The following is a 55,943-nucleotide window of genomic DNA, read 5'->3' as shown; positions in this document are numbered from 1 at the left end:
TGAGGTCCTTGTCGCGGTGCCACAGCGGCACGGCCTCAAGGCCGGCGACGCGCACCGCGCGCTGGGTGTCGCGGTCGTCGAGCGTGCCGGGGAAGGTGACGACTCCGACGCGTACGGTCACGACTCCGCCTTCGCGGCGAGGGCGGCCTCGGCGGCCTGGTCGGCCTCGATGCGCACGGTGAAGTCCTCGATCACGGTGTTGGCGAGGAAGGTCTCCGCGATCTCGCGGATGCGGGCGAGGGCGGCGTCGTCGACCGGGCCCTCCACCTCGAGTTCAAAGCGCTTGCCCTGACGGACGTCGGCGATCCCCTCGAAACCGAGACGGGGCAGCGCGCGCTGCACCGCCTGTCCCTGGGGGTCGAGGATCTCCGGCTTGAGCATGACGTCGACTACGACGCGTGCCACTGGCACTCCCGGTGGTGTGGTGCTGGTGCGTAAGGCGGTTCGCCCAGCGTACCCCGGACCAAAATCTACGCGGGTAGCTCAGCCTCGCCTTCCGTCACGTTTAAGCATCGTCGGCGCCATCCACTGGGGAAAGTTCCAGGAAAAACGTATGGTCCCGATTGCGGCATGACACGCGGGCAGAATTAGCGGGGCTTCACAATGCAATGCCCGCCGCTGTACAAATGAAAAAGCATTGTTCACTAACAACAGGACAGCTGCCATCTTTGCACGTCAACGCATCGATGCAGCCCGAAAGGACCGATATCCCGTGGCGCAGCGCGTAGTAGTCACGCTCTCCGACGACATCGACGGGGGTCAGGCGGAGGAGACGGTCTCGTTCGGACTCGACGGCAAGGCGTACGAGATCGACCTCAACGCTGCCAATGCGAAGAAACTCCGCGGCCTTCTCGAGCCCTACGTGGAAGCGGGCCGCAAGCGGTCCCGCTCCGGCAAGGCCTACCGCCGCACCTCCGTCGCCCCCGACCCGGCCGCGGTCCGCGCCTGGGCGCGGTCCCACGGCATGGAGGTCCCGCCGCGCGGCCGGATCCCCAAGAAGGTCTACGAGGCGTTCAACGCGTCGAACTGAACACCCCTCACCGCCGAGTTGCACACCCACCCTGGTGATCCGCTAGAGTCTGGATCACGCCGAGGGGCGAGGCCGAAAGGCAAAACCCCGAGGAACGCGCGGGTGTAGCTCAGTAGTAGAGCGCCCTCTTTCCAAGAGGGAGGCGCAGTGTGCAATCCCTGTCACCCGCTCTCATCACCTTGCCGAACCACTCCGGTGGATCGGGTAGGGTGATGGACACGCCGATCGGCCGGGGTCGATCGGATGCCACGCGGGTGTAGCTCAGTAGTAGAGCGCCCCCTTTCCAAGGGGGAGGCGCAGTGTGCGATCCCTGTCACCCGCTCTCATCTTCGCCTCGACCACTTCGGTGGATGGGGTAGAGTGATGGTCGCGCCGATTGGTGAAAGCCGGTCGGATGCATGCGGACGTGGCTCAGTTGGTAGAGCATCACCTTGCCAAGGTGAGGGTCGCGAGTTCGAATCTCGTCGTCCGCTCCATGGCCCGAAGGCGTCGGTCGAATCGACCGGCGCCTTCAGGCTTTTCCTGCGGTGTGGCCCATCTCCCTTGCTGACATTTGTCATCCGGGCCCGTGACAGCCCGCACTACCCGCGCCCCGCGGCCACCGGAAGCCTGGAGACATGGATCACGGGGACCGTGCGCTGGGCGACAGCGCGATAGATGTCACAGAACTCCGGCGCAGGTACGGGCGCGCATCAGGCCCTTCCTCGGCCCAGGGCTTCGAGGCCGTACGCGGCGTCTCCTTCTCGGTGGCGCACGGCGAGCTGTTCGCGCTGCTCGGCACGAACGGCGCCGGGAAGACCTCCACCGTCGAGCTGCTGGAAGGCCTGGCCGCCCCGACCGGCGGCCGGGTGCGGGTGCTGGGCCGTGACCCGTACCGCGAGCGGGCCGAGGTCCGGCCGCGGATCGGGGTCATGCTGCAGGAGGGCGGCTTCCCGTCCGAGCTGACCGCGGGCGAGACCGTACGGCTGTGGGCCGGGTGCACCAGCGGGGCGCGACCCGTCGGCGAGGCCCTGGAGCTGGTGGGGCTGGCCCGGCGCCGGGACGTACGGGTCAAGATGCTCTCCGGCGGGGAGCGGCGCCGGCTGGACCTGGCGCTCGCGCTGCTCGGCCGCCCGGACGTGCTCTTCCTCGACGAGCCGACGACCGGCCTCGACGCAGAGGGGCGGCGCGAGACCTGGGAGCTGGTGCGCTCGCTGCGCGACCAGGGCACCACGGTGCTGCTGACCACGCACTACCTGGAGGAGGCCGAGGCGCTGGCCGACCGGCTCGCGATCATGCACCGGGGGCGGATCGCCACCTCCGGACGGGTCGCGGACATCGTGGCCGAGCGGCCCTCGCAGCTCTCCTTCGCGCTCCCGGCCCCCTTCTCGGCCACCGACCTGCCCTCGCTCGCCCAGCTCGGCGCCGCGGAGCGCGAGACGGACGGGTGGACGGTACGGCTGCGCACCCGGGACCTGCAGCGCACGGCCACCGAGGTGCTGGTGTGGGCACGGGACAAGGGGCTCGAACTCGGCGGGCTCGACGCCCGGTCGGCGTCGCTGGAGGAGGCGTTCCTGCATATCGCCCAGGGCCTGGAGAAGCCGGAAACCGCGAAGGGGGACGCCCGATGACCACGACCCACACCACCGCCGGCCGCGCGACGGCCGCCGAGCCCGGCACCAGGACCGCGCGGGAGCGCGTCGCCTCCCTCGCCCGGGCCGAACTGACGCTGCTGGTACGGAACAAGGCCGCGCTGACCTACGCCCTGCTGCTGCCCGGCTCGCTCACCCTCAGCATGACCACCCTCAGCAGCGACATCGACCTGGACAAGACCGGTCTGTCCCTGGCCACGCTGGTCCTCCCCGGCTCGATCGGGCTGGCGCTGGTCCTGGCCGTCTACATGAACCTCGTGGGCGTCTACGTCATCCGGCGCGAGGAACTGGTCCTCAAGCGGCTGCGTGCCGGTGAGCTGACCGACCCGGAGATCCTGGCCGGGGCGGCGCTGCCCGCCGTGCTGATGGGGCTGGTGCAGTGCGTGCTGATGGTCGCCGCGGTGGGCCCGGCGCTTGACGCGCCGATGCCGAAGGCGCCGCATCTGGCCGTGCTCGGGGTGGTGGCAGGTCTGGCCCTGATGGTCGCGCTGGCCGCCGCGACCGCGGTCTTCACCAGGACCGCGGAGTCCGCGCAGCTGACCCCCATGCCGGTGATGCTGGTGTCGATGCTGGCCTCGGGTCTGTTCGTACCGCTCGACGTCATGCCGGACCGGGTGGCGGCGGTGTGCGAGTGGGCGCCGCTGACCCCGGTGGTCGACCTCGTACGGGCCGGGTGGACCGGCGGGATGGGCGTCGGCGAGGCGCTGAGGGCCCTGGCCACGGCGGTGGCCTGGACGGCCCTGGCAGGGTGGACCGTACGCCGGCGGTTCCCCTGGGAGCCGCGGCGCTGACCGGTCTTGAGGGGCGTGGAGGGGGCGGGGTCGGTGATACGCCGATGGAAGCGGCGCAGTCGGCAGATGCGCGTGGAGCTGTCCACACGCTGGACGCTGTACGGGCTGCCCTGGATCATGGTGTTTTCCATGACGGGCCGGCTGCCCAGCAGGCTGCGGCTGGCCCAGCCGGTGCACGGGCTGGCCTGGACGCACCTCGGCCTGGCGCTCGCCGGGTGCGCGCTGTCGGTGCCGCTGCTGCGGCGGGGGCTCGACCACCGGCTGCGCGGGGGCGGGCTGCCGCGGGGGCTGATGGCGCTCTCCGCGGTGATGCTGGCCGCCGGTCTGGGCATCGCGGTGGCGCTCCTCATCCTGGCCGAGCAGCCCCGGGACCGGGCGTCGGTCGTCACGGCCGCGACGATGAACACGCTGCCGTTCTCCGTCGGCTGGGCCCTGCTGCTGTCCATTCGCGCGTTCTCCCTGGTACACGCGGGGCTCGGCGCCGCGCTGTTCGGGGTGCCGGCCGTCGCGGGGGTGGACCCCTTCACGTCGGTGGCGTCCGTCGCTGTGGTGTTCCTGATGGCCGCCCTGTCCCTGTTCTCGGTCCGCTCCTCGGTGTGGATGCTGGCGGTGATGTGGGAGCTGGACGCGAGCCGCGAGGTGCAGGCGCGGCTCGCGGTGGCGGAGGAGCGGCTGCGGTTCGGCCGCGATCTGCACGATGTGATGGGCCGGAACCTGGCCGTGATCGCGCTCAAGAGCGAGCTGGCGGTGCAACTGGCGCGGCGCGGACGGCCGGAGGCCGCCGAGCAGATGGTGGAGGTGCAGCGGATCGCGCAGGAGTCGCAGCGGGAGATCCGGGACGTGGTGCGCGGCTACCGGGAGGCGGATCTGCAAGTGGAGCTGGCCGGGGCCCGGTCGGTGCTGCGGGCGGCCAAGGTCGACTGCCGCATCGACTACCGGCTCCCGGACGAAGGCGGAGGTACCCAGCCCGCTTCGGCGGTGCGGTCGGCGCTGGCGTGGGTGGTGCGCGAGGGCACGACCAATGTGCTGCGCCACGCGGAGGCGGCCCGCTGCACGGTGCGGGTGGACATGGTGCGGGCGGCGGACGGCGCCCGTACGGCGGTGCTGCTCATGGAGAATGACGGGGTGCCGGAGAACGGGCACCGCGTGCCCGGTGCGTCGGGCAACGGGCTCAAGGGGCTGCGGGAGCGGCTGGCGCCGCTGGGCGGCACGCTGTGGTCGGGCCCCGGGGAGGGCGGGACGTACCGGCTGCGGGCGGAGCTCCCGCTGGACGGGCACGAGGGGTCCGAGGCGAACAACAGGCATGAGGGGGTCGTCGTATGAGCGGGACGCCCGCGATCCGGGTGCTGCTCGCGGATGACGAGCATCTGATCCGCGGCGCCCTCGCCGCCCTGCTCTCCCTCGAAGAGGACCTGCTGGTCGTCGCGGAGGCCGCGTCCGGGCCCGAGGCGCTGGCGATGGCCCGGGCGCACCGGCCCGACGTGGCGGTGCTGGATCTGCAGATGCCGGGGGCGGACGGGGTGTCGGTGGCCGCCTCGCTCCGGGCCGAGCTGCCCGGCTGCCGGTCCATGATCGTGACCAGCCACGGCCGCCCGGGCCATCTCAAGCGGGCGCTTGAGGCCGGGGCGCGGGGCTTTCTGCCCAAGACCGCGTCGGCGCAGCGGCTCGCCGAGATCATCCGCACGGTGCACGGCGGCAACCGCTATATCGACCCCGACCTCGCGGCCGACGCGATCAGCGCGGGCGACTCCCCGCTGACCGCCCGCGAGGCGGAGCTGCTGGAGCTGGCGGCGGACGGCGCGTCCATCGCGGAGATCGCCCAGCGGGCCGCGCTGTCGCAGGGGACGGTACGCAACTACCTGTCCTCGGCCGCGTCCAAGATCCCGGCCGAGAACCGCCATGCGGCGGCCCGTATGGCGCGCGAGCGCGGCTGGATCTAGCGGGCAGCCGCCTCGCACAGGATCCGGGCCAGCTCCTGGGGCTGGGAGAACATCGGCCAGTGGCCGGTGTCCATCTCGACCAGCCGCCACCGCTCGCTCTTCAGCAGCTCGACCACGTCGTCGCTCGGCTGGGGCCAGTCGAGCAGGCACTTGACGTACGTCGTCGGCAGCTCGCCGAGCGGGCGCGACAGCCGGGCCGGTTCGATCAGGGAGGCGCCCGGGTGCGGGGTCGCGCGGTCGACGAAGCGGGCGATCTGCTCGTCGGTGAGGCCCTGACCGGCGAAGTCGGCCGCGGGGGGCACCGCCCAGAAGCCGCCGTTTTCGGCGATCTCGGCCGTCTCCCGCCCCTCCGCCCAGCCGGAGACGAACGACTCCCCGTCGGCCGGCACATTGGAGTCGACGAACACCACATGGGCCAGCCGGTCGCCGATCCGCTCGGCGGCCTGGCCGACCGGGATGCCCGAGTAGCTGTGGCCGACCAGGACGACATCGCGCAGATCGAGGCGCTCGACCTCGCCGACGACGTCCGCCACATGCGTCTGCTGCCCGGCCGGCACGCCCCGCTTCCCGGCCACTCCGGACAGCGTCAGCGCATGGGCGCCGTGCCCGGCCGCCCGTAGCTCCTCCACCACCTCGTCCCACGCCCACGAGCCCAGCCACGCACCCGGCACCAGCACGAATTCAGCCATGCGGGGAAACGTAACGCAGGGCTCCGGCAGCCCGCAGCCGAAACATCAAATCGTACACACATTCGGTTGCCCGGTTATCCTGGACCCATGCCCCCGTTCCTCCAGGGCTCGCTCTTCGACCAGGCCGACGACATCCGTCTCGGCCCGCTGGGCGCTGTGCGCAGGACGGCGCTCGGCGACGGGGCCTGGATCGATCTGCTGCCCGGGTGGCTCAGCGGGGCAGACGCCCTGTTCGCGCACCTCGTCGGCGAGGTGCCCTGGCGGGCGGAGCGGCGGCATATGTACGACCAGGTCGTGGACGTGCCGCGGCTGCTCGCCTTCTACGGCGCCGACGACCCGCTGCCGCACCCCGTTCTGGACGAGGCGCGGGCCGCGCTCTCCGCGCACTACGCGTCCGAACTGGGCGAGCCGTTCACCACCGCCGGGCTCTGCTACTACCGGGACGGCCGGGACAGCGTGGCCTGGCACGGCGACCGGATCGGCCGGGGCGCGCGCGAGGACACCATGGTCGCGATCCTGTCCGTGGGCGCGCCGCGCGACCTCGCGCTGCGTCCGAGGCGTGGCGGGGCCACCGTGCGGCATCCGCTCGGGCACGGCGATCTGATCGTGATGGGCGGCTCCTGCCAGCGGACCTGGGAGCACGCGATCCCCAAGAGCACCCGGGCCACGGGGCCACGGATCAGCGTCCAGTTCCGGCCGCACAACGTGGCCTGATGGCGGGAACCGGGCCCGCGCGGGGGACGAGGTAGTTCCGTCGTCCCGGGTTTGGTTATAGTGGAGGCGCGCCGGACGGAATCCGTCCCGAATCCGGACGGAAGTGATCGGCGCATGCGGACGTAGCTCAGTTGGTAGAGCGCAACCTTGCCAAGGTTGAGGTCGCGAGTTCGAGCCTCGTCGTCCGCTCGTGTGAGGAAGGCCCTGGCCGCACCGGCCAGGGCCTTCGTCGTGGTCAGGACCAGCGGGTGCCGGTCAGCCGCTCGTACGCCTCCACGTACTTCGCCCGCGTCCGCTCCACGATCTCCTCCGGCAGCGGGGGCGGCGGCTGCTCGCCGTGGCGGTCCCAGCCGGAGGCCGGGGAGGTCAGCCAGTCGCGGACGAACTGCTTGTCGAAGGACGGCTGCGGACGCCCCGGCTGCCACTGGTCGGCGGGCCAGAAGCGGGAGGAGTCGGGGGTGAGCACCTCGTCGGCGAGGACCAGCTCGTGCCCGTCGGCGTCGCCCTCGGTGCCCGCGTAGCCGAACTCGAACTTGGTGTCGGCGAGGATGATCCCCCGGTCGCGCGCGATGTCGCGGCCCCGGTTGTAGACCGCGAGCGTGGCCTGGCGCAGCTGGGCGGCGGTCTCGGTGCCGACCCGGCGGGCCACCTCCTCGTACGGCACGTTCTCGTCGTGCTCGCCGACCTCGGCCTTGGTCGCCGGGGTGAAGATCGGGGAGGGCAGCTCGGAGCCGTCGGCCAGGCCCTCGGGCAGGGCGATCCCGCAGACGGTGCGGCTCTCCCGGTACTCGGCCAGGCCCGAGCCGGTCAGATAGCCGCGGGCCACGCACTCCACCGGGAACATGCTCAGCGACCGGCACACCAGCGTGCGGCCCGCCCAGTCGGCCGGGGCGCCCTCGGGCACCTCGGTGGACAGGACGTGGTTGGGCACGACGTCGATGAGCTGGTCGAACCACCACAGGGAGAGCTGGGTGAGGACCCTGCCCTTGTCGGGGATCTCGGTCGGCAGTACCCAGTCATAGGCGGACATCCGGTCGCTGGCGACCATGACGAGGTCGCCCTTCTCGTTCCGGTAGAGGTCGCGCACCTTGCCTGTGTGCAGATGCACAAGGCCGGGCACCTCCACCGGCTCGGGCTTCTCCACGAATCCGGACACGGTTCCTCCTGGTGGGTTTGTCCAAGACCCCACGATTCTGCCCCACGCCCCACCGCCCGGCCGAAGCGGGGCGCACCGGTCGTGGCCTGGGGCTTCAGTCCCGTTTGCAGATGCGGTCCAGGAGGTTGGCGGTGGCCCGCTGCACCCGTACGTCGGTGTGGCCGGGCCGGTCGAGCGCCGGGGTCCAGGCGAAGGTGCCGGAGGCGAACACCAGGGCTCCGCTGGTCGCGCGGTACAGCGAGGTGTCCTGGTGCCGGACGGCCCCCTCGGCGTCCCGGTACGGGGAGTGGGCGAGCAGGATCCGGCGCAGATGCGCGGGCAGGCAGGTGCGCGGGAAGTAGCGGTCGGCCTCGCCCGCGACCAGGCCGGGCAGCGCGTCGCCCTCGTCGGCGCCGGTCGCCTCCCACAGCCAGTGGCTCGCGTTCCGCACGATCAGCGGGGTCGGCTCGGGCACCGGGCTCGCGTACTGGATGCCCAGCAGCTGCTGCTCGGGCGCCGTCTCCCGCCACAGCGCGGAGCGGCCGGGGCCGCGGCGCTTGTGGCAGGTCAGCAGGCGGTCCGGGCCGGAGGGCGAGGGCACCAGGCCGACCTGCCAGTACATGGTGTTGGCGGAGAGGAAGACCAGCGAGGTGCCGCTGTCGCGGGCTTCTTCGACCCTGCGCCGCAGCGGGGCCGACCAGTACTCGTCGTGGCCGGGGAAGACCAGGCCGCGGTAGCGGGTCGGGTCAATGCGGCCCGCGTGCAGATCGCGGGTCTCGGCGTACGCGAGGTCGTAGCCCATCCGCTCGGCCCAGCGGACGAAGTCGTACGCGTGGCCCACGTGCAGCGGCAGCCCGGCGCCCGCGTACGGCCGGTCGAAGGAGACCGTGACCGCCGCCCGCGACTCGCCGAGCAGCCGGCCGCGCTCGTCCCACGCGTGGTACAGGCTGGCGCCGGTCCGGCCGTCCTCCGGGTAGAGGTTGTACGCCTGCCAGGTGATGTCCGGGAGGACGAGGAGCAGATCGGCGGGGTGGGTGTCGCGGACGGTGAAGGGGATGTGGTTGCGGAAGCCGTCGGCGGTGGTCAGCACGGCGACATACGCGCCGGGGTTCCAGTACGAGGGGATCTGGAGCCGCCAGGACAGCCACCAGTGGTGGCAGGAGACGGTGCGGTCGGCAGCGAGCGGAAGCGGCTGGACGATACCGGCCAGCCGCGGGCTGCTGGTCATCTTGGCGGCGCCGTCGCCGCCGTAGTGGCCGATGCGGTAGACGTCCACGCTGAACTGCTGGGGCGGGTCGACGGTGATCCGGAAGTCGATGGCCTCGCCGGGGGCGGCGGCGGAGGCCGAGGTGAAGCCCTTGATCTGGCGGTGCACGTCGTCGGCGGTCCGGGTGGAGGGGATATGGCCGGGGCCCGGGTCGGCGATCTCGGCGGCTCCCGTCGCCGCGTCGTGGTCCACGTACCACGGGACCAGGCGGCCCGTCTCGCTGAAGAACGTCTGCCTGCCCCGCAGCCAGGGCAGCGGACCCTGGCCGAAAGGGTCCGTCACCGCGTGTGCGAGCGCTCCCGACTCCCAGCGCCTGACCGGTTCCGTGGCGTCCACGAATGGCTCCCCTCCCTGCCTCCCCTGGCAGCATGTCGTCACCAGCCCCAGCACATCACATTACGCACTCAATCCATCACCGATCGTCGCGAATTTGCCGAACCCAGACCCAGGACGTTCACGCCCGAGTGTCATCCGGGCGGGCCCCTGATTCACGGGCTGGGCCGCGGGGCCGCGCGGGCGCCGGCGCCCGGCGTCACACCAGCCGGACCGGCTTCTCCGGCCGTACGCCCACCTCGCCGAGCCAGGCGCGCAGCGGCTCGGCGTCCCCGTCCTCGACCAGGCTCAGCACCGGGTGCGCCAGATCGGCCCGCCGCCGCCCGTCGAACATCAGCGCGGGCCCGTCCAGCCAGTCGAGCCCCGGCGCCGCGCCCGCGGTGTCTATGGCGGCGCAGCACACCATGGCCGTGACGTGGTCGGCCAGCAGCTCCCGGCCGGTGCGGGGCGACTGCAGCGGGAAGAGCGGCGCGAAGCCGTCGATCCACGGGTCGCCGCCCCCGGGCCCGGCCCCCGGGTCCGTACGGGCGCCGGCCGGGCCGTCAGCCCGGGTGGCGGACTGGTGCACGGCCTCCTCGCGGGCCACCTCCACGCTGAGCCGGGCCGCGACCTCCTCCCCGAGCTCCCCCGTCGGGGCGAGGCCCGGAGCGGCGGTGAGCCGGTCCATCACACGGGCGAGGGTGGGCGCGGCGGGCTCGGGCTCCGGGCCCCGGCCGCTCGTCGCCTCAGGGGACGCCCCCTCATGGGGCGACGCCGGGCCGGGTCCGGGGCCGCCGGGGCGGTTCTGCTCATCGAGCACGCGGTGCAGGCGGGCGGCCTCCACGCGCCATTTGCGGTCCACGACCTCCTCCGGATACTCGCCCCAGTCGACCGGCGCCCAGTCCGGGCCCGGCTCGCTGGGCCCGCCGTGGAACAGCCGGGCGGCCAGCAGGGACGTCGCCTCGTCGATCAGCCCCGGCTCCTCCAGCAGATCGCAGGCGGGCCGCTCGCTGAGCCGGGAGGCGAACCCCTCGGCCAGCCGGTCGCGACGGGAGAGCTCGGTGAGGGCCGCGACCACGCCCGCGTCCAGCCGGGACGGCCAGCGGCCCATCCGCCACGCGGGCAGCGCGACCCTGGTCAGCAGCCGGTCCCACCCCGCGTACGCCAGGCCGACCTGCTCCTGGGCCACGATCCGCAGACCGTAGTCGACGGTCTGGGCGCGCTCGGAGGCGGCCGCGGCGACGGCCCGCTCCATCTCGGCGGCGTGGTCCCGGCAGCCGCGCAGCAGCAGCCGGGCGATCCAGCCGAGGAACGCGAGGGCGGGGCGGCGGACGGTCCGGCCGAGGCCCGTGACTGGGGCCGTACGGCGCGTGTCCCCGGCTCGAGCGCCCCCGGAGCCCCGGGCGGCGACGGCGACAGCGGCGTCCAGACCGCGGACGAAGCGGCGGGCGGCCGCTATGTCCGGGTGCACGGAGGGGCCGGTGCCCGCGACGACCGGCGCGAGCAGGGCGCGCAGCTCGGCGACCCGCATCCACCACAGGAACGGCGAGCCGATGACCAGCACGGGGGCCTGCGGGCCCCGCCGCTCGGCTCTCCCCACGACCGAGGCACCGGCGGGCGCGCTGCCCATGCCGCCGCTGCTCTTGGCGCCGCTGCTCTTGGCGCCGTGCGCCCGATGCGTACGGTCCTCCAGCCAGCTGTCGCAGTCCGGGGTGAGCGCTATCGCGGACGGGGCGGGCACCTCCAGCCGATCGGCCAGATCGCGGACGAGGCGGTAGAGGTCCGGGGCCGTCTCCTCGGCGATGGGCACGGTGGGGCTGAGCGCCGGTCTGGCCCGCACCACCACGGCGGCCACGGCCGCCGCCAGCAGCAGGACCACCACGGCCCCGCCGACCACCGCCCAGCGGACGGCGGTCCACTCCTCGCCGTGCGAGCCGCCGAGCCGCCCCGTGGCCCCGCCGACCAGCAGCACGACGGCGACCGCCGCCGGGAGGAGCGCGACCGCGAGCGCGGTGCTCCGGATCCGCAGCACCGCGAGAGCGCGGGTGCGCGCTGAAAGCGCGCCTGCTTCCCGACCTGCCACGGTTCCATCACCCCCTGCTGTCCAGCCGATGAATGAACAGCGGACGACGGCGGTGTTCTGCCCTTACTCCCCCCACTGTCGCACCGGCCGCCCGCGCCGCAATGCCGGTGGGCCAGTTGCCGCACCGCGCCTGAGCGGCACACTAGTTGGGGCCCGCGCGTGCGTCAGCAGGATGCCGGGAGGGCTCACCCGATGGAATGGCCTTAGCCAGAACCGGGAACTTCTCGAGGAACTTTCCGGACGCTTACAGGCCCTCCTCGACCACTTCTCGACCGGGCCTCAAGGGGCCAGGCGGTCTCAAGGCCTCAGGCGGCCTCAGGCCGACGCCGCCCCGGCTCCGGCCTCCTCCGCCGCCTTGGCGGCGATGTCCGAGCGGTGGTGGGAGCCGTCCAGGCCGATCCGGGCCACCGCGCGGTACGCCCGTTCCCGCGCCTTGGCCAGATCGGAGCCGGTCGCGGTCACGGACAGCACCCGGCCCCCCGCGCTCACCACGTCACCCGACGCAACGTCCTGCTTGGTGCCCGCGTGCAGGACGTACGCCTTGGGCCCGTCCTTTTCGGCCACCTCCGCCAGGCCCGTGATCGGATCGCCCGTGCGGGGCGTCCCCGGATAGTTGTGCGAGGCGATCACCACCGTCACCGCGGTGCCCTCGCTCCAGCGCAGCGGCGGCAGCGAGTCGAGCCGACCGGTCGCGGCGGCCAGCAGCACACCGGCCAGCGGGGTCTTCAGCCGGGCCAGGACCACCTGGGTCTCCGGGTCGCCGAAGCGCGCGTTGAACTCGATCACCCGCACCCCGCGCGAGGTGATCGCCAGCCCCGCGTACAGCAGCCCCGAGAACGGCGTCCCCCGGCGGCGCAGCTCGTCCACGGTCGGCTGCAGCACGGTCGCCAGCACCTCGTCGACCAGCTTGGGGTCCGCCCACGGCAGCGGGGAGTACGCGCCCATGCCGCCCGTGTTCGGGCCCTCGTCGCCGTCGTAGGCGCGCTTGAAGTCCTGGGCGGGCTGCAGCGGGACGACCGTCTCACCGTCCGTGACGGCGAAGAGCGACACCTCCGGGCCGTCCAGGTACTCCTCGATCACCACCCGCCCGCACGCCAGCGCGTGCTCACGGGCGGTGGCGACGTCGCTGGTCACGACGACACCCTTGCCGGCCGCCAGCCCGTCGTCCTTGACGACGTACGGCGCGCCGAAGGCGTCCAGCGCCTCGTCGATCTCGGCCTCGTTCGTACAGACGTACGCACGGGCGGTGGGCACGCCCGCCGCCGCCATCACATCCTTCGCGAACGCCTTCGACCCCTCCAGCTGGGCCGCGTCCGCGGACGGCCCGAACACCGGGATGCCCCGCTCCCGCACCACATCCGCCACCCCCGCCACCAGCGGAGCCTCCGGGCCGACCACCACCAGCTCCGCCTCCAGCGAGGCGGCCAGCTCGGCGACGGCCGCGCCGTCGAGGGCGTCGACCGTGTGCAGCTCGGCGACCTCCGCGATGCCGGCGTTGCCGGGCGCGCAGTGCAGAGCCGTGACGTCGGGGTCGAGGGAGAGTGCGCGGCACAAGGCGTGTTCGCGGGCGCCGCTGCCGATGACGAGGACCTTCACGGAATGCAGCCTATTGCCTCGCCCCCCGAGCCCTACGCCCCGGGGCCCGCCCGGGCCCCCGCGGGTCACGGAAGTAGGTTGTTCCGATGGCCGACCCCCTGCCGCCCGGCGGCGCCGTCATCGACGCGGACGAACTGGATGCTCGGTGGGCGGACGCCTGGGGGCCGGAACAGGTCACGGAGCGGTTGGGCGGGATCAGCGCCCCCTGGTGCATCGCGGCCGGGTGGGCGCTGGATTTGTTCCGCGGAGGGAAGTCGCGGGCCCACGGCGATCTGGAGATCGCGGTGCCCGCGGCGGGGTTCGCGGAGGTTCGGGACCGCTTTCCCGAGTACATGTTTGACGCGGTCGGCTCAGGACGGATCTGGGCAAGGGCGGGAGCTGAGGCGCTCGCGGCCACGCACCAGACCTGGCTGCGGGATCCGGCGAGCGGACAGTTTCTCTTCGACGTCTTCCGCGAGCCGCACGAGGGCGGGACGTGGATCTGCCGGCGGGACGAGAGCCTGCGGCTGCCGTACGACGCGATCATCGAACGGACGGCTGACGGCATCCCGTACCTGGTGCCAGAGGTGGTGCTGCTGTTCAAAGCGAAGGCGGCACGGCCCAAGGACCACGCCGACTTCCGCGGGGTCCTGCCGCTGCTGAGCCAGGCGCGGCGCGACGTTCTCAGCGGGTGGCTGAAGCGCGCGCATCCCGGGCATCCATGGCTGGCGAAGCTGGCGAGGCAGTGACGCGGCCGACGAGAGCGACCGGACCCTTGCAGCGCTGAGGTGCCATCAACGGCCGAGCCGAACAAACAGTCAGCGATCTCAACTCGGCTCGGCTGGGCCGTCTGACGCCGTTTCGGGTTTCGTGTGGAGCACTTCGCGGGCCTGGTCCGCGGCGCGGATGATGCTCTCGGAGATGAAGTCCACGAAGCGGGCGATGTTTTCGAGGCGGGCGGCGGCCGGGGTGTCGGGGCCGAGGATGCCGACGCCCTGCCGGGCGACCTCGCCGAGGTGGGCGGTGGCGCGGGCGCCGGCCACCGTGGACTGGTACATGACGTCGTCGTCAACGGCGTAGTGCTCGCGGCGGCGTTCGTCGCGCTCTCGGCGGATGAGGCCCTGGCTTTCGAGGAACGCGATCGCTTTGGAGATGGTCGCCGGGCTGACCTGGAGGTGCTGGGCGAGCTCGGACGCGGTGAGGCTGCCGGCGTCGGTGGTGTACAGGCTGGTCAGCACCCGGGCCGTCGTCTTGGGCAGGCCCGAGGCCATGAAGACGGTGGTGAACGTCTCCTCGTACTCGCGCACCGCCTCGGCGTCGCGCCCGTGGGCCTGCGCGGGCGCCTCCGATCCCCGGGGCGCGGTTCTCCTGCGGCGGTGGGCGCGGTGTTCGGTGGCGCGGTGGGCGAGGTCGGCGCGGTAGGCGGTGGGGCCGCCGTTGCGCATCACCTCGCGCGTGACCGTCGAGGTCGGGCGGTCGAGGCGTCTGGCGATCTCCGCGTAGGCGAGGCCGTCGGCCAGTCCCAGCGCGATCTGCTGGCGTTCCTGCTGGGTGAGTCTGCCTCCCGGCATCGCGGCCTCCTTCGTGGTCCGTGGCGTCCCCCACTATAGCGTTCACTCTCTAATCATTGCAACGAACAAGCCGAGGCTTGTTGCGTTAGATTCAAAACCGTTGCAACGATTTGTAGGCTTTGACCTGCATAAATATCCACCTAATGCAACGACAACGTTGCTCAAAACTCGAACGCAACATAGCGTTTCTCTCGTCGGAAACAACGAACCGAAGGAAAACACGATGCAGAAGTTCGACACCCCCGCCCCGGTCACCGCCGTCCTCGACATCCCCGCCGGACGTATCCAGTTCATCGCCGCCGACCGGGCCGACACCACGGTCGAGGTCCTGCCCGCGGACGCCTCGAAGGACCGCGATGTGAAGGCCGCGGAGCAGATCGAGGTCGCCTACGGCGACGGCGTCCTGCGGATCGAAGCGCCGGAGGCGAAGAACCGGGTCCTCGGCAACTCCGGGTCCGTCGAGGTGACCGTCCAGCTGCCCGCCGGCTCCCGCATCGAGGCGAAGGCGGCCCTCGCCGAACTCCGGGGCGTCGGACGGCTCGGCGACGTCGCCTTCGAGGGCGCGCAGGCCTCGGTCAAGCTCGACGAGACCGATGGCGCCCGCCTCACCCTCCAGGCCGGCGACATCATGGTCGGCCGCCTCGGCGGCCCCGCGGAGATCAGCACCCAGAAGGGCGACCTGAGCATCGCCGAGGCCGTGCGCGGCACGGTCACCCTGCGCACCGAGCACGGCGAGATCTCGATCGGCGCCGCCCGCGGAGTCTCCGCCTCCCTGGATGCCGGTACCGCCTACGGCCGCATCCACAACACGCTCAAGAACGCCGACGGCGCCGACGCCGGCCTGACCATCCACGCGACCACCGCCTACGGCGACATCACCGCCCGCAGCCTGTAGATCCGCAGTCAGTAAAAGGGGAGCACCTCTCATGACCGACCTGGCCATCGCGGCGAACGGGCTGCGCAAGTCCTACGGCGACAAGACCGTCCTCGACGGCGTCGACCTGGCCGTCCCGGAAGGAACGATCTTCTCCCTCCTCGGCCCGAACGGCGCCGGCAAAACCACCGCCGTCAAGATCCTCTCCACCCTCATCACCGCCGACGGCGGCCAGGCCCAGGTCGCCGGCCATGACATCGCCACCGACCCGCACACCGTGCGTGCGGCGATCGGTGTCACCGGTCAGTTCTCCGCCGTCGACGGCCTGATCACCGGCGAGGAGAACATGCTCCTGATGGCGGACCTGCACCACCTGCCCAAGCACGAAGGCCGACGCGTCACCGCCGAGCTGCTGGAACGCTTCGACCTCACCGAGGCCGCGAAGAAGCCCGCCTCCACCTACTCCGGCGGCATGAAACGCCGCCTGGACATCGCCATGACCCTGGTCGGCAACCCGCGGATCATCTTCCTCGACGAGCCGACCACCGGCCTGGACCCGCGCTCCCGCCACAACATGTGGCAGATCATCCGCGAACTCGTCACCAGCGGCACCACCGTCTTCCTCACCACCCAATACCTGGAAGAGGCCGACGAACTCGCCGACCGCATCGCCGTCCTCAACAACGGCAAAATCGCCGCCGAAGGCACCGCCGACGAACTCAAGCGACTGATCCCCGGCGGACACATCCGGCTCCGCTTCACCGACCCGGCCGCCTACCACAACGCCGCCGCCACACTGCGCGAGACCACCCGCGACGACGAAGCCCTCGCCCTGCAGATCCCCAGCGACGGCAGCCAGCGCGAACTGCGCTCCATCCTCGACCGGCTCGACTCCGCCGGCATCGAGGCCGACGAACTCACCGTCCACACCCCCGACCTCGACGACGTCTTCTTCGCCCTCACCAGCACCACCGTGCCCGCCCAGCCCACTCAGCCGAGCCAGCCCAAGGAGACCGCCCGATGAGCTCCCTCTCCCTCGCCGTACGCGACTCCTCCACCATGCTGCGCCGCAACCTCCTGCACGCCCGGCGCTACCCGTCGCTCACCCTGAATCTGCTGCTCACCCCGATCATGCTCCTGCTGCTCTTCGTCTACATCTTCGGAGACGCGATGAGCGCGGGCATCGGCGGTGGGAGTGCCGACCGCTCCGACTACATCAGATATCTCGTCCCAGGCCTGCTGCTGATGACCATCGGCAGCACCACCATCGGCACCGCGGTCTCCGTCTCCAACGACATGACCGAAGGCATCATCGCCCGCTTCCGCACCATGGCCATCCACCGCGGCTCCGTGCTCATCGGGCACGTCATCGGCAGCGTCCTGCAGTGCGTGATCAGCGTGGTCCTCGTCGGCGCCGTCGCCGTGGCCATCGGCTTCCGCTCCGCCGACGCCACGGTCCTGGAGTGGATCGCGGCCTTCGGACTGCTCGTCCTGTTCGCCCTGGCGCTCACCTGGATCGCGGTCGGGATGGGCATGGTCAGCCCCAGCGCCGAAGCGGCCAGCAACAACGCGATGCCGCTGATCTTCCTGCCACTGATCTCCAGCACCTTCGTCCCCGTCGACGCCATGCCCGGCTGGTTCCAGCCCATCGCCGAGTACCAGCCGTTCACCCCGACCATCGAAACCCTGCGCGGCCTGCTCCTGGGCACCGAGATCGGCAACAACGGGTGGATCAGCATCGCCTGGTCCATCGGCCTGGCAGCACTCGGCTACCGCTGGTCCAAGGCGGTGTTCAACCGCGACCCGAAATAACCGCCATGACCACGCGGGCCACCCCCGCAACCCGAACCACCCCAGGGCGGCGTACACCGACACCACGTCGGAGTACGCCGCCCCGCCGTTGGGCGGCATGGTCCGGTTGCCGAGAGCAGGCATCGTCTCGCGCCTTCGGCGCAAAGCGGCCGGCAACGGGAAGGGAAGGGGGCGCCGGAGGCATCGTCGCCGTCCAGCCCACCGGGCCGCCACCGGCGGGGCTCAGCCAGCCGCCGGGCCGCAGAGGACACGGGGGCATCAGCCCTGCGGGACGTCCTTGATGAAGACGATCCCGTCGTTCCCGGTCAGGTGGGCCGGGTCGAGGGGGGCGTAGCCGAACCAGGGGGACACGCGGGGTGCGGGCAGCGTGTCGCCGAGGGCGGTGGCCAGGCGGGGGCTGTCGATGAGGCAGCGGTCCTCCGGGAGCGCGTACAGGAGTCCTTCGAGGGTGTCCGGCGGCGGGGCGTCCACTCCTCGGTGCCGGATCGTGCCGAGGGCCGTGGCCAGGAAGGCGTACCCCTCGGCCAGGTGCGCGCTCACGAGCGCGCCGGCGCCCCACCACTCCACCGGCCCCTCCCACATCTGGATCGTGCTCTTCTCCCGCTGGAGATGGGTGTTGTGGGCGTGGATGAGGGCGGGGCCCCGTTCGACGACGGCGAGGAGGTTGTCGGCCATCATGCGGCCCCGCAGGGCCCCCAGCCGTGCCATGCGGCTCGGTGAGGCGTCGGCCATCCAGAAGTGGTAGCGCAGCAGACCGGTGGCGGTGCGCCCGTACAGGCGCGCCCGGTCCCAGCCCTCCCGCGAGGTCGCCGCGATCAGGTGCGGCGTCTGCTCCTCGAACAGCGCCACCAGGTCGTCGGCGAGCAGTCGCAACTCCCTGGCCTCGGCCGACTGCCCCACGGACTGGGCGGGGTCCATCATCGCGTCGGGGTTGGTCCACTGGTCGTCGGCGCCGAGCAGGCGGTCGAGCGTGTCGGCGGTGCAGGGGAGCAGGTCCGTGTCCACCTGGGCCGCGAGGTAGCCGTGGAGTGCGGTGAGGGCCTGCCGGGGGCTCGCGGCGCCGGTCATCTCCAGCGGGCCGTCGAGCCCGGCGAAGCGGAGCTGTTCGGACGCGGGCCGGTCCTCGTTGTACGCCCGTATCCAGCGCACGAGTTCACGGTTGGGCGCGGACGCGTTGAACCACGTGTGGCTGAAGCCGCGCTCCATGACGTCGTCGAGGGTGCCCGTGCCCGAGGTGACGTAGTCGTCCACGACCAGGCCCATCATGCAGTCGCTCTCGATCGCGATCGTCCGGTAGCCCTCCCGCTCGACGAGCTGCCGGAAGAGGTCGTTGCGCACGTCGAGCAGCGCGTCCTCGCCGTGGGTGGGCTCGCCCAGGGCGAGCACCCGGGGCCGGGCCGGAAGCAGCCTCATCACGGCTTCGGCCTCGACGGCATGGGCGGTGTCCTTGATGTCGGTAGCCATGCCCTAAACGGTATCGTTGAACCTCCGGTTGAGAGTTTTCCGCGATATTGGCAGGATCATGGGAAGAAACCTTCAAAACGGAGAACGGCTGAGGCCGGTTGATCTGGCGCGTGGACACGGTCTGTCCACGCAGGCGATCAGGAATTACGAGGAGGCCGGCATCCTTCCGGCCGCCGGTCGTACGCCCCACGGCTACCGCACCTACACGCCGCTGCACGCGCGGGCCTTGGACGCGTTCCTCGCCCTGGTGCCCGGCCACGGCCACCAGACGGCGACGTCGATCATGCGGGCGGTGAACGAGGGCGCGGTCGACGAGGCGTTCCGTCTCATCGACGAGAGCCATGCCCAACTGCTGGAGGACCGCCGGACACTCCAGGCCGTGGAGAGCGCCCTCCGCGACCTGGCTCCCACCACGGCGACCGAACCGGCCCTGGCGGCGTCCGAGCCCGACCCGGCGGTACCCGGGCCCGGCGCGGCGGCGTCCGGACCCGGCGCGGCGGTACCCGGGCCCGGACCCGGACCCGGCGGCACCTTCATCGGGCCGCTGGCAGAAGAGCTCGGCCTCCGACCCGCGACGCTGCGCAAATGGGAGCGCGCCGGGCTGGTGCGCCCGCGCCGCGACCCTCTGACCGGGTACCGCGTCTACGACGAGGCCGCCGTACGGGACGCCCGGCTGGCCCATCAGCTCAGGCGGGGCGGCTACCTTCTGGAGCAGATCGCCCCGCTGATCGCCCAGGTGCGGGCGGCCGGCGGGCTGGAGCCGCTGGAGGCCGCGCTGCGCGACTGGCACGGCCGGCTGTCCGCCCGCGGGCGGGCGATGCTGGCAGGGGCGGCCGAGTTGGAGACGTATCTGCGCGAACACGGATGAGACGCGCAGGTCGCCGACCGACGAGCCGTGACGAGACGAGACGAGACGAGACGTCGACCGACGGCCGACGGCCGACGGCCATGGAACACGCGCTGTCAGTGCCGCCTGCGACACTCCCCCGCATGCCGGAATCGAATGTGAAGGCCCACCTTCACCACTACCTGCGCGCCGCCCGCGAAGCCCTGCTGTGGAAGCTCGACGGGCTCTCGGAGTACGACATCCGCCGCCCGCTGACGCCGACGGGCACCAACCTCCTGGGGCTGGTCAAGCATGCCGCCGGCGTGGAGGCGGCCTACTTCGGCCTCACCTTCGGGCAGCCGTACGACGAGCCGCTGCCTTGGATGGCGGACGACGCCGAACCGAACGCGGACATGTGGGCGACCGCGGACGAGTCGCGCGAGGACATCGTCGGGCTGTACCACCGCGTATGGAAGCACGCGGACGCCACGATCGAGGCGCTGTCCCCCGACGCGACCGGTCAGGTGCCCTGGTGGCCGGAGCAGCGGCGCAAGGTGACGCTGGACCAGATCCTCGTGCATGTGATCGCCGACCTCCAGCGGCACGCCGGGCACGCCGACATCGTCCGGGAGCTCATCGACGGGGCCGTCGGGCTGCGGGCCGGCAACGACAACATGCCGTCGGACGAGCAGTCGTGGTGGGAGGAGTACCGGGGGCGACTGGAGCGTGTCGCCCAGGAAATCGGCCACAACCGGCAAGGAGAAGCCGTGATGCGGGTAACCCTGCGCGACGTGAGAGACAGTGACCTCTCCGCCTTCTGGGCCCAGAGCAATGAGCCCGAGGGGATTCACATGGCGGCCTTCACCGCCGAGGACCCCTCGGACCGCGCCGCTTTCGACGCCCACTGGGCGCGGAACCGCCAGAACCCGGCGGTCATGCTGCGCACCGTCGTCGGCGAGAGCGGCGAGATCGTCGGGCACGCCGCGGTGTTCGGCCCGCCCGAGGAGCGCGAGGTCACGTACTGGATCGGACGGCAGTACTGGGGGCGTGGAGCGGCTACCGCCGCACTGCGAGAGCTGCTGGCTGTCGTGCCGGAGCGGCCGCTGTACGCCCGGGCGGCGGCGGACAACGTCGGCTCCATCCGGGTCCTGGAGAAGTGCGGGTTCGTGGTGACCGGCAGAGAGCGCGGCTACGCGAACGCACGGGGTGAGGAGATCGAGGAAGTGGTGCTCACCTTGAGCGACTGACCCGGTACCTTCGCGGCCCATGGAACACACCTGGGACCCCTGGGACACCGTCCACCGCCTCGTCGCATGGCTGGACGCGGAGAGCGCCGCGATGTCGCCGGAGGTCGCGCGGCTGCTGCGCGTGCTGAAGATCAGCGAGGAGGCGGGGGAGGTGGCCGAGGCGATTCATGGCGTGATGGGCGGCAATCCGCGCAAGGGGGAGAGCCACACCTGGGCGGACGTGGAGCGGGAGTTGTGCGATGTCGTCCTGACCGCCATGGTCGCGCTGGCGAGCCTGACCCCGGACGCGCGCAAGCGGTTCGAGGAGCATGTGTCGTACGTCGCCGGCCGGTCGCTGGGGTGAGACCGTCGCCGGTCGCCCCCGGCACCCTTTCGGGTGAGGCAGCGGACGCTCTTTTATCGGATGACGCACCTCGTACGGGCGGATATCTTGCGATCTTGGCCGCACAGCCAGCCGTTCGGGCGTAGGTAAGGTGGTTGCGCATCGGCCGAGCGCCAAGAGAGATGCAGCGAGTACATGAAGCCGCAGAGGGAGTGCCACGGGTGAGTCAGCCGGAGATGCAGCCCGAGGGGCTTCCTCAGCAGGAGGGCGCGAAGAAGCAGGGAGACCTGCTCGGCCGGCCCTTCCCGCACGGCGACTGGGGGGAGCCCGCCGAGCGCCTCGACGAGCTGTACCGGTGGGTTGAGGACGGGGCTCTGCAGGTCGCGGAGTGGTATCTCGCCGACCGGGTGTGGAAGCGGCGGGCCGCGCGGGCGCTGCGTATCGGGGCGGCGGTGCTGGGGGTCGTGGGGGCGACGCTGCCGCTGCTGGACCTGAACGGGGTGCTGGGCGACGGGGCCGCGTGGGGCTGTCTGGTGCTGCTGCTCGCCGCCGCGTGTGTGGCGTGCGACCGGTTCTTCGGGCTGACGTCGGGGTGGATGCGGGACGTGGCGACGGCGCAGGCCGTACAGCGGCGGCTGGAGGCGCTGCAGTTCGACTGGGCGTCGGAGAGCGTGCGCGAAGTGCTCGGCCCGACCGAGGGCACCGCGGCCGAGGCCGTGGAGCGCTGCCTCGCCGTACTGCGCCGCTTCTGTGAGGACGTGTCGGAACTCGTACGGACCGAAACCGCGGGCTGGATGGTGGACTTCGGCTCCGGCTCGGCGCCGCTGTTCACCCAGGCCCTGGTGGCCCAGGGCTCCCGCCCGGAGGGCGGAGGCCCCGCGAACCGCTTCCCGCTGCCGCCGACCACCCGCCCCAACATGCCGCGCCAGCGCCCGCCGGAGCCGCCCCGCTGACGCAGGGCGTTCACAGCTTGGTGTTCAACGGGCCGTGGTACAGACGGCGGTTGGTGAGCACGAGCAGACCGCCGGTCCGCCGGCGCCGCGCGCAGTCTCCTTGCCCGAAGGGAGCCCGTACCTCCGTGCCGGTCCTGCCCGGCGGGCGGGACCGGCACGGAGAGGGGCGTCTAGCTGAAGACGATCATCGAGCCCTGGGCCAGGCTGCGCGTCGCCGCCGCGTGCAGGCCCAGCCAGACATGGCGCTCACGGGCGAACGGACTGTCCTCGTACGGAATCGGCGCCGCCGGTTCCTCCAGGGTGGTGGGGCGGGCCGGGGGCGCGGGGGTGGCCGGGGGGTTGGCGGGGTCGATACCGAGGGCCGGGGCGACCGCCTCCAGCTCTCTCAGCAGGCCGTGGCTCGACCCCAGGGGGCCGCCGCCCTCGAGGAGTTCGTCGTTGGACAGCGGGTGTTCGAAGTCGACGGGGACATAGGCGCCGGCGTGGTCGTAGTGCCACACCAGATGCGACTGCCGGGCCGTGGGCTCGAACATCTCCAGCAACTGTTCGTAGTCCCCGCCGAGTTCGTCCACCGGCGTGACAGCCAGCCCGCAGACCTGCAGCAGATGGGCGCGGCGCAGAAAGTGCAGGGCGTCGTAGTCGAAGGCCGCGACCGGGGCGACGTCCCCGGACAGGCCCGGCATATAGCCGAAGACGGGCACGGGCGGCAGTCCGGCTTCACCGAGCGCCTTGTCGTACGCCGCGATCTCCTCCGCGAAGGGGTTGTCGGGGCTGTGACACAGCACATCGACGAGGGGGACCAGCCAGAGGTCACATGCCACGCGATCTCACTCTCGTATCCGTACGGTCGGTGGTCGGCCCAGCGTAATGCTCCCCGTACGCCGCGCGAAGAGCCCTGTACGTCAGGGGGGCGCGGTGGTGGATGTCGTCCAGGACGGGCTCGCCGGTGATGTGAACGCGCCCCTCGCCGTGCCCGACGCCGTGCCCGACGGTGTGCCCGACGCCGTGTCCGTCGGCGCGCCCGACGATCCGCGCGGCGACGGCGATCCACTCGGCGTTCCACTCGGCGATCCGCTCGGCGACGAGGACGACGTCTCCGGGGGCTGGGTCGGCGACGACGTCGGGCTCTGGTCCACGGTCGTCGTCTGCACAGGGCCGACCGGGCCCGGGCCCGCGGGCGGGGCGCCGCGGCCGCCGGGCAGGACGCGTACGGCCACGGCCAGCGCCACGGCCACCAGCGCGACGACCAGCCCCGCGGCCACCGGCAGCGCCGCCCGGCGCGCCCGCACCCGCCGCCGGCCGCGCCGTACGGCCCCGGCCACGTCCACCCCCGGTGCCCCGGGGCCCGGTTCAAGACCGCGCAGGGGGGAGAGCAGCCGCGCCGCCTCCCGTTCCAGCTCGTCGTCCCGCATGGCGGCTACTCCTTCCCCACAGACGGCATCGAAACAAGCGGCTGAACGCCGAGTTGCGCGCGCAGCCGGGCGAGGCCCCGCGCGGTCTGGCTCTTCACGTTCCCCTCGGAACAGCCCAGGACCGCGGCCACCTCCGCCACCGGCAGATCGCACAGGAAACGCAGCACCAGCACGGCGCGCTGGCGCGCCGGGATGCGCGAGAGCGCGGTGTGCACGACCGTGCGCGTCTCGATGTCCGGCACCCCCGCGACGGGCGGCAGCCCCGGCGTCTCGTGCGGCGCGCCGGAGAGCCGGACCACCCGGGCCCAGCCGAGGCGCTGCTCGTTGAGGAAGCAGCGGACGAGGATCGTGTGGACGTAGCGGTCCAGGTCGTCGGCGGCGCGGGCGCGGCCCCAGTGGACGTACAGCTTGGTCAGGGCGGCCTGGACGACGTCGTCGGCGCGGTGCGGGTCCTTGCAGAGCAGATGCGCGATGCGGCGCAGCGCGGGCAGCCTCGCGGAGACGTACGCGGTGTACGCCCGCTCGGCCTCCGCCGTGTCCTCCGCCGTCCTGTCCTCCGCCGTCACGTTCCTCCGTGCACTTCCCACACCCAAACGCCCCCGATCCACTCCCCCCGCCACCCCAGCAGCCGCTCCAAGGTGACACGCAGCGCCTCGTCCCCCGGTTGCGGGGCGAGCACGACCGCGCCCGCGCGCCAGAAATCGAGGTCCGCGCGGACGGCGTGGCGCTGCTTCTGGCCGATGTGCGGGATGCGTCCGGTGCGGCGGACCTCGTCGAGGAGCGCTGAGGTGTAGCGGTGGCGCGGGCCGTAAATGCCCCTCCGGCCGGGGCCGTCGGGGCCGTTGAAGTAGCCGCCGGGGAGCGGGAAGCCGAGCCCGGCGGCGGTCTGCCAGTGCAGGGCCTCGGCGTCGCCAGGGCTGGGCAGCGGCACGGGGACGAGGGAGCGGCCCTTGGGGACGTGCGCCTTCCAGGTGCCGTCGGCGATGAAGGACGGGACGGGGACGCGGTCTGCGGTGGTGTACGGCGTGGGCGCGAGGGGCAGCAGGGCGGCCGCGACGGCGGCCCATCCGGCGATCCGCAACGCCCGGTCGACGCCCGCCCCGCCATCCGCGAAGGCCCGCGGCTCCCCCAAGGCGCACAGCCGGTCGCAGGCCAGGGCCAGCAGAATGCCGAGCGCGGGCACCGCCGCCATCGCCACCCGCGACTCGATGACCGACTCGAACAGCGGCTGATCGGCGAGCGCCCGCCACGGACCCGGCAGCACGATCCCCGTCCAGGGCACGGGGATCGTGCGCCCGAGGGAGAGCACCGACGCCGCGAAGGCCACCCACCCGAGCGCCCGCACCCGCGGATCCCGCCACAGCCACACCACCACGGCGGCGCTCAGGGCGAGCAGCGGCCAGCCGAAGAAGGCGTTCTGCTCGGTGCGGTTCACAGCCAGCGCGTCGGCGGTGGACTCGTCCCCGGCCAGGGAGCGGCCCGCGAACTCCCAGAACGCGCGCGGTGAGTTGCCGACCGGGCCGTGCAGCACGCTGTGGTAGCTCTGGGCGCCGAAGAACTGCCACAGCAGCGGATAGGCGAGCAGCGGCACGCACACCGCGGCGGCGAGGCCCAGCCCCCGGGCCAGCGGGCGCACCGCCGTACGTGCCTCGGCCGGGCGTACGGCCGCGTAGCCGACCGCGAAGAGGACGAGGCCCACGGCGGCGAGCAGCAGCGCCTCCTCGCCGAGGAAGACCTGGTAGGTGAGGAAGAGGCCGAGGACCACCCCGTCGCGCCCGACGCGGGCGCCCTCGCACAGCCGCAGCAGCCGGTCGATGATCAGCGGCATCATGAACAGCACCGCGAAGTTGGGGTGCGCGGTGGCGTGGGAGATCATCGGCGGGGCGAAGGCGCACAGGGCGCCGCCGAGCGCGGCGGCCCGGCGCGCCCGTACGAACCGCTTGCGCAGCAGCCAGTACCAGGCGCCCGCCGTCCCGGCCAGCCCGCAGGTCAGCACCAGCGCCCAGGTGGCCCCCGGGCCGAAGAGCGCGGTGACGGGCGCGAGCGGGACGCCGAGGCCGAGCATGGCGGTGTTGGCCATCAGGTTCACCCCGAGCGGGGTGTTCTGCAGCTCGGTGAAGAACACGTCGCCGGGCCCGGATCCGCCGAGAACCTTGTCGGCGGTGACCGCGAAGAACCACTCCCACTGGTTCTGGTCCTGCCCGCTGTCGACGAGATAACGGTGGCCGACGTCCGCCCACAGCCCCTTGTAGAGCAGCACCGACAGCAGCAGGTAGCCGAGGACCACGGCCAGGTCGCCGGCAGACAGCCGCTCGCGTACGCCCCGCCGCCACAGGCGCGCCAGCTCCAGCAGCACCCGTCCGTAGTCCAGCGGACGGATCTTGGAGCCCTCCTGGTGCGCCCAGCGCACCGGCACCTCGGCGACCGGCCAGTCGGCGCGGCGGAAGGCGCGCAGGATCTCCACGTCGATGCCCCATCCGTCGAGCCGCGACCGCCCGAAGGCCGCGCGCGCCCGGTCGCCGTCGAAGAGCTTGAAGCCGCACTGGGTGTCGCCGACGCCGGGCAGGGCGACCGCCCGTATCACGCGGTTGCCCGCCCGGCCCGCCAGCCGCCGCAGCGGGTGCTGGTCCACCTCGATCAGCGCGTCGGGGTGCGCGCGGGAGCCGATGGCGGCGGCGAAGCCCGCGTCGAGCCGGTCGTGCAGCGCCGCCAACTCCTCGATGGGGGTGGCGAGATCGGCGTCGGTCAGCAGCACCCGGCGCCCGCGCGAGGCCAGCACGCCCAGGCGCAGCGCATGGCCCTTGCCGTGGTTGCGCGGGCTCCCGGCCGACGGGGGCGACGTGGGGGGCGGGGCCAGCAGCCGGATGTGCGGCTCGGCCGCGGCCGCGTCGCGGACGACGGCCGCGGTGGCGTCGCTCGACCCGTCGTCGACGACGATCAGCTCCCACTCGGCGTGGCGGCCCGGCGAGGAGCGCAGATAGCGGCAGATCGCGTCGAGGGTCCCGGGCAGCCGGTGCTCCTCGTTGTACGCGGGCACGACGACGGTCAGGTCAACGGTGCCGGTTCCGGTGCCCATGCCGGTGCCGGTACCGGTGACGGTCGCGGGCCGGGGGGCCAGGGAGCGGGCGGGCGGAGTGTGCAGCACACGAGGGTGACCACCACGGGCATCCGGCAGGTTGTGTGTTCTGTGTCACACCGACGCGCGGGGTGGGACGGTTCAGCTCGTCTCGCGTCCGGTGACCAGTTGCTCGATCAGGGCGACGGAGTGCGCGTTGTACGCGGTTATCAGCCGCTCGGAGGCCTCGGCGTCGCCGCGGGTGACGGCCGCGGTGAGCTCGCCGTGCCCGGCCCACAGCCGCCCGCGCAGATCCGGTACGCGCCGCAGATACGGCACCGTGAAGACCCAGGACTGGACCCGCAGCCGCTGCAGGAAGTCGAGTATGTACGGGTTGCCGACGAGCCCGCACAGCTCACGCCAGAAGCGCAGGTCATAGCCGATGAGGATGTCGAGGTCGCCGGAGCGCGCGGCGCGCTCGGCCTCCTCGGCGCGGCGCCGCACCGAGGCCAGGGCCTGCGGGGTCATGGTGCGCAGGGTCTCCTCGACGGAGTGCCGGAAAAGGCCCTCGACCACCATGTTGCGGGCGTTGATCATGTGCCGGAAGTCCTCGAACGTGAACTCGTGGACCCTGAAGCCCCGGTGTTCCTCGACGTCCAGCAGCCCCTGTGCGCACAGGTCGAGCAGCGCCTCGCGGACGGGGGTGGCGGAGACGCCGTACTGGTCGGCCATCTCCTTGACGGTGAACTGCCGTCCGGCCGGAAGCCGGCCCGCGAGCACCTCGTCACACAGCGCCTCGGCGATCTGCTGCCGCAGCGTGTTGCGCTTCACCGGGCTGGTGCCGGGCACGGGCATCGAGGACCGTCTCCTTCCGCGGCCGTCGTGTCGTACGGATGCGGACGGCCCTCGCATCACGATATGCGAGGGCCGTTGCGCGAAGTACGCGGAGAGTGCGCGGGTGAAACGGTCTACACCGTTATTTGATCTCTATCTGAGCCTACGACCGAAGCGATCCGGGGCGGCGGTGGCCGTGTGCGGGCCGCCGTCGAGCGGTCTGTGGGCCGCCGTCGGGCCAGGGTACCGGCCACCGTCAGGCCGTGGTGTGGGCCGCCGTCAGGCCGTGGTGTGGGCCGCCGTCAGGCCGTGGTGTGGGCGTCGGCCGCGGACAGGGCCTCGTCCAGGATCGCCAGCCCCTCCTTGGCCTCGGCCTCCGTGATGGTGCACGGCGGGACCACATACGTGCGGTTCATGTTCACGAACGGCCACAGGCCGCCGCGCTTGCAGGCCGCCGCGAAGTCGGCCATGGGCCGGGCCGCCGGGCCGCTCGCGTTGTACGGGGTCAGGGGCTCGCGGGTGTCCTTGTCCTTGACGAGTTCGAGCGCCCAGAACACGCCGAGGCCCCGGACCTCGCCCACACAGGCGTGGCGCCCGGCGATCTCCCGCAGCCCCGGGCCGATGACCTTCTCCCCGATCCGGGCGGCGTTCTCCACGATGCCCTCCTCCGCCATCGCGTTGATCGTGGCGACGGCGGAGGCGCAGGCGAGCGGGTGGCCGGAGTAGGTGAGGCCGCCGGGGTAGGGCCGCTGGTCGAAGTCCGCGGCGATCGCGGCGCTGATCGCGACCCCGCCGAGCGGGACATAGCCGGAGTTGACGCCCTTGGCGAAGGTCAGCAGGTCCGGGGTGACGCCGAAGTGGTCGGCGGCGAACCAGCGGCCGGTGCGGCCGAAGCCCGCCATGACCTCGTCGAGGATGAAGACGATGCCGTAGCGGTCGCAGATCTCGCGGACCCCGGCCAGATAGCCGGGCGGCGGCACCATGATCCCCGCGGTGCCGGGGACGGTCTCCAGGATGATCGCGGCGATGGATGCCGGGCCCTCGAAGGCGATGGTCTGCTCCAGATGCGCGAGGGCGCGCTCGCACTCCTGCCGCTCGTCGGCGGAGTGGAAGGGCGAGCGGTAGAGGAACGGCCCCCAGAAGTGGACGACGCCGGCCGAGGCGGTGTCCGAGGCCCAGCGGCGCGGATCGCCGGTCAGGTTGATCGCGGCGGCGGTGGCGCCGTGGTACGAGCGGTAGGTGGAGAGGACCTTGGTGCGGCCGGTGTGCAGCCGGGCCATGCGGACGGCGTGCTCGACGGCCTCGGTGCCGCCGTTGGTGAAGAAGATCTTGTCCAGGTCGCCGGGTGTGCGCTCGGCGACCAGCCGCGCCGCCTCGGCCCGCACGTCCACGGCGAAGCCCGGCGCGAAGGTGCACAGCGTGGCGGCCTGTTCCTGGATGGCGGCGACGACCTTGGGGTGCTGGTGGCCGATGTTGGTGTTGACCAGCTGGCTGGAGAAGTCGAGGTAGCGGTTTCCGTCGTAGTCCCAGAAGTACGAGCCTTCGGCGCCCGCGACGGCAAGGGGGTCGATGAGCCCCTGCGCGGACCACGAGTGGAAGACATGCGCCCGGTCCATGGCCTTGACGGCGGCGCCGGTGGCGGGGTCGGGCGTGGGGCTGGGGGCCGGGGCGGAGTGCGCGGGCTGTGCGGACACGTTCGGTACCTCGGATCGCTCGCGGGTCGGTCGGGCCCAGCGTACGGACCCGGCGTACGGACCGGGCGTACGGACCCTGTGTACGGACCGGCGTTCGAACCGGTGGCCCGGCGCGGCACCGACGGACCGCCGGGTGGACAATCGACACGGCCAGATACGGAACCGATAACGGATCCCACGCGTCGTCCACTTCGCTCTCAGCCCCCTCTATTCTCTGGCGAGGGGCTGATCAGGGGATCAGGGGAAGGACAGCGACGCATGGAAGACCTGGGGGCCGAGGACCCTCGCTGGATCGGCGAGTACCGGTTGATCCGTCGGCTGGGGGCGGGCGGTATGGGACGGGTGTTCCTGGCCCATTCGCCGCGCGGCCGTACGGTCGCGGTCAAACTCGTACAGACCGAACTCGCGCAACAGGCCGAATTCCGGCGTCGCTTCAAGCAGGAAGTGCGGGCCGCGCAGCGGGTCGGGGGTGAGTGGACCGCGCCCGTGCTCGACGCGGACACCGAGGCCGCCACGCCCTGGGTCGCGACGGGCTATATCGCCGGGCCGTCCCTGCACTCGATCGTGTCCGAATCGGGTCCCCTGCCCGAGCGGTCGGTGCGCATCCTGGGCAACGGGCTGGCCAAGGCCCTGCAGGCCATCCACGGCGTCAACCTGATCCACCGTGACCTCAAGCCCTCCAACGTCCTGATCACCATCGACGGGCCCCGCGTCATCGACTTCGGCATCGCGCGCGCCCTGGAGACCGTCACCGACGGCATCCTCACGCGCAGCGGCGCCGTGGTCGGCTCGCCGGGCTTCATGTCCCCCGAGCAGGTGCGCGGCGAGCGGGTCACCCCGGCCAGCGATGTCTTCTGCCTGGGGTCGGTGCTCGCGTTCGCGGCCATCGGCCGGCAGCCGTTCGGCACCTCCGACAGCGGGGTGCACGCGGTGATGTACCGCATCGCCCAGGAGGAGCCCGATCTGCAGGGGCTGCCCGAGGGGCTGCGGGAGTTGGTCACCGACTGTCTGCGGAAGGACCCGGCGGCCCGGCCGACCGTGGAGCAGCTGCTGGCGCGGACGGCCGGCCCCGACAACGCGGACGACGCCGAGGGCGCCGACGAGCCCTGGCTGCCCGGCAGCCTCGTCGCCCAGCTCGGGCGGCACGCCGTACAGCTCCTGGACGCGGAGACCCCGGCCACATCGCCGGCTCACGGCGTGCCCGCGCCGCCGACCGCTCCGCCGACCGCTCCGCCCGCCTTCCCACCGGGCAAGCCGGCCGTTCCGGCGCCCCCGGCCACGCCGCCGACGGCCACCTCGTACCCGCTGGCGCCCGCGGAGCCGCCGACGCCCCCGCCGCCGACCGGCCCGCCGCCGCAGGCGGCTGCCGCCACTCCTCCGGCCACGCCTCCGGCCGTTCCGCCCGCGATGCCCGCCGCGCCGCCGGTGGCGCCCGTGGCGCCCGCCGCCGCGGCCCAGCAGCCGCAGGCGTCGCAGACGCCGCAGCCGCCCGCCGCGTCGCCGCAGGCCGCTTCCGCGCCCGGGGGCGAGGCGCAGACGCCTGCCGCGGGCCCGGTGCCCGAGCCGCGGGCGGAGAACGCCGCCGCCGCACCGGCCGCCCCGACCCCGGATGCCGCCACGCCGGCGCAGGCCGCGGGTCAGAGCGCGACGCCGCCGAGCGCGACGCCGCCGGGTGCCACTCCCCCGAGCGCGACACCGCCGGGTGCCACTCCCCCGAGCGCGACGCCGCAAGCCGCGGCCCCGGGCGCGGCTCCGCACGCCGCGGAACCGGCGCCCACGCCGCCGCAGGCGTTCGGGCCGCCGGAGGTCACCTCCTTCGACTCCACGCCCAGCACGCCCCCCGCGGGCCTCGGCTCGGTCGGCCTGGGCGGCCCCGGCGGACCCGTCGGCCCCGGTGGGCCGTTCGGGCCCACGCCCACGCCCACGCCGACACCCCCGCCCGCGAAGCGCGGCAGGCGCAAGCCGGTCATCATCGCCTCCGCCATCGCCGCGACCCTGGTCATCGCGGGCGCGGCCACCTTCGTCTACGTCGCCTCCAACGACGACAAGGACAAGAAGCGGGACTACAGCAAGATGACCCACACGCCCCCCACCAAGTCCTCGCCCTCGGACTCCACATCACCGTCCGGCGACGACTCGACCTCCCCCGAGCCGTCCTCGACGTCCCTGGGCTCCAGCGGCGACGTCCCGGACGAGTACCTGGGCGCCTGGGAAGGCGAGATCATGGAAAGCGGCTCGGCCACCGGCAAGATCCGCCGCATCGTGATCAACCAGGGCACCACCGGCTCGAAAACCATCGACACCTTCACCGCCGCCTCCGACTCCTTCTGCCAGAGCAAGGCCACGCTCGACAGCACGGACAACCTGCTGGTCATCGAGGACGAGGAAGTGGACACCAGCGTCCCCAGCGACAGTTGCAGCACCGTGGGGAAGCAGACCCTGCGGCTGGGCAACGACGGCTCGATCGCCTGGAACACGACGGACGGTTCCTACTCGGCCAAGCTGCGCCCCTCGAAGTCCGGCGGCAAGCCCATTCCCGACAAGTACCTCGGCACCTGGCTGGCCAAGGACGCGTTCGGGGTGTCGGGTGCCACCCTGAAGATCACCGTCAAGCAGGGCGCGATCGGCACGGAGGTCGGCGAGGACGTCGCGGACAGCAGCAAGTACCACTGCGAGGGCAAGAGGATCCTGGTCTCGGTCGACAAGGGGCTGGTCCTGAGCCCGGCCGACATCACCAACGAGACCTACGAAGACGCCTGCGACGCGGGCAACATGCTCACCTTCACCGCCGACGGATCTGACAAACTCCGGGTGCAGTACGACGATCCGAACGACTACAGCGATGAGACCAAGACGCAGACGTTCACCCGCGTAGGCTGAGCGGTCCGTCAGTCGAACGCACGTCAGTCGATCGCCCCGTCGTCGACCGAGCGCACACGGACAGGAGCCGCACGGCACATGGAGAACCTCGGGGCCCAGGACCCGCGGTGGATAGGCGAGTACCGGCTGCTCGGCAGGCTGGGCGAGGGCGGAATGGGCCGGGTCTACCTGGCCCGTTCCGCCCGCGGTCGCACTGTCGCCGTGAAGCTGGTGAAGGCCGAACTCGCCCGCCACGCCGACTTCCGCAGCCGCTTCCGGCGTGAGGTCGCGGCCGCGAGACGGGTCGGCGGGCAGTGGACCGCCCCCGTCCTGGACGCCGACACCGAGGCCGAGGTGCCCTGGGTGGCCACCGGCTACATCGGCGGCCCCTCCCTGCACGACGTCGTCGCCGAGCAGTTCGGGGCGCTGCCCGAGCCCTCCGTACGGACCCTCGCGCACGGACTGGCCCTCGCGCTGCGCGATATCCACGGCGCCGGGCTGATCCACCGCGACCTCAAGCCCTCCAACATCCTCATCACCATCGACGGGCCGCGCGTCATCGACTTCGGCATCGCACGGGCGCTGGAGACCATCGCCGGCGTGGGCACCAATCTCACCGTGGCGGGCGGGGTCGTCGGCTCGCCCGGTTTCATGTCGCCCGAGCAGGTGCGCGGCGAGACCGTGACCACCGCCAGCGATGTCTTCTGCCTCGGGTCGGTGCTGGCGTTCGCCGCCACCGGCCGTCAGCCGTTCGGCAACGTGACCAGCGGGGTGCACGCCCTGCTGTACCGAATAGCCCAGGAGGAGCCCGATCTCGCGGGGCTGCCGGAGGGGCTGCGCGAACTGGTCACCGGCTGTCTGCACAAGGACCCGGCCGTCCGGCTCTCGGTCGAGGACGTGGTGGCGCGTACGGCCCCCGAGGCCGACCCGGCCGCCACCGGCACCTGGCTGCCGGGCGAACTGCTCGCCAAGCTCGGGCGGGACGCGCTGCAGCTGCTGGAGATGGAGGCAGACGCAGACGACCCGGACGACTCGGACGAGTCGGCGACGGACTCCGACACCGCCACGCTGAGGGCCACCGGACCCGTCAGAGCCGTGGCGGCCGCGGCGCCCGGCCCGGCGACACCGGGGACGCCGGGCGGTTACCCGGCCCCCGGCGCGCCCGGCGGGGTCGGCTACCCCGCCTCCGGCGCCCAGCCCGGGTACCCGGTGGCCGGTGGCCCGGTGGCCGGCGGGGCCGCGCAGCCCTGGCAGGCCGCCGCTCACCACCACTACCCGGGCCGCATCTCCTCCCCGCCCGCCCGGAGCCTGCGCACCTCGCGCGGCCTGGGTTCCGCCCTGAGGTGGCTGTTCGGCGCCTTCGCGCTGCTGTCCGTCGCCCACCTGGGCCTGAGCGGCACCCTGTTCAGCGCGTACGAGGACTACCTGACCGACACCGGTGCCCAGAGCGCGATCACCGACGCCAAGCACTCCTTGGAGATCTTCGAGGTCTTCACCGGGGTGCTGGCGATCCTGCTCGTCGTGATGTTCCCGGTGTGGTTCCGGCGCGTGTACCTGAACGCGACCTTCCTCGCGCCCGGCCGCCAGCGCTATGACAGCGGACTGGCGGCCGGCTCGTGGTTCATCCCGGTCGCCCAGCTGTGGATGCCCAAGCAGATGGCCAACGACATCTGGACCTCCAGCACTCCCCCGGGCACCCGGCCCGCCTCCCGCATGGTGCTGCACTGGTGGTGGGCGCTGTACGTGACGATGTTCTTCGCCGCCGCCACCGCGACGCTGGCGGAGCCCCTGGCCAGGTCGACCGAGGACAAGCAGGTGGTCGCCGGCCTGAACATCGTCGACGATCTGGTCTCGATCCCCGCGGCCCTGCTCGCGATGGCCGTGGTGGCCCGTATCACCAAGATGCAGCAGCCCCAGCGCTGGCAGCCGGAAGGGGCGGCCTTCGGGCCTCCCGTGATGCGCTAGGAGGCCCTTGGGCCCGGTCCGGGGCGTCCGGCCGTCAGAGGAACGAGTTGATCTGGATCGTCTCGTCGCGGCCCGGCCCGACGCCGATCGCCGAGATGGGCGCGCCCGACATCTCCTCCAGCGCCTGCACGTACTTCTGCGCGTTCTTCGGCAGCTGGTCGAAGGACTTGGCCTGGGTGATGTCCTCCGACCACCCCGGCAGCGTCTCGTAGATCGGCTTCGCGTGGTGGAAGTCGGTCTGGCTGTACGGCAGCTCGTCGACCCGCTTGCCGTCGATCTCGTACGCGACGCACACCGGGATCTGCTCCCAGCCGGTCAGCACGTCCAGCTTGGTGAGGAAGAAGTCGGTCAGGCCGTTGACCCGGGTCGCGTAGCGCGCGATGACCGCGTCGAACCAGCCGCAGCGCCGGTCGCGGCCGGTCGTCACGCCCCGCTCGCCGCCGATGGTGCGCAGCTTGTCGCCGTCCTCGTCGAGGAGTTCGGTGGGGAACGGGCCCGCGCCCACGCGCGTGGTGTAGGCCTTGAGGATTCCGATCACCCGGTTGATCTTCGTCGGGCCGACCCCGGTCCCCGTGCAGGCGCCGCCCGCGGTGGGGTTCGAGGAGGTGACGAAGGGATACGTGCCGTGGTCGACGTCGAGCAGCGTGCCCTGGCCGCCCTCGAAGAGGACGACCTTGCCCTCGTCGATGGCGTCGTTCAGGATCAGCGTGGTGTCCGCGACGAAGCCGCGGAGCTGGTCGGCGTAGCCCAGCAGCTCCTCGACGACCTGCTCGACGGCGATGGCGCGCCGGTTGTAGAGCTTGGCGAGGACCTGGTTCTTGAAGTCGAGGGCCGCCTCGACCTTCTGCCGCAGGATCGACTCGTCGAAGATGTCCTGCACCCGGATGCCGACCCGGTTGATCTTGTCGGCGTAGGCCGGGCCGATGCCCCGGCCGGTGGTGCCGATCTTCCGCTTTCCGAGGAAGCGTTCCGTCACCTTGTCGAGGGTGGTGTGATACGGAGTGATCAGATGTGCGTTACCGCTGATCAGCAGCTTGGACGTGTCGATGCCGCGCGCGTTCAACCCGCTCAGCTCGGAGAGCAGGACCGCCGGGTCCACGACGACGCCGTTGCCGATGACCGGGGTGCATCCCGGGGAGAGGATTCCGGAAGGGAGGAGGTGGAGCGCGTACTTCTGGTCGCCGACGACGACCGTGTGGCCGGCGTTGTTGCCGCCCTGGTAGCGCACCACGTAGTCCACCGAGCCACCGAGCAGGTCGGTGGCCTTTCCCTTGCCTTCATCACCCCACTGAGCACCGAGCAGCACAAGTGCGGGCACAGGCGTACACCCCTTCCGGGCGGGGCATGTCCAACGTGCGTGGAGGCTTGTGCCGCCACAAGAGCCGTCGAACCGGTGCCCCGGATAGACGAAGCCCCTGGCGCAACAGCGACAGGGGCTCTTGCACCGAGAGATTACCTGAGGAAGGACCGAGGTGTCGGCTCCAGATCCCTGGCAGATTTCCCCGGACGCCGTCCGGGGGCGCCCCCTGCTCGTTCTCATCGACCCCGCCGCCCGTCGAACCGACGGGGAGTCGGTGCGGATCGCGAAAGATGTGCTGTGTGCGGGCGCAGCAACGAAAATCTGCCTGCCGGAGGGGCCCGCGGAGGTCGAGCGGGCGCTCGCCCGCCGCGGCAGCCGCCGCCCCGTGGTGGTCGGTGACCACCGGGCCCTGCTGCGGACGGTGGAGCTGCTGCACCGCAAGCGGGAGCTGGCGGACGCGGCGCTGTCGGTGGTCCCGGTGGGCGGATCGGCGACGGTGGCCCTGGCCCGCGCCCTGGGCCTGCCCACGGACGCGGTGAGCGCCGCGAGGACGGCGCTCGACGGCACCGCGCACCGCCGTGACCTGCTGGTCGACGAGAGCGGCGGGGTGGTCCTGGGGGGCCTCAGGATCTCCGGTGAGGACACCGTGTCCGGCACCACGTACGGGACCGGAGTGGGGGCGGCGGGAGACGGGGCCGGGGCCGAGGTCGGCGGGTGCGGCTTCGCCCCGTACGACGCGGAAGACGCGGAAGACGCAGAAGACGCGATCGGCGCGGTCGATGCGGTCGGCGCGGGCGACCCGGTCGGGGCGGGCGACGCGCCGTACGGCGCCGGCGGGCTCGGCGACGGCGGGCTCGACGGCGCCGGGTCCGACGGCAAAAGGCCCGGCGGTGACGGTGGCGGGCCGGGCCCCGGGCGCGGCGGGCCGGGCACCTTCCCGGCCCCGGGCGGCCACCAGCCGTGGTGGACCCCCGCGGCCCGCACCGCGCGCACCGCGCTGACGATGCTGTCGCTGCCCGGCAGCCTCGGCCTGGGCGGCTCCCGGCGGCGCGTGAGGCCGCCCGCGCAGCGGCTGCGGGTGGAGGCGGACGGTGTGCTGCTGGCCGATCTGGACCGGCCGGTCGAGCGGATCTCGGTGTCCACGGCCACAGCGGGCGGCGGCCTGGCCGAAGTCGTGATCCATCCGCGCGCCGGCGCCGGCCCGGTCCGTGCGCGGGCCCGGGCGATCACCGTCTCCGGCCCGGACTTCCGCTACCGCGCGGACACCCTGACCCGCGGCCCGGTGCGCACCCGCACCTGGACGGTCCTCACCGAGGCCTGGCACCTGATGCTCCCCCGAGGGGGCTGAGCAGGGATGTTCGGCTTACCCGGCTTACCCGGCTTACCTGGCTTACCTGGCTTACCTGGCTCATCCGGCTTATGGCGCGCCGCTCTCCCGCTCCCCCGCGCCCCGCTCCTGCGCGGGGACGCCTTCGCGGTGGCCGCTCTCCGGGCGGGCCCGCCAGCGCGCCAGCATGGCGGTCAGCTCCGCCTGCATGAACTCGTAGAACTCCGCGGTCCTGATCGCCCGCGCCCCCGCCGGGGTGTGCGGACCGAGGATCTTCGCACCGTCGCGCATCGTGTGCTGCCAGCGCTCGAGGATCTGGTCGCGGTTGGACACGGCCTCGTACCAGACCTCGTTGTAGAGGCGGTACTGGTCGCGCCGCGAACCCGGCTCGCGCTCGCGCGTGATCAGGTTCACCTGGGCGAGGTAGCGGACGGCGCCCGAGACCGCGGCCGGGCTGATCTGCAGCAGTTCGGCGAGCTCGGCGGCGGAGAGCTTGCCGGAGTCGGAGGAGAGAAGGGCGGCGAAGACCCGGGCGCCCATCCGCTGCATCCCGGCCTCGGTCATGTCCGCGGCGAACCGCTCGACGAACTGCGACACCGCGTCATCGTCACGCTCGAAGTCCACGCCCACGCCGTCCCGCGGGCTTTCCTGCCGCGTCACCTCCGTCATCGCCGCCTCATCTCCTTTCGTTCACTCGTTCAATATCAGTTTATACACTTCGCTAACTTCACAATTTTGTGAAACTAGCGTAGCTTCAGAAGCATGACAACGGCAATCTCCACCTCCGGCCTCCACAAGTCATTCGGCCGCACCCATGCGTTGGACGGCCTCGACCTGGAGGTCGAGACAGGCGAAGTCCACGGCTTCCTCGGGCCCAACGGGGCGGGGAAGTCCACCACCATCCGCGTCCTGCTCGGCCTTCTGCGAGCGGACAGCGGAGCGGTCCAGCTCCTGGGCAAGGACCCGTGGCACGACGCGGTCGAGCTGCACCGCCGCATCGCCTACGTACCCGGCGACGTCACCCTGTGGCGCAACCTCAGCGGCGGCGAGGTCATCGACCTGTACGGGCGGCTGCGCGGCGGTCTCGACCAGGACCGGCGCGCGGAGCTGCTGGAGCGGTTCGAACTCGACCCCACCAAAAAGGGACGCACCTACTCCAAGGGCAACCGGCAGAAGGTCGCGCTGGTCGCCGCCTTCGCCTCGGACGTCGACCTGCTGATCCTGGACGAGCCCACGTCCGGGCTCGACCCCCTCATGGAGGAGGTCTTCCGCGACTGCGTCATCGAGGAGCGCGAGCGGGGCCGCACGGTGCTGCTGTCGAGCCACATCCTCAGCGAGGTCGAGGCGCTGTGCGAGCGGGTCAGCATCATCCGCAAGGGCCGCACCGTCGAGACCGGCTCGCTCGCCGAGCTCCGCCACCTCACCCGCACCTCCGTCACCGCCGAGCTGGTCGGCCCGCCCAACGGCCTGTCCAGCCTCCCCGGCATCCACGGCCTCGACATCCAGGGCAAGCGCGTCAAGCTCCAGGTCGACACCGACAAGCTGGACGCCGTGCTGCGGCAGCTCAGCGAGTCGGGCGTGCGCAGCCTGACCAGCACCCCGCCCACCCTCGAGGAGCTGTTCCTGCGCCACTACCAGGACGACATTCGCGACGAGGCAGAGGTGGCCGCCCGATGACCGCCGTAGCCGACACCCGCGTCACGACCCCGGAGCGCACCGGCTCCCGGGACCTGGCCGGCACCGGCACACTGCTGCGGCTCGCCCTGCGCCGCGACCGGGTCATGATGCCGGTGTGGGTGCTGGCCATCGCCGCGACCGCCAGCAGCACCTACAGCCGGATGAAGAGCACGTACGACACGGCCGCCGACCGCGCCAAGGCCGTGGCCGACATGAACGGCAACAGCTCGATGCGGTCCATGCTCGGCACCGCGTTCGGCGACTCGTACGGAGCCCTCACCGCCTGGCGCGTGGGTGTCTTCCTCGCCGCCTTCGCCGCGATCATGAGTGTGCTCCTGGTGATCCGGCACACCCGCGAGGAGGAGGAGTCGGGCCGCCAGGAGGCACTGTCGGCCGGTATGGTCGGCCGCCGCGCCGGTCTGACCTCCGCGCTGCTCACCGTGGTCATCGCCAACACCGCCCTCGGCCTGCTGATCACGGCCACCCTCGCGAGCGCGGGCACCGGCGGCGCGCTCGCCCAGGGCCTGGCGGTCGGGCTCACCGGCCTCGCCTTCGGCGGGCTGGCCGCCGTAACCGCCCAGCTCACCGAGAACACGCGGCTGGCCAGGGGCATCGCCACCGGGGCCGTCGGCGTCGCGTACATGCTGCGCCTGGTGGGCGACGCCGCCAAGGACGCGTCGGAGGGCTCCAGCCATGTGCTGGTGTGGCTCTCGCCCCTCGGCTGGGCGGAGAACACCCGGCCGTTCGCCAACGAGCGGTGGTGGGCGCTCCTGCTGCTCGCCGCCCTGGCGGCCGCCGCCTTCGGCCTCGCCTACTCCCTCGCGGGCCGCCGCGACATCGGCGCCAGCTTCTTCGCTTCCCGCCCCGGCCCCGCCACCGCCGCAAGCTCCCTCAAGGGCGTCCACGGCCTGGCCTGGCGCCTCCAGCGCGGCACCCTGCTGGGCTGGGGCATCGGCATCGGCCTGTCCGCCGCCGGGCTCGGCGGCGTGGCCAACGGCGCCGACGACATCGTCGGGGACAACAAGAACAACATCGAGCTCATCGAGCGCATGGGCGGGGCACAGGACCTCAACAACGCCTTCCTCGCCACCATGGTCGCTGCCCTCGGCATGATCCTCACCGTCCACACCGCGGGCGCGGTGCTGCGGCTGCGCGGCGAGGAGACGGACCAGCGCGCCGAACCGCTGCTGGCCAACGCCGTCAGCCGGCTGCGGTGGGCCACGAGCCACCTCGTCCACGCCTACCTCGGCCCCGTCGTCATCCTCGGCGTCGGCGGCCTCACGATGGGGGTCGTGTACGGAGCGGGGAGCGATGACCTGGGCGGCGAGCTGCCGCGCATCCTGGGCGCCACGCTCGCCCAGGTCCCGGCGGTGTGGGTCATCACCAGCGTGGCGGTTCTGCTGTTCGGCCTGCTGCCCCAGTACACGGCGTCCCTCACCTGGGCCGTGGTCGGGGTGGTCATCGCCGTCGGCTGGCTCGGCCCGGCGCTCGACGCGCCCAAGGCCCTGCAGGACATCTCGCCCTTCGGCCATCTGCCGAAGCTCCCGGGCGAGACGGTGTCGGCCGCGCCCTTCCTGTGGCTCACCCTGCTGTCGGCCGTGCTGACGGCCGCGGGACTGTGGGGGCTGCGGCGCCGCGACATGACCAACTGACGCCTCCCGCCGGGGTGGAACCCCCGCCGTTGTCCACACCCTGTGGACAACGGCGGGGGTTCTGCCGTGCGGGGGTTCTGCCGTGCGGGGGTTCTGCCGTGCGGGGGTTCTGCCGTTCAGGGGTTCCGCCCCGCTGTCAGACCTCGACCAGCAGCTCCCGCAGCCCCCGGATCACAAACCCGGGGTTCCACCGCGGCTCCGCGGCCATCCGCAGCCCGGGCGCCCTCCGCAGCAACGCGCCGAAGGACGCGGCCAGTTCGAGGCGGGCCAGGGGCGCGCCCAGGCAGTAGTGGATGCCGCCGCCGAAGCTGAAGTGGGCGTTGTCCGTACGGGACAGATCCAGCCGGTCGGGGGCGGGGAAGCGCTCCGGGTCCCGGTTGGCCGAACCGAAGAGCAGCGCGACCTCGCTGCCGCGTGGGATGACCGTCCCGCCGATCTCGATGTCGTCCAGCACCCACCGTTCGAACAGCTGCAGCGGCGTGTCGTAGCGCAGCAGCTCGTCGACGGCGGTGGGCAGCAGCGCGTCCGGGTCGGACCGCAACAGCGCGAGCTGCTCGGGGTGGCGGAAGAGGGCCAGCCAGCCGTTGCCCGTGGAGTTGACGGTGGCCTCGTGTCCGGCGTTCAGCAGCAGCACACAGGTGGAGATCATCTCCTGCTCGGTGAGCCGGTCCCCCTCGTCGTACGCCGCGACCAGCCCGCTGATCAGATCCTCCCCCGGCGCCCGGCGGCGGGCGGCGATCAGCTCGCGCAGATACGCGGAGAACTCGACGGAGGCGCGGACCGCGCGCCGCGCGGTCTCCTCGTCCGGGTTGAGCTCGTACATCCCGCAGATATCCGATGACCAGGGGCGCAGCTGTGCGCGGTCGGCCGGCGGTATGCCCAGCATCTCCGCGATGACGGCCACCGGCAGCGGCTCGGCCACCGCCGCGACGAGATCGCCGCCGCCCTCGGCGACCAACGACTCGGCCAGCTCGTCCGCCAGCCGCGCGACGGTCGGCGCGAGCCGTTCGACCATGCGCGGCGTGAACGCCTTGGACACCAGCCGGCGCAGCCGGGTGTGGTCCGGCGGCTCCAGGTCCAGCATCCCGTGGTCGTTGAGCGTGTGGAACGGCTCGTGCTCGGGCGGCGGGGCGGTGCGGCCGAACTCCTCGTGGCTGAAGCGGTGCAGATAGGTGCGGCCGAGACGGCGGTCGCGCAGCAGGGCCCGGACGTCCTCGTGGCGCGGGATCAGCCACTGCCCGGACGGTTCGAAATACTGCGCGCGGCCGCCCTCGCGCAGCGCCGCGTACACCGGGTAGGGGTCGGCGACGAACGACGGCTGCCAGGGGTCGAAGGAGGCCGGGGCGGGCACTGTGCTGCTGCTCATGCCTCGGACGCTACCGCCTTTCTCCGCGGGCGTTCACGGGCCAGGTCGGCGATCTCGTCGGCGACCGTGCGTACGGCGGGGGCCGTGGGGTCGATCAGCGGGAAGTGCCCGGTCGCGGCGAGGCGCACCGCCCGGACCTGCTGCCCGGCGCGCCGCGCGGCCTCCGTGAACGCGTCCGCCACCCGCGGCGGTACGTCGATGTCGGTGGCGCCCTGCACGATGGTGGTGGGGACGGCGGTGGGGAGCAGCGCGGCGGGATCGGCGAGCGGCAGCCGGTCCTGGTGAATCTGGTTGTCAGAGGTGCCGGGGGTGTCGGGGGTGTCGAGAGCGTCGGGGAGGTCGAGGAACTGGCGGACGGCGTCGGAGCACACCCGCAGCTCGCGGGCGGTGGCGAAGTCCGCGATGGGGGCGAGGGCGACCACCCCGCACACAGGGGGAGGCGAGGGGAGATACCAGCGGCAGTCCGGCGGCAGGACATGGCGGGCCGCCGCCCACAGCGCGGCATGCCCGCCCGCGGAGTGCCCGGCGAGCACCACGCGCGCCGGGTCCACGGGCAGCGCCAGACCCCGCGCGAGCCCGGGCACGGTGTCCACGGCGGCCGCGATGTCGTCCAGCGTCTCCGGCCACCGCCCGGCCCGCGGCCCGGACCCGTCTCCCCCGTCCGGACCGCCCCGGCGGTACTCGACCGACGCCACCACGAACCCGCGCCCCGCGAGATACGCGGCGAAGGGCGAGAGATGGCGCCGGTCGTACGGGGCGCGCCAGGCGCCGCCGTGGAACAGCAGCACCAGCGGGGCGGGTGGCGCCGCCGCGCCCGCCCCGGCCCCGGCCTCGGCGTCGGTCCCGGCGTCGGTCCCGGCCTCGGGCAGATAGAAGTCGACCACCTGGTCGCGGTCGTCGCCGTACGCGGCGACGAGGTCGGGGGACACGGGCGCGAGGCCGAAGAGGGACGCCTCCTCGGCCTCGGCGGACGCGGCCGGGCCCGCTCCGCCGTCCGCCCGCTCACCCGGCCGTACGACATGAAGCCCCCCGCACGGCCGGGCACGGCGGCGCGGCACGGCTAGGCCACCTCCTCCGGCGCGCCCGCCAGCACCGCGGCCAGCACACGCGCCGCGCGCTCGGTGTCGGCGAAGCCCGTGTAGAGCGGGGTGAAGCCGAAGCGCAGCACATCGGGGCGGCGGAAGTCGCCCACGACGCCGCGGCGGATCAGCTCGGCCATCACCTCGCCCGCGTCGGCGCAGCGCAACGCGATCTGGCTGCCGCGCCGCTCATGCGCGGCGGGAGTGAGGGACTCGACGCGCCCCGCCGGGACGTAGGCGTCAACGCAGCGCAGGAAGAAGTCCGTCAGGGCGAGGCTCTTGACCCGCACCGCGGCCGGCGAGACGCCGTCCCAGACCTCCAGCGCGGCCTCCAGCGCGAGCATGGACAGGATGTCGGGGGTGCCGACCCGGCCGCGGAGGGCGCCGTCGGCCGGGGCGTACCCGGGCGCCATGGCGAAGGGGTCGGCGTGGGAGTTCCAGCCGGGCAGCGGGGAGTCGAAGCGGGGGTGGTGCTCGCGCGCGACGTACAGATAGGCGGGCGAACCGGGCCCGCCGTTGAGGTACTTGTACGTGCAGCCGACCGCGAGGTCGACCCCGTGCGCATCGAGCCCGACCGGCAGCGCGCCCGCGCTGTGGCACAGGTCCCAGACGACGAGGGCGCCCGCGGCGTGCACGGCCGCCGTGGTGCCGGGCAGATCGTGGAGGCGGCCGGTGCGGTAGTCGACGTGGTTGACGAGCGCGACGGCGGTGCGCGGGCCGACGGCGGCGGCCATCTCGGGGGCCGGCACGGGCCGCAGGGCACAGCCGGTCAGCCGGGCGGCCGACTCGGCGATGTAGCCGTCGGTGGGGAAGGTGGACTCGTCGACGAGGATTTCGTCGCGGGGCTCGTCACGGGGCTCGTCGCGGGCCGCTGACCGCCCCTGGGCGATCCGTACGGCGCCGACGAGGGCCTTGAAGACATTGACGCTGGTCGAATCGCCGACCACCACCTGCCCGGGCCCGGCGCCGACGATCCGCCCGACGCGGTCGCCGATCCGCTCCGGCGCCGTCCACCAGCCGCTCTCCTCCCAGGAGCGGATGCGCAGCTGTCCCCACTCGCGGGCCACGACATCGGCCAGCCGGGCGGGGACGGCGGCCGGCAGGGCGCCGAGCGAGTTGCCGTCGAGATAGACCGTGTCGTCGAGGACGAAGTCCGCGCGCTTGGCGCGGAGCCCGTCGGCGGCGTCCAGCTTCGCGGCCTCCTCGGCCAGCGGCCGGGGAGGCACGGCGGTCGCGTTCCGCTCAGACATGGCTGCGCGCCGTCCACAGCTCGGGGAAGACGTTCTTCGTCGCCCGCTTCTCCAGCCAGGCGACCCCCGCCGAGCCCCCCGTGCCGGTCTTGGCCCCCATGGCCCGCCGGGTCGCGACGAGATGGTCGTTGCGCCAGCGCCACACCAGCTCGGCGACCTCCGTCAGCGCCTCGCCCAGGCGGGCAGGCGCGCTGTCGTCGGGGCCGGAGTAGATCTCCTGCCACACCCGCTCGACCGCGGCGTCCGGCTCGTACCGCCGCGTGGGGTCGCGGTCCAGCACGGCCTGGGGGACCGCGAAGCCCTGGCGGGCGAGATAGCGCAGCACCTCGTCGTAGAGGCTGGGCTCGGTCAGGGCCTTCTCCAGCTCCGCGTGCACACGGGGCGCGCCCCGGTGCGGGACGAGCATCGACGCGGACTTCTCACCGAGCAGGAACTCCAGCCGCCGGTACATCGCGGACTGGAAGCCGGAGCCCTCGCCGAGCGCGGAGCGGTAGGAGTTGAACTGGCCGGGCGTGAGGTGCGCGAGCGGCTTCCACGACGCGTTGAGCGATTCGAGCTCGTAGGTGGAGCGCTTGAGCGCGGCCAGCGCGGTGGGCAGATCGTCCTCGCGCAGCGCCTGCGCGGCGGTCTGCCACTCGTGGACGATGACGGTGAACCACAGCTCCATGACCTGGGTGGTGACCAGGAACACCATCTCCCCGGGGTCGTCGGAGAGCGGGTGCTGGAGGTGGGTGAGCACGGACGCCTGGACGTAGTCCTCGTAGGGGGTCGTGCCTTGGAAGTCGAGATTCGGGGCGTCCGGCTCGGCTTCGTACGGGGCAGGCTGATGCGACATCGCCGTCTCCTGAGTCTGCTGCTACCGGGTAGCGGTCCGCCCCTTCGTCCTCGGCATCGGAGCCCCGGTCCCCTCGGGACCCGCCGTGGGCGGGCCCCGAGCGCATCATGCGTGTCATGCGCACTCATTCGCAAGTGCGCTGTCGGCCAGGAAGCCGACCCGGAGAACCGGAGAAGTGGACGGACCCCAGGAGAGCGACGGGCCTCAGGAGAGGGACGGGCCTCAGGAGAGGGTGTCCGCCGCCGTCGGGGAGCTCTCCCGCAGGAACGTCGAGCAGCGCTCGTACTCCTCCTGCTCGCCGATCGCCTGGGCGGCGCGGCCCAGCGCGTGCAGGGCACGCAGAAAACCGCGGTTGGGCTCGTGCTCGAAGGGCACGGGCCCGTGGCCCTTCCAGCCGTTGCGCCGCAGCGCGTCCAGCCCGCGGTGGTAGCCGGTGCGCGCGTACGCGTACGACTCGACCACGCGGCCGGCCTCGTACGCCTCGTCGGCGAGCTGCGCCCAGGCGAGGGAGGAGGCCGGGTACTTCGCCGCGACCTCGGCCGGAGCGGCGCCGGAGGCAAGCAGCTCACGCGGCTCGGGGTCGTCGGGCAGATGGGTCGGGGGCGGTCCCCCGAGCAGGTTCTCATGAATGGCCATGCCCCCCAGTCTGCCTGGTCCGGAACCCGCCGGGGCCACCCCGGATCACCCCGCTCGCTCAGGTGCCCCGGCCACCGGGGGTGCCCAGGTCGCCGGGGTCCAGGGGCGGGGCGCCGACGCCGCAGTGGTAGGCGCACTCCGGGCGGCACGGGCGCCGCCGCACGGCTTTCTCCTCCGCGCCTTCCCCCGCGACCTCAACCCCCGCGGCCTCCGCCGCTGCCCCCTCCTCCACCGCCGGCGCGGCGGCGGGTGCGGCGGCGGGCTCGGTGGGCGCTTGCTCCAGCGCGTCCGGTCGCACCGTGCGCCAGGCCACGAGGGCGCCCAACACCAGCACCCCGGCGCAGATCGGCATCGCGCGCCCGAACGTCTCCGCGAACCGGTCCGCCGAGCGGTACGCCTCCGGCCCCATCCCGGCCAGCAGCGGCAGCGCCGCCACCGCGATCAGGCCCGCCGCCCGCGCGGCCGCGTTGTTGATGCCGCTGGCCAGGCCCGCGCGTTCGACCTCCACCGACGCCAGCACGGTCGCGGTGAGCGGGGCGACGAGCGCCACCATGCCCAGGCCCAGCACCAGCAGCGCGGGCAGCACATCGCGCCAGTAGACGGCCCCCACCCCGGCCCGCGTCATCAGCAGCATCCCCGCCGCGCACAGCAGCGGGCCGACGGTCAGCGGGATACGCGGCCCGATGCGCCGCCCCAGCTCACCGGAGCGCGCGGACAGCAGCAGCATCAGCACGGTCGTCGGCAGCAGCGCGGTGCCCGCGGCGAGCGCGGAGTAGCCGACCACGACCTGGAGCTGCAGCACGGCCAGGAAGAAGAAGCCGCTGAACGCCGCGTACACGCACAACGTCACCGCGTTGACGGCGGTGAACTGGCGGGAGGCGAAGATGTCGAGCGGCAGCATCGCGTCCGCCGCGCGCCGCCGCTCCACGTGCACGAAGGCCACGCCCAGCAGCACCCCCAACACGGCCGGGACGATCACGGCGGGCGAGGCGCCCTTGCCGGGCGCCGCGATCAGCGCGTACGTCACCGCGCCGAGCGCCGGCGCGCCCAGCGCGGCGCCCAGGACGTCGAACCGCCCGTGCCCGCGCGGATCGCGGGACTCGGGCACATGGCGCAGGGCGACGGGCACACACACCGCCGCCAGCGGCACATTGAGGAAGAACACCCAGCGCCAGCCCGGCCCGTCCACCAGCCAGCCGCCGACAAACGGCCCGATCGCCGCCCCGACCCCGCCGAACCCGGACCACAGGCCGACGGCCCGCGCCCGGTCGTCGGGGTGGAAGGTGGCCTGGATCAGCGCCAGGGACCCCGGGGTGAGCAGCGCCCCGCCGATGCCCTGCAGGGCGCGGGAGGCGATGAGCATCCCGGCGTTGGGCGCGAGCCCGCACAGCAGCGAGGCGACCGAGAACCACACCACGCCGATGACGAAGACCCGTCGCCGCCCGAAGCGGTCCCCCAGCGCACCGCCCAGCAGGATCAGCCCGGCGAGGGTGAGCATGTAGGCGTTGACGGTCCACTGCAGGACGGCGAGGTCGGCGTTCAGGTCGAGGCCGATGTGCGGCAGCGCGACATTGACGACGGTGCTGTCGAGCAGCGCCATCGACGACCCGAGCACGGTGGTCAGCAGGACCCAGCGCCCGACCGGCGAGGACACGCGCAGCGTGCCCGCACCGCCGTCACCGCCACCGCCGCCGTCACCGCTCGCCACGGTCGGTGCGCGGGGTGGGGCGCGGCGCTCTCGACGTGGGCCGGGCCCCGGCCCGGAGTCACCCATACCTGGATCCTCCCCGTCCCCACCCCTCATCGCCACCCCGGCAAGCGGAAAAGCCACCGGGCCCGGCACCCACCGTGGGGTGCCGGGCCCGGAGCAGCCGGGAGACCGCGTCGCGGGCTACTTCAGCTTGGTGCCCGTGGAGCGCAGGTCCGCGCAGGCCTTGGTGACGCGCTCGGCCATGCCCTTCTCGGCCAGCTTGCCCCAGCTGCGCGGGTCGTAGGTCTTCTTGTTGCCGACCTCGCCGTCGACCTTCAGCACACCGTCGTAGTTGCGGAACATGTGGTCCGCGATCGGGCGGGTGAAGGCGTACTGCGTGTCGGTGTCGAGGTTCATCTTCACCACGCCGTTCTCCAGCGCGGTGCGGATCTCCTGCTCCGTGGAGCCGGAGCCGCCGTGGAAGACGAAGTCGAACGGGTCGGTCTTGCCGTGCTTGGCCGCGATGCCGTCCTGAAGGTCGCGCAGCAGCTCCGGGCGCAGCACGACGTTGCCCGGCTTGTAGACGCCGTGCACGTTGCCGAAGGAGGCGGCCAGCAGGTAGCGGCCCTTCTCGCCCAGGCCGAGCGCCTCGGCGGTCCGCTCGACGTCGGCGACGGTGGTGTACAGCTCGTCGTTGATCTCGTGCGAGACGCCGTCCTCCTCGCCGCCGGTCGGGGTGATCTCGACCTCAAGGATGATCTTGGCCTTGACGGCCTCGGCAAGCAGCTCCTGCGCGATCCGAAGGTTCTCGTCGAGCTTCTCCGCGGAGCCGTCCCACATGTGGGACTGGAACAGCGGGTTCTGCCCGGCCGCGACGCGCTCCTGGGAGATCGCGATCAGCGGGCGCACATACCCGTCGAGCTTGTCCTTGGGACAGTGGTCGGTGTGCAGGGCGATGTTGACCGGGTACTTCTTGGCGACGACGTGGGCGAACTCGGCGAGGGCGACCGCACCGGACACCATGTCCTTGTCGTACTGACCGCCCAGGAACTCCGCACCACCGGTGGAGATCTGGACGATGCCGTCGCTCTCCGCCTCGGCGAAGCCGCGGAGCGCGGCGTGCAGAGTCTGCGTCGAGGTCACGTTGATCGCCGGGTAGGCGAACTTGCCTGCCTTCGCCCGGTCGAGCATCTCGTTGTAGATCTCGGGGGATGCGATGGGCATCTGTCCGCTCCTTGTGATGTGCGGGGATTGGTTCTTGGCCCTGACCTAGGGGAACTACGGGGGCGACGTCATCGTCGTGGCCATCTTCCCAGACTCGGCCGTCTGCTCCACACGGCGCACGGCGGGATGACTCGGACGGGGGGTGGTGGTTTCACGTGAAACCACCACCCCCCGTCACCAAGTGTCCTCGCTTCGGCGGCCCGAAGGGGCGCCTCAGCCCAGGTCGAGGTCGGCCAGCGAGTACGCCGGTACGTACCGCAGCCCCGCCTCCGCGATCGCCGGCGCGGCCCCGCGCTCGACGATCGTCGCGACCGCGACCACCTCCGCGCCCGCCTCGCGCGCCGCCTCGACGGCGGTCAGCGGCGAGCCGCCGGTGGTGGAGGTGTCCTCGACCACCAGCACCCGGCGGCCCTTGATGTCCGGGCCCTCGATGCGCCGCTGCATACCGTGGGTCTTCTGGGCCTTGCGCACGACGAAGGCGTCGAGCCTGCGGCCCCGCGCGGCGGCCACATGCAGCATGGACGTGGCCACCGGGTCGGCGCCGAGGGTGAGCCCGCCCACCGCGTCGTACTCCAGGTCGGCCGTGGTGTCGAGCATGACCTGCCCGACCAGCGGCGCCGCCTCGGAGTCCAGGGTGATCCGGCGCAGGTCGATGTAGTAGTCGGCCTCCAGCCCGGAGGAGAGGGTCACCTTGCCGTGGACCACGGCCTTGTCCTTGATCTGCTGCAGCAGGGCGTCACGCGCATCGCTCATGGACACGAGCTTAGGCGCTGCCCCACCGCGGGACTCAGGCGAGCCGCCGCCAGCTCCAGGTCATGGCCATCTCCAGGGGGTCGATGGGGGTGACCAGGCGCGGCAGGGTGTTCAGGCCGTTGGGCGGGCCGGACTGCGGCTCCACACAGACCGCCTCCGCCTGCTCGTCGTAGACCACGACCCACTCGGAGCGGCTGGTCACCTTCAGCTCCAGCCGCCCGGGCCAGGTGAGCGTGACGTCCACGCCCCCCGGCATGCCGAAGCAGTCGTCCCAGGGGCCGGGGCGGGCCTCGATCCGGCGGCCGGTGGGCAGGTGGTTCTCGCCGCGCTCCTCCTGCCACTCGGCCTGGAAGGAGATCTCCGCCCCGGCACCGCCACCATCCCCGAGTTCGCGCAGGAACCACGGGTGCCAGCCCGCCTGCGCCGGGAAGGAGTCGCCCTCGGTCTCCACGCTCATCGTGGTCGTCAGGGAGTCCGGGGACAGCTGGAAGGTCTGGCTGACCCGGCCGCGGTACGGCCAGGGGTCGGCGAGGTCATAGGTGAAGGCCGCGGCGGTGGTGTCGGCGCTGACCGTGCGCCAGGCGACCTCCCGCCCGGTGCCGTGGATCGCGTGCGGGGGCGCGTTCACGGGCAGTTGATGGCTCCGGCCGCCGTTGCGGAACTGCCCGAGCTCGACCCGGCCGCACCAGGGCACCATCGGGAACGATCCGAACGTCGGGCCCTGCCGCAGCAGCTCCGTACCGTCGATGCGCAGCGAGGCGACGCGGCAGCCGTTGTCGGGTGCGACGGTCAGCTCCACATCCCCGGCGCTCAGCCGTACGCCGCGGGTATCGGTTCTCTCTTCGGTGGTCACGCCCCGACCTTATGCGCCCGCGCGCGCCTCGCTCACCTTCTGCGGCGCTCACCTTCTGCGGCGCTCACTTTCTACGGCGCAGCACCCGGCTGACCACGACGGCGGAGGCGATCACCACGGCGGCGGCGGGCGCCGCCCAGCGCAGCGCGAAGCCGGGGGACACGGTCTCGGGCGCGGGCACGGGGGCGTAGCGGCCGCGCGGCGGGGCGTGGTCGACCTCCTCCGTGCTGCGGCCGATCATCGTGCGGCGCGCATGCGCGGCCTCGGCGGGGGGCTCGTCGTCGAGCTCGCCCAGCTCCTCCAGGTCGCTCAGGTCACTGAGGTCGCCGACCTCGGACACGCTCTCGATGTCCTCGACGTCCTCAAGGCCGTCCAGATCGCTGACGTCGTCGACGTCGTCGAGGTCCCCGACGTCGTCCACAGCGACCTCGTCGGCCACATCGACGTCCTCGGCATCGCCGAGCGCGGCGACCGGCTCGCTCTCCAGGCCGCCGGCCAGCGCCGTGCCGAAGCGGTCCAGCAGCCGACGGGCGACCGTGGTGGCCGCCTGCTCGTCGAACTCCGCCAGCCGCCCCTCGCTGCGCACGGTCCCGGAGCAGACCAGCGTGGTCCCTCCGGACACGGCCTTGGGCACCACGGTCAGCGCGAGCTTCACCGAGCCGCTGCCGCGCGCCTCCGTCCCCTCGCCCTCCACCTCGAAGCCGGCGCCACGCTCGGCGATCCGCAGCGAGCCGCGGTAGGTGATGGTCGAGCCGCCGATCCGCACCCGGAGCCGCCCCGCGAGCGGGCCCGCCGCCGCGTCGGCGTCCTGCTGGAGCCCGGGGACGCAGCGGGCGACGCGGTCGGACTCCGTGAGCGCGAGCCGGACGGTGTCGACGGGAAACGGAACGAACACCTCATGCTCCATAGCTCAAGACACTACCCATCGCGCCTCCCGTGAGACCTGTTCCGGCGCGACTTTCACCGTGCGCGCCCGTGAATTCCCGGCGACGGCGCGATCCGGCGACATGGCACTGCGCGATACGGCGGTACGGCACTGCGCGATGCGGCGGTACGGCCGTACGCGATGCGGCGGTACGGAGGGGCGCGGTCACGGCGTGTACCGGGGGTGCGTCAGCGTCGAGGCGGGCAGCCCCGGCTCCCGCTGCCGCGCCGCCTCCCGCGCTCCCGCGCGCAGCGCGCCCGCCGTGAGGGACCGGGGGCGCGGGCCGTGGCCGGGCAGGCGCAGCCGGAGGGGGGCGCGCCCCGCCAGGACGAACCCCCACTCGTGCGGGGCCGCGGCGGCCCCGCCCGGGGAGCGCCTGCCGACCGCGTAGGGCACGGTCCGCAGGCCGACCGAGCGCACCGTCGTCTCGACCGTCCAGTACGCCCGCGAGCGCGCGCCCAGCGTTCCGGCGTGCACCGCGAGCCGTCCGCCGGGCGCAAGCGCCCGCGCCACCAGCCCGTAGAACTCCTGCGAGTAGAGCTTGGTGCTGGGCGTGATGCCGGGGTCGGGCAGATCGCAGATCACCACGTCATAGGCGCGGGGCGGGCGGGACGAGCCGGGCGTACGCGGCGAGGCGGGGCCGCCGGAGGCGCCGTACGGGCCGCCCGTGCCGCCCCCGCCGTCCGCCCGGCGCAGCCAGTCGAACGCGTCGGCGGTGACCACCCGCACCCGGGGGTCGCGGTAGGCGTGCGCGTTCAGGGCGGTCAGCCCCGGGTCGGTGCGGGCCAGCCGCACCACCTCGGCGTCGATCTCGACCACGGTGACCGAGCGGACCCCGCCGTACCGCAGGACCTCGCGCACCGCGAGCCCGTCGCCGCCGCCCAGCACCAGGACCCGCCGGTGCGGTCCGGCCATCGCCGGGTGGACCAGCGCCTCGTGGTAGCGGAGCTCGTCGCGCCCGCTGACCCGCAGCCGGCCGTCGAGGAAGAGGGACAGCGGCCGCCCGTTCGCCCCGCCGCCGGTCAGCACGATCTCCTGGACGCCGGTCCGCACGGCGACGCGTATGTCCGGCCCGTACACGGCCCGCCGGGCGGCCCGCTCGAAGGCGGGGGTCAGCGCCGCGGCGGAGGCCAGCAGGGCGAGCACCACCGCATTGGCCACGATCAGCGTCCACCGCGCCCGCGCGCTCAGATCGCGGCGGAACAGCCACAGCACCAGCGCCCCGCCCGCGACCGCGTTGACCGCGCCGGTCACCAGCGCGCCGGTGAGCTGGCCGAGCGCGGGCAGCAGCAGAAACGGGAACGCGAGCCCGCCGACCAGCGCGCCCACATAGTCCGCCGCGAACAGGTCGGCGACCGCGCCGCCCGCGTCCTGCCGCCGCACCCGCTGGATGAGGGTCATCAGCAGCGGCACCTCGGCGCCGATCAGCGCCCCGATCGCCAGCGAGAAGCCGACGAGCGCGGCGCGCGACTGCCCGGACCACACGAAGCACGCGTACAGCGCCATCGCCGAGCAGCCGCCGACCAGCGCGAGCACCGCCTCGACCGCGCCGAAGCCGACGGCGGCGCGGCAGCGCAGCCGCTTGGCCAGCAGCGAACCGAGGCCCATGGCGAAGACCATGACCGACAGCACGACGGACGCCTGGGTGACCGAGTCCCCCATCAAGTAGGAGGCGAGGGCGACCAGTTCGAGCTCGTAGACGAGCCCGCAGGCGGCGCAGACGAAGACGGTGCCTAGCACGAGGAAGCGGCCGAGCCAGGCCGGGACGGGCAGCCGCGCCGGGCGCTCCGGCTCGGCGAGGGGCGGCGCACTCGGGGCGGCGCCCGGGGCGGCGCTTCGGGCCGTACTCGGAGCGGTACTCGGGACAGCGGGCACCGGCGAATCGATCACGAAGGGCACGCTACGTTACATATCGCCCATGCCCCGTCACCCACACGGATGCATTGCCCGCCGCTCATCCGTGCCCAGCCCCTCCCGGAAGGGGACTTCACAGCGCCGCCGCCACCCGCGCCCCCACACAGGTGCGCGTCGCCACCAGCCGCCCCTCCTGCGGATAGGCGTGCCAGGTGCGCCAGCTCACCGCCCCCTCGCGCCACTGGGCGACCATCGCCGTGAAGGCGTGGGGGCTGCCGGGGAAGGTGCCAGCCAGCCCGTGGGGATGGTCCGCCACCAGCGCGAGCAGCTCCTGCGCGCGCCCCGCGAACGAACCCTGCGACAGTTCCTCGACGCGCGCCGCGAATTCGTACTCGCGGCCGTCGACGACCGTGGAGACGCCCATCGGCAGCGGGGTGCTGTTCCCCGACATACAGGCCACGGTCTCCGAACAGGAGCCCTCCTCACCCTTCAGGAGGACTTGGTGCGAGGCCCCGAGCAGCCTCAACTGCACGGAGACCTCGCGCAGTCGCAGATCGAGCACGGCCAGGGCCGGGAGCGGCTCCCGCCCCAGGCACCAGGCGAGGTCGTCGGCGCGGGTGTCGGTGTAGGCAGTCTTGAGGGTCGTGAGCATGGGTCGGCTCCGCAAACAGCGCAGGGGGAAGAGATGGGCCGGCCCGCCCCGCCGTGAGCCGGGCGCGTTCGAATGCGCCGACTCTCGCCCACGCGGGGTCCGTAGGGTCGGTGGTATACGGAATCATGGAATGAGAGCGCGCCACATCGTTTTTACCCATCTTCGCCAGGTTTCCACCCCTGCGGGCGCCTATCAGTTCATGTGTTCCATAGGCACTGGCGCTCAACAGCCGTGCGCCCGGCGTGCGTTGGCACGCCGGGCGCACGGGCGGCTGGAGAAGCCGACCCCCCGTGAGTCAGCTGCTCCCTCCGCAGCCGCCACCACCACCGCCGCCGCCGCCGCAAGACGAGCCGCCCCCACACGACGACCCGCCGCCACCGCACGAGTGGTGATGTCCTCCGCTGTGTCCCCCGTGTCCCCCGTGACTGTGTCCCCCGTGACTGTGTCCCCCGAGCCCGTCGGACCCGGCCCACCAGCTGCCATGGGACCTGCCGCCGTACGCGGAAGTGCCCCAGGCCCTGGCCCGCCGGGTCCGCGCGGTGCCGATCGCGGCCAGCGCCGCGAGGGCGAACGCCACCACGATCAGCACGACCATGAAGGCCATCGGACCTCACTCTCCCTTCCGTTCCCCCGTAGCGAGGTACCGGTCCGTACCTGTTGTGAACGATGCCCGGGCCCCGGGAGTGTCAAAGCGGAGTTGAGGAAGTCCAGAGGTTGGGCGGAGGATGGCCCCATGGGACGACCGCTGCTCAACCGCCGCCTGGCCGCATTCGGCACCACGATCTTCGCGGAGATGTCGGCGCTCGCCGTGGAGACCGGCTCGATCAACCTCGGCCAGGGCTTCCCCGACAGCGACGGCCCCGAAGAGGTGCGCGAGGCGGCGGTCCGCGCGCTGCGCGACGGCCGCGGCAACCAGTACCCGCCCGGTCCTGGCGTCCCCGAGCTGCGCACCGCCGTCGCCGAGCACCAGCGGCGGTGGTACCGACTGACGTACGACCCGGACCGCGAGGTGCTGGTCACCGCGGGCGCGACCGAGGCCATCGCCGCCTCGCTGCTCGCGCTGCTCGAGCCGGGCGACGAGGTGATCGCCCTGGAGCCGTACTACGACTCGTACGCCGCGTGCATCGCGATGGCGGGCGGCACCCGCGTCCCGGTCACGCTCCGCCCGGACGCCACCGAGCACGGCGCCGCGTTCCGGCTCGACCTGGACGAGCTGCGCGCCGCGGTCACCGACCGCACCCGGCTCATCCTCCTCAACACCCCCCACAACCCCACCGGCACCGTCCTCACCCGCGAGGAGCTGGCCGCCGTCGCCGAGCTCGCGGCCGAGCGGGACCTGCTGGTGGTGACGGACGAGGTCTACGAGCACCTGGTCTTCGGCGCCGAGCACACTCCGCTCGCCTCCTTCCCCGGCATGCGCGAGCGCACCGTCACCATCGGCTCCGCGGGCAAGACCTTCTCCTTCACGGGGTGGAAGGTCGGCTGGGTCACCGCCGCGCCGGAGCTGGTCGCGGCCGTGCGTTCCGCGAAGCAGTTCCTGACCTACGTCTCCTCCGGCCCCTTCCAGTACGCGGTCGCCGAGGCCCTGCGCCTGCCCGACAGCTACTTCCACACCATCCGCGAGGACCTGCTGGCCAAGCGCGATCTGCTGGCCGGGGGCCTCGCCGACGCGGGCTTCAGGGTCTTCCGCCCGTCCGGCACGTACTTCATCACCACCGACATCCGCCCCCTCGGCGAGAGTGACGGCTTCGCCTTCTGCCGCGCCCTGCCCGAGCGCTGCGGCGTCGTGGCGATCCCCAACGCCGTCTTCTACGACCACCAGGACCAGGGCGCCCCCTTCGTCCGCTTCGCGTTCTGCAAGCGCGCCAGCGTCCTCGAAGAGGCCGCGACCCGCCTCAAGAGCCTCGCGGGCTGAGCCGCCCCCGGCCCCCCGTACGGGTCACCCCGGTCGCGGGCGGACGCGCGAGCGCGCAAGGTCGTGGTGTGCCGGGCCCCGCCGCATTCCCGGGGTCCGGCACGCGACAGCCGCGTGTACCCCCCTTGGGAGGTGCCCCGTGTCCGCCGACACCAGCGCGCCCATACGGGCCCCGGAGCCGCCGGCGCCGCCTCCGGTCCCGATCGGTCCCACGGCCCGTCTGCGCGCGTCGCTGCTCCGGGCCGCCCCCGCGCTCGGGCTGTACGCCGCGAGCCGGCTGATCGGGCTGGTGTGCCTGGCGGTGTGGGCCGGGTGGGTCGGCAAGCATCCGCGTACGCTGCTCGGCTACTCCTGGGACAGCGTCTGGTACGTGGGCATCGTCCGGCACGGCTACGACAGCGGCCTGCCGCCGGACCCCGCCAAGCACGGCGTCCCCTTCAGCGACATGGCCTTCTTCCCGCTGTTCCCGATGCTCATGCGGACCCTCACCACCGTCCTGCCCATCACCGCCGTGACCGCCGGTCTTGTGGTCGCCTGGGTTTCGGCGGGGGTGGCGGCCTGGGGCATCCACGCCGTCGGGGAGCGGCTGCACGGGCGGCGCGTGGGCACCGCGCTGGTGGTGCTGTGGGGGCTGCTGCCGCACGCGGTCGTGCAGTCCATGGCGTACACCGAGCCGCTGCTGACCGCCCTGGCCGCCTGGTCGCTGTACGCCGTCCTGACCCGGCGCTGGCTGTGGGCGGGGACGCTGGCCCTGCTGGCCGGGGCGGCCCGGCCCAACGGCATAGCCGTCGCGGCGGCGGTCTGCTGCTGTGCCGCCACCCGGCTGTGGGGGCGGCCGTCGTGGCGGGTGTGGGCGGGCGCGGCGCTCGCGCCGCTGGGGTGGCTCGGCTATCTGGCCTG

Annotated in this window: 50 protein-coding genes, 4 tRNA genes and 1 pseudogene (2 of these 55 running past the window's edge); 26 read left to right on the top strand and 29 right to left on the bottom strand. The window is 72.8% G+C overall.

The window, feature by feature from the left end:
- Together purQ and purS are read right to left on the bottom strand one after the other, a co-directional pair.
- On the bottom strand, window positions 1-121 hold the 5' end (the start) of the coding sequence (gene purQ / locus ACFZDL_RS31495) for a phosphoribosylformylglycinamidine synthase subunit PurQ (RefSeq protein WP_353593932.1). It extends 560 nt beyond the left edge of the window; 121 of the gene's 681 nt are visible here — the first part of the coding sequence; it begins with the start codon at window positions 119-121; its stop codon lies off the left edge, out of view.
- The gene (gene purS, locus ACFZDL_RS31490; protein ID WP_353593933.1) at window positions 118-405 is read right to left on the bottom strand and encodes a phosphoribosylformylglycinamidine synthase subunit PurS; all 288 of its coding nucleotides are present in this window, start codon (window positions 403-405) and stop codon (window positions 118-120) included. The genes purQ and purS overlap by 4 nt, the downstream gene beginning before the upstream one ends.
- 307 nt (window positions 406-712) lie before the next feature.
- Here purS and ACFZDL_RS31485 point away from each other — a divergent pair, with 307 nt between their 5' ends.
- The 8 genes from ACFZDL_RS31485 (at window position 713) to ACFZDL_RS31450 (ending at window position 5,392) form a co-directional block, all read left to right on the top strand.
- Window positions 713-1,030 carry an Lsr2 family protein gene (locus ACFZDL_RS31485; RefSeq protein ID WP_353593934.1) on the top strand — a complete coding sequence of 106 codons (318 nt, stop codon included), beginning with the start codon at window positions 713-715 and terminating at the stop codon, window positions 1,028-1,030.
- 98 nt (window positions 1,031-1,128) lie between these two features.
- Window positions 1,129-1,200 (top strand) — tRNA-Gly (locus ACFZDL_RS31480).
- Between the two features lie 80 nt (window positions 1,201-1,280).
- A tRNA-Gly gene (locus ACFZDL_RS31475) sits at window positions 1,281-1,352 on the top strand.
- Between the two features lie 78 nt (window positions 1,353-1,430).
- A tRNA-Gly gene (locus ACFZDL_RS31470) sits at window positions 1,431-1,506 on the top strand.
- A gap of 141 nt (window positions 1,507-1,647) precedes the next feature.
- The gene (locus tag ACFZDL_RS31465; RefSeq protein WP_353593935.1) at window positions 1,648-2,640 is read left to right on the top strand and encodes an ABC transporter ATP-binding protein; all 993 of its coding nucleotides are present in this window, start codon (window positions 1,648-1,650) and stop codon (window positions 2,638-2,640) included.
- A complete protein-coding gene (locus ACFZDL_RS31460) occupies window positions 2,637-3,452 on the top strand; it encodes an ABC transporter permease (RefSeq protein WP_353593936.1) in 816 nt (271 codons plus the stop codon). Before ACFZDL_RS31465 ends, ACFZDL_RS31460 begins: the two co-directional genes overlap by 4 nt.
- Before the next feature lie 66 nt (window positions 3,453-3,518).
- The gene (locus ACFZDL_RS31455) at window positions 3,519-4,775 is read left to right on the top strand and encodes a histidine kinase (RefSeq protein WP_353593937.1); all 1,257 of its coding nucleotides are present in this window, start codon (window positions 3,519-3,521) and stop codon (window positions 4,773-4,775) included.
- Entirely contained in the window at window positions 4,772-5,392 is a 621-nt protein-coding gene (locus ACFZDL_RS31450) for a response regulator transcription factor (protein WP_353593938.1), read from the top strand. Before ACFZDL_RS31455 ends, ACFZDL_RS31450 begins: the two co-directional genes overlap by 4 nt.
- On the opposite strand, the gene ACFZDL_RS31445 is transcribed toward ACFZDL_RS31450, so the two are convergent.
- Complete coding sequence (locus ACFZDL_RS31445) at window positions 5,389-6,081, bottom strand: alpha/beta hydrolase (protein WP_353593939.1); 693 nt, start codon at window positions 6,079-6,081, stop codon at window positions 5,389-5,391. The genes ACFZDL_RS31450 and ACFZDL_RS31445 overlap by 4 nt on opposite strands.
- Before the next feature lie 87 nt (window positions 6,082-6,168).
- On the opposite strand from ACFZDL_RS31445, the gene ACFZDL_RS31440 reads away from it, so the two are divergent.
- Both ACFZDL_RS31440 and ACFZDL_RS31435 read left to right on the top strand, forming a co-directional pair.
- A complete protein-coding gene (locus tag ACFZDL_RS31440) occupies window positions 6,169-6,795 on the top strand; it encodes an alpha-ketoglutarate-dependent dioxygenase AlkB (RefSeq protein ID WP_353593940.1) in 627 nt (208 codons plus the stop codon).
- A gap of 116 nt (window positions 6,796-6,911) precedes the next feature.
- Window positions 6,912-6,984, top strand: a tRNA-Gly gene (locus tag ACFZDL_RS31435).
- A 46-nt stretch (window positions 6,985-7,030) separates the two neighbouring features.
- Here ACFZDL_RS31435 and ACFZDL_RS31430 read toward each other — a convergent pair.
- From ACFZDL_RS31430 to purD, 4 genes are all read right to left on the bottom strand, one after another.
- Entirely contained in the window at window positions 7,031-7,951 is a 921-nt protein-coding gene (locus ACFZDL_RS31430) for a phosphoribosylaminoimidazolesuccinocarboxamide synthase (RefSeq protein ID WP_353593941.1), read from the bottom strand.
- Window positions 7,952-8,045: 94 nt separating this feature from the next.
- Window positions 8,046-9,533, bottom strand: coding sequence for a N,N-dimethylformamidase beta subunit family domain-containing protein (locus ACFZDL_RS31425; protein WP_353593942.1), 1,488 nt, complete (start codon window positions 9,531-9,533; stop codon window positions 8,046-8,048).
- Window positions 9,534-9,729: 196 nt separating this feature from the next.
- The gene (locus tag ACFZDL_RS31420) at window positions 9,730-11,592 is read right to left on the bottom strand and encodes a hypothetical protein (protein WP_353593943.1); all 1,863 of its coding nucleotides are present in this window, start codon (window positions 11,590-11,592) and stop codon (window positions 9,730-9,732) included.
- Window positions 11,593-11,907: 315 nt separating this feature from the next.
- Window positions 11,908-13,188: a phosphoribosylamine--glycine ligase gene (purD, locus tag ACFZDL_RS31415; protein ID WP_353593944.1), complete on the bottom strand. Its 1,281-nt coding sequence runs from the start codon at window positions 13,186-13,188 to the stop codon at window positions 11,908-11,910.
- A gap of 86 nt (window positions 13,189-13,274) precedes the next feature.
- Between purD and ACFZDL_RS31410 the strand changes: the two genes are divergently transcribed.
- Complete coding sequence (locus ACFZDL_RS31410; RefSeq protein WP_353593945.1) at window positions 13,275-13,916, top strand: nucleotidyltransferase domain-containing protein; 642 nt, start codon at window positions 13,275-13,277, stop codon at window positions 13,914-13,916.
- A 78-nt stretch (window positions 13,917-13,994) separates the two neighbouring features.
- Here ACFZDL_RS31410 and ACFZDL_RS31405 read toward each other — a convergent pair whose 3' ends face one another.
- On the bottom strand, window positions 13,995-14,738 hold the full coding sequence (locus tag ACFZDL_RS31405) for a helix-turn-helix domain-containing protein (protein ID WP_353593946.1): 744 nt from the start codon (window positions 14,736-14,738) through the stop codon (window positions 13,995-13,997).
- Window positions 14,739-14,961: 223 nt separating this feature from the next.
- Here ACFZDL_RS31405 and ACFZDL_RS31400 point away from each other — a divergent pair, with 223 nt between their 5' ends.
- Genes ACFZDL_RS31400 through ACFZDL_RS31390 form a run of 3 tightly spaced genes read left to right on the top strand, consistent with a single transcriptional unit; the run spans window position 14,962 to window position 17,424 of the window.
- Entirely contained in the window at window positions 14,962-15,633 is a 672-nt protein-coding gene (locus ACFZDL_RS31400) for a DUF4097 family beta strand repeat-containing protein (RefSeq protein ID WP_353593947.1), read from the top strand.
- Between the two features lie 31 nt (window positions 15,634-15,664).
- On the top strand, window positions 15,665-16,636 hold the full coding sequence (locus ACFZDL_RS31395) for an ATP-binding cassette domain-containing protein (protein ID WP_353593948.1): 972 nt from the start codon (window positions 15,665-15,667) through the stop codon (window positions 16,634-16,636).
- The gene (locus ACFZDL_RS31390) at window positions 16,633-17,424 is read left to right on the top strand and encodes an ABC transporter permease (RefSeq protein ID WP_353593949.1); all 792 of its coding nucleotides are present in this window, start codon (window positions 16,633-16,635) and stop codon (window positions 17,422-17,424) included. The genes ACFZDL_RS31395 and ACFZDL_RS31390 overlap by 4 nt, the downstream gene beginning before the upstream one ends.
- 258 nt (window positions 17,425-17,682) lie before the next feature.
- Here the strand turns inward: ACFZDL_RS31390 and ACFZDL_RS31385 are convergent, their stop codons facing one another.
- A complete protein-coding gene (locus tag ACFZDL_RS31385; RefSeq protein WP_353593950.1) occupies window positions 17,683-18,888 on the bottom strand; it encodes an erythromycin esterase family protein in 1,206 nt (401 codons plus the stop codon).
- Between the two features lie 58 nt (window positions 18,889-18,946).
- On the opposite strand from ACFZDL_RS31385, the gene ACFZDL_RS31380 reads away from it, so the two are divergent.
- The 5 genes and pseudogenes from ACFZDL_RS31380 (at window position 18,947) to ACFZDL_RS31360 (ending at window position 22,236) form a co-directional block, all read left to right on the top strand.
- Window positions 18,947-19,756, top strand: a complete 810-nt coding sequence (locus ACFZDL_RS31380; protein ID WP_353593951.1) for a TioE family transcriptional regulator — start codon at window positions 18,947-18,949, stop codon at window positions 19,754-19,756.
- A gap of 122 nt (window positions 19,757-19,878) precedes the next feature.
- Window positions 19,879-20,460: pseudogene (locus tag ACFZDL_RS31375) on the top strand (DinB family protein); the annotation flags it as partial.
- 24 nt (window positions 20,461-20,484) lie between these two features.
- Window positions 20,485-20,961: a GNAT family N-acetyltransferase gene (locus ACFZDL_RS31370; RefSeq protein ID WP_353594018.1), complete on the top strand. Its 477-nt coding sequence runs from the start codon at window positions 20,485-20,487 to the stop codon at window positions 20,959-20,961.
- A gap of 19 nt (window positions 20,962-20,980) precedes the next feature.
- Window positions 20,981-21,304: a MazG-like family protein gene (locus ACFZDL_RS31365; protein ID WP_353593952.1), complete on the top strand. Its 324-nt coding sequence runs from the start codon at window positions 20,981-20,983 to the stop codon at window positions 21,302-21,304.
- A gap of 215 nt (window positions 21,305-21,519) precedes the next feature.
- Window positions 21,520-22,236 (top strand): SLATT domain-containing protein, encoded by a 717-nt coding sequence (locus tag ACFZDL_RS31360; RefSeq protein WP_353594019.1) that lies wholly within the window; start codon window positions 21,520-21,522, stop codon window positions 22,234-22,236.
- A 170-nt stretch (window positions 22,237-22,406) separates the two neighbouring features.
- Here ACFZDL_RS31360 and ACFZDL_RS31355 read toward each other — a convergent pair whose 3' ends face one another.
- The 6 genes from ACFZDL_RS31355 to ACFZDL_RS31330 form a co-directional block, all read right to left on the bottom strand.
- Window positions 22,407-23,057: a hypothetical protein gene (locus ACFZDL_RS31355; RefSeq protein WP_353593953.1), complete on the bottom strand. Its 651-nt coding sequence runs from the start codon at window positions 23,055-23,057 to the stop codon at window positions 22,407-22,409.
- An 81-nt stretch (window positions 23,058-23,138) separates the two neighbouring features.
- Complete coding sequence (locus tag ACFZDL_RS31350) at window positions 23,139-23,648, bottom strand: hypothetical protein (protein WP_353593954.1); 510 nt, start codon at window positions 23,646-23,648, stop codon at window positions 23,139-23,141.
- 5 nt (window positions 23,649-23,653) lie between these two features.
- Window positions 23,654-24,214 (bottom strand): SigE family RNA polymerase sigma factor, encoded by a 561-nt coding sequence (locus ACFZDL_RS31345; RefSeq protein WP_353593955.1) that lies wholly within the window; start codon window positions 24,212-24,214, stop codon window positions 23,654-23,656.
- Window positions 24,211-26,793 (bottom strand): glycosyltransferase, encoded by a 2,583-nt coding sequence (locus ACFZDL_RS31340; RefSeq protein WP_391193087.1) that lies wholly within the window; start codon window positions 26,791-26,793, stop codon window positions 24,211-24,213. The genes ACFZDL_RS31345 and ACFZDL_RS31340 overlap by 4 nt, the downstream gene beginning before the upstream one ends.
- Before the next feature lie 72 nt (window positions 26,794-26,865).
- Entirely contained in the window at window positions 26,866-27,558 is a 693-nt protein-coding gene (locus ACFZDL_RS31335) for a GntR family transcriptional regulator (RefSeq protein ID WP_353593956.1), read from the bottom strand.
- Between the two features lie 281 nt (window positions 27,559-27,839).
- The gene (locus ACFZDL_RS31330; RefSeq protein WP_353594021.1) at window positions 27,840-29,153 is read right to left on the bottom strand and encodes an aspartate aminotransferase family protein; all 1,314 of its coding nucleotides are present in this window, start codon (window positions 29,151-29,153) and stop codon (window positions 27,840-27,842) included.
- A 336-nt stretch (window positions 29,154-29,489) separates the two neighbouring features.
- On the opposite strand from ACFZDL_RS31330, the gene ACFZDL_RS31325 reads away from it, so the two are divergent.
- Both ACFZDL_RS31325 and ACFZDL_RS31320 read left to right on the top strand, forming a co-directional pair.
- Window positions 29,490-32,111 (top strand): serine/threonine-protein kinase, encoded by a 2,622-nt coding sequence (locus tag ACFZDL_RS31325; RefSeq protein WP_353593957.1) that lies wholly within the window; start codon window positions 29,490-29,492, stop codon window positions 32,109-32,111.
- 78 nt (window positions 32,112-32,189) lie between these two features.
- The gene (locus ACFZDL_RS31320) at window positions 32,190-34,055 is read left to right on the top strand and encodes a DUF4328 domain-containing protein (protein ID WP_353593958.1); all 1,866 of its coding nucleotides are present in this window, start codon (window positions 32,190-32,192) and stop codon (window positions 34,053-34,055) included.
- Window positions 34,056-34,089: 34 nt separating this feature from the next.
- Here the strand turns inward: ACFZDL_RS31320 and ACFZDL_RS31315 are convergent, their stop codons facing one another.
- The gene (locus ACFZDL_RS31315) at window positions 34,090-35,373 is read right to left on the bottom strand and encodes an adenylosuccinate synthase (protein ID WP_353593959.1); all 1,284 of its coding nucleotides are present in this window, start codon (window positions 35,371-35,373) and stop codon (window positions 34,090-34,092) included.
- A 154-nt stretch (window positions 35,374-35,527) separates the two neighbouring features.
- Between ACFZDL_RS31315 and ACFZDL_RS31310 the strand changes: the two genes are divergently transcribed.
- On the top strand, window positions 35,528-36,703 hold the full coding sequence (locus tag ACFZDL_RS31310) for a hypothetical protein (protein WP_353593960.1): 1,176 nt from the start codon (window positions 35,528-35,530) through the stop codon (window positions 36,701-36,703).
- Window positions 36,704-36,772: 69 nt separating this feature from the next.
- Here ACFZDL_RS31310 and ACFZDL_RS31305 read toward each other — a convergent pair whose 3' ends face one another.
- The gene (locus ACFZDL_RS31305; protein ID WP_353593961.1) at window positions 36,773-37,351 is read right to left on the bottom strand and encodes a MarR family transcriptional regulator; all 579 of its coding nucleotides are present in this window, start codon (window positions 37,349-37,351) and stop codon (window positions 36,773-36,775) included.
- A 93-nt stretch (window positions 37,352-37,444) separates the two neighbouring features.
- On the opposite strand from ACFZDL_RS31305, the gene ACFZDL_RS31300 reads away from it, so the two are divergent.
- Both ACFZDL_RS31300 and ACFZDL_RS31295 read left to right on the top strand, forming a co-directional pair.
- Window positions 37,445-38,359 carry an ABC transporter ATP-binding protein gene (locus ACFZDL_RS31300; RefSeq protein WP_353593962.1) on the top strand — a complete coding sequence of 305 codons (915 nt, stop codon included), beginning with the start codon at window positions 37,445-37,447 and terminating at the stop codon, window positions 38,357-38,359.
- Entirely contained in the window at window positions 38,356-40,011 is a 1,656-nt protein-coding gene (locus ACFZDL_RS31295) for an ABC transporter permease (protein WP_353593963.1), read from the top strand. The genes ACFZDL_RS31300 and ACFZDL_RS31295 overlap by 4 nt, the downstream gene beginning before the upstream one ends.
- 136 nt (window positions 40,012-40,147) lie before the next feature.
- Here ACFZDL_RS31295 and ACFZDL_RS31290 read toward each other — a convergent pair whose 3' ends face one another.
- From ACFZDL_RS31290 to ACFZDL_RS31235, 12 genes are all read right to left on the bottom strand, one after another.
- Entirely contained in the window at window positions 40,148-41,377 is a 1,230-nt protein-coding gene (locus tag ACFZDL_RS31290) for a cytochrome P450 (RefSeq protein WP_353593964.1), read from the bottom strand.
- Window positions 41,374-42,306, bottom strand: coding sequence for an alpha/beta hydrolase fold domain-containing protein (locus ACFZDL_RS31285; RefSeq protein WP_391193133.1), 933 nt, complete (start codon window positions 42,304-42,306; stop codon window positions 41,374-41,376). The genes ACFZDL_RS31290 and ACFZDL_RS31285 overlap by 4 nt, the downstream gene beginning before the upstream one ends.
- 131 nt (window positions 42,307-42,437) lie before the next feature.
- Window positions 42,438-43,706: a kynureninase gene (gene kynU, locus ACFZDL_RS31280; protein ID WP_353593966.1), complete on the bottom strand. Its 1,269-nt coding sequence runs from the start codon at window positions 43,704-43,706 to the stop codon at window positions 42,438-42,440.
- Entirely contained in the window at window positions 43,699-44,541 is an 843-nt protein-coding gene (locus tag ACFZDL_RS31275) for a tryptophan 2,3-dioxygenase family protein (protein WP_353593967.1), read from the bottom strand. The genes kynU and ACFZDL_RS31275 overlap by 8 nt, the downstream gene beginning before the upstream one ends.
- Window positions 44,542-44,763: 222 nt before the next feature.
- Window positions 44,764-45,177: a DUF3151 domain-containing protein gene (locus tag ACFZDL_RS31270; RefSeq protein WP_353593968.1), complete on the bottom strand. Its 414-nt coding sequence runs from the start codon at window positions 45,175-45,177 to the stop codon at window positions 44,764-44,766.
- Window positions 45,178-45,235: 58 nt separating this feature from the next.
- Window positions 45,236-46,777, bottom strand: coding sequence for a DHA2 family efflux MFS transporter permease subunit (locus ACFZDL_RS31265; RefSeq protein ID WP_391193131.1), 1,542 nt, complete (start codon window positions 46,775-46,777; stop codon window positions 45,236-45,238).
- A gap of 291 nt (window positions 46,778-47,068) precedes the next feature.
- Window positions 47,069-48,091 carry a class II fructose-bisphosphate aldolase gene (gene fbaA / locus ACFZDL_RS31260; RefSeq protein WP_353593970.1) on the bottom strand — a complete coding sequence of 341 codons (1,023 nt, stop codon included), beginning with the start codon at window positions 48,089-48,091 and terminating at the stop codon, window positions 47,069-47,071.
- Window positions 48,092-48,304: 213 nt separating this feature from the next.
- Window positions 48,305-48,844 (bottom strand): orotate phosphoribosyltransferase, encoded by a 540-nt coding sequence (pyrE, locus tag ACFZDL_RS31255; protein WP_353593971.1) that lies wholly within the window; start codon window positions 48,842-48,844, stop codon window positions 48,305-48,307.
- Window positions 48,845-48,878: 34 nt separating this feature from the next.
- Window positions 48,879-49,697 carry an aldose 1-epimerase gene (locus ACFZDL_RS31250; protein ID WP_353593972.1) on the bottom strand — a complete coding sequence of 273 codons (819 nt, stop codon included), beginning with the start codon at window positions 49,695-49,697 and terminating at the stop codon, window positions 48,879-48,881.
- A 64-nt stretch (window positions 49,698-49,761) separates the two neighbouring features.
- On the bottom strand, window positions 49,762-50,604 hold the full coding sequence (locus ACFZDL_RS31245) for an SRPBCC domain-containing protein (protein ID WP_353593973.1): 843 nt from the start codon (window positions 50,602-50,604) through the stop codon (window positions 49,762-49,764).
- A 183-nt stretch (window positions 50,605-50,787) separates the two neighbouring features.
- Window positions 50,788-52,512 (bottom strand): polyamine aminopropyltransferase, encoded by a 1,725-nt coding sequence (locus ACFZDL_RS31240; protein ID WP_391193077.1) that lies wholly within the window; start codon window positions 52,510-52,512, stop codon window positions 50,788-50,790.
- Between the two features lie 97 nt (window positions 52,513-52,609).
- Window positions 52,610-53,128 (bottom strand): DUF2617 family protein, encoded by a 519-nt coding sequence (locus ACFZDL_RS31235; RefSeq protein WP_353593974.1) that lies wholly within the window; start codon window positions 53,126-53,128, stop codon window positions 52,610-52,612.
- Window positions 53,129-53,861: 733 nt separating this feature from the next.
- On the opposite strand from ACFZDL_RS31235, the gene ACFZDL_RS31230 reads away from it, so the two are divergent.
- Together ACFZDL_RS31230 and ACFZDL_RS31225 are read left to right on the top strand one after the other, a co-directional pair.
- Window positions 53,862-55,043 carry a pyridoxal phosphate-dependent aminotransferase gene (locus ACFZDL_RS31230; protein WP_353593975.1) on the top strand — a complete coding sequence of 394 codons (1,182 nt, stop codon included), beginning with the start codon at window positions 53,862-53,864 and terminating at the stop codon, window positions 55,041-55,043.
- Window positions 55,044-55,182: 139 nt separating this feature from the next.
- Window positions 55,183-55,943 carry the 5' portion of a hypothetical protein gene (locus tag ACFZDL_RS31225; protein ID WP_353593976.1) on the top strand. Its footprint extends 433 nt past the window's final position, so the window shows 761 of its 1,194 coding nt (coding positions 1-761); it begins with the start codon at window positions 55,183-55,185; its stop codon lies off the right edge, out of view.

The sequence above is a fragment of the Streptomyces sp. NPDC007917 genome, from assembly GCF_042959105.1.
GTDB lineage: Bacteria > Actinomycetota > Actinomycetes > Streptomycetales > Streptomycetaceae > Streptomyces.
This window is presented reverse-complemented; position numbering and strand designations above follow the sequence as displayed.

Excerpts from the sequence above, each read along its gene's own strand:
- ACFZDL_RS31400 (WP_353593947.1), top strand. The coding sequence starts at position 14,962 with ATGCAGAAGTTCGACACCCCCGCCCCGGTCACCGCCGTCCTCGACATC.
- ACFZDL_RS31295 (WP_353593963.1), top strand. The coding sequence starts at position 38,356 with ATGACCGCCGTAGCCGACACCCGCGTCACGACCCCGGAGCGCACCGGC.
- ACFZDL_RS31290 (WP_353593964.1), bottom strand. The coding sequence starts at position 41,377 with ATGAGCAGCAGCACAGTGCCCGCCCCGGCCTCCTTCGACCCCTGGCAG.
- ACFZDL_RS31265 (WP_391193131.1), bottom strand. The coding sequence starts at position 46,777 with ATGGCGCTGCTCGACAGCACCGTCGTCAATGTCGCGCTGCCGCACATC.
- ACFZDL_RS31395 (WP_353593948.1), top strand. The coding sequence starts at position 15,665 with ATGACCGACCTGGCCATCGCGGCGAACGGGCTGCGCAAGTCCTACGGC.
- ACFZDL_RS31230 (WP_353593975.1), top strand. The coding sequence starts at position 53,862 with ATGGGACGACCGCTGCTCAACCGCCGCCTGGCCGCATTCGGCACCACG.
- ACFZDL_RS31325 (WP_353593957.1), top strand. The coding sequence starts at position 29,490 with ATGGAAGACCTGGGGGCCGAGGACCCTCGCTGGATCGGCGAGTACCGG.
- ACFZDL_RS31365 (WP_353593952.1), top strand. The coding sequence starts at position 20,981 with ATGGAACACACCTGGGACCCCTGGGACACCGTCCACCGCCTCGTCGCA.
- ACFZDL_RS31455 (WP_353593937.1), top strand. The coding sequence starts at position 3,519 with ATGCGCGTGGAGCTGTCCACACGCTGGACGCTGTACGGGCTGCCCTGG.
- ACFZDL_RS31350 (WP_353593954.1), bottom strand. The coding sequence starts at position 23,648 with ATGCGGGACGACGAGCTGGAACGGGAGGCGGCGCGGCTGCTCTCCCCC.
- ACFZDL_RS31445 (WP_353593939.1), bottom strand. The coding sequence starts at position 6,081 with ATGGCTGAATTCGTGCTGGTGCCGGGTGCGTGGCTGGGCTCGTGGGCG.
- ACFZDL_RS31405 (WP_353593946.1), bottom strand. The coding sequence starts at position 14,738 with ATGCCGGGAGGCAGACTCACCCAGCAGGAACGCCAGCAGATCGCGCTG.
- fbaA (WP_353593970.1), bottom strand. The coding sequence starts at position 48,091 with ATGCCCATCGCATCCCCCGAGATCTACAACGAGATGCTCGACCGGGCG.
- ACFZDL_RS31440 (WP_353593940.1), top strand. The coding sequence starts at position 6,169 with ATGCCCCCGTTCCTCCAGGGCTCGCTCTTCGACCAGGCCGACGACATC.
- ACFZDL_RS31330 (WP_353594021.1), bottom strand. The coding sequence starts at position 29,153 with ATGGACCGGGCGCATGTCTTCCACTCGTGGTCCGCGCAGGGGCTCATC.
- ACFZDL_RS31270 (WP_353593968.1), bottom strand. The coding sequence starts at position 45,177 with ATGGCCATTCATGAGAACCTGCTCGGGGGACCGCCCCCGACCCATCTG.
- ACFZDL_RS31335 (WP_353593956.1), bottom strand. The coding sequence starts at position 27,558 with ATGCCCGTGCCCGGCACCAGCCCGGTGAAGCGCAACACGCTGCGGCAG.
- ACFZDL_RS31360 (WP_353594019.1), top strand. The coding sequence starts at position 21,520 with ATGCAGCCCGAGGGGCTTCCTCAGCAGGAGGGCGCGAAGAAGCAGGGA.
- ACFZDL_RS31245 (WP_353593973.1), bottom strand. The coding sequence starts at position 50,604 with ATGGAGCATGAGGTGTTCGTTCCGTTTCCCGTCGACACCGTCCGGCTC.
- ACFZDL_RS31320 (WP_353593958.1), top strand. The coding sequence starts at position 32,190 with ATGGAGAACCTCGGGGCCCAGGACCCGCGGTGGATAGGCGAGTACCGG.
- ACFZDL_RS31465 (WP_353593935.1), top strand. The coding sequence starts at position 1,648 with ATGGATCACGGGGACCGTGCGCTGGGCGACAGCGCGATAGATGTCACA.
- ACFZDL_RS31385 (WP_353593950.1), bottom strand. The coding sequence starts at position 18,888 with ATGGCTACCGACATCAAGGACACCGCCCATGCCGTCGAGGCCGAAGCC.
- ACFZDL_RS31235 (WP_353593974.1), bottom strand. The coding sequence starts at position 53,128 with ATGCTCACGACCCTCAAGACTGCCTACACCGACACCCGCGCCGACGAC.
- ACFZDL_RS31305 (WP_353593961.1), bottom strand. The coding sequence starts at position 37,351 with ATGACGGAGGTGACGCGGCAGGAAAGCCCGCGGGACGGCGTGGGCGTG.
- ACFZDL_RS31410 (WP_353593945.1), top strand. The coding sequence starts at position 13,275 with ATGGCCGACCCCCTGCCGCCCGGCGGCGCCGTCATCGACGCGGACGAA.
- ACFZDL_RS31450 (WP_353593938.1), top strand. The coding sequence starts at position 4,772 with ATGAGCGGGACGCCCGCGATCCGGGTGCTGCTCGCGGATGACGAGCAT.
- kynU (WP_353593966.1), bottom strand. The coding sequence starts at position 43,706 with ATGTCTGAGCGGAACGCGACCGCCGTGCCTCCCCGGCCGCTGGCCGAG.
- ACFZDL_RS31300 (WP_353593962.1), top strand. The coding sequence starts at position 37,445 with ATGACAACGGCAATCTCCACCTCCGGCCTCCACAAGTCATTCGGCCGC.
- ACFZDL_RS31380 (WP_353593951.1), top strand. The coding sequence starts at position 18,947 with ATGGGAAGAAACCTTCAAAACGGAGAACGGCTGAGGCCGGTTGATCTG.
- ACFZDL_RS31460 (WP_353593936.1), top strand. The coding sequence starts at position 2,637 with ATGACCACGACCCACACCACCGCCGGCCGCGCGACGGCCGCCGAGCCC.
- ACFZDL_RS31390 (WP_353593949.1), top strand. The coding sequence starts at position 16,633 with ATGAGCTCCCTCTCCCTCGCCGTACGCGACTCCTCCACCATGCTGCGC.
- ACFZDL_RS31275 (WP_353593967.1), bottom strand. The coding sequence starts at position 44,541 with ATGTCGCATCAGCCTGCCCCGTACGAAGCCGAGCCGGACGCCCCGAAT.
- pyrE (WP_353593971.1), bottom strand. The coding sequence starts at position 48,844 with ATGAGCGATGCGCGTGACGCCCTGCTGCAGCAGATCAAGGACAAGGCC.
- ACFZDL_RS31370 (WP_353594018.1), top strand. The coding sequence starts at position 20,485 with ATGCGGGTAACCCTGCGCGACGTGAGAGACAGTGACCTCTCCGCCTTC.